Annotated in this window: 41 protein-coding genes and 2 tRNA genes; 31 read left to right on the forward strand and 12 right to left on the reverse strand. The window is 61.3% G+C overall.

Features of this window, described 5'->3' with window-relative positions:
* On the forward strand, nucleotides 1-1,425 hold a 1,425-nt coding region (locus tag DXC67_RS02340; RefSeq protein ID WP_233503134.1), incomplete at its 5' end, for a sugar nucleotide-binding protein.
* 37 nt (nucleotides 1,426-1,462) lie between these two features.
* On the opposite strand, the gene DXC67_RS02345 is transcribed toward DXC67_RS02340, so the two are convergent.
* From DXC67_RS02345 to DXC67_RS02355, 3 genes are read right to left on the reverse strand one after another with little or no spacing between them, the layout of a single operon-like run.
* Nucleotides 1,463-3,871 carry a YfhO family protein gene (locus DXC67_RS02345; protein ID WP_117637214.1) on the reverse strand — a complete coding sequence of 803 codons (2,409 nt, stop codon included), beginning with the start codon at nucleotides 3,869-3,871 and terminating at the stop codon, nucleotides 1,463-1,465.
* Entirely contained in the window at nucleotides 3,855-4,823 is a 969-nt protein-coding gene (locus DXC67_RS02350) for a glycosyltransferase family 2 protein (RefSeq protein WP_117637215.1), read from the reverse strand. Before DXC67_RS02350 ends, DXC67_RS02345 begins: the two co-directional genes overlap by 17 nt.
* A 6-nt stretch (nucleotides 4,824-4,829) precedes the next feature.
* The gene (locus DXC67_RS02355) at nucleotides 4,830-5,801 is read right to left on the reverse strand and encodes a glycosyltransferase family 2 protein (RefSeq protein ID WP_117637216.1); all 972 of its coding nucleotides are present in this window, start codon (nucleotides 5,799-5,801) and stop codon (nucleotides 4,830-4,832) included.
* 160 nt (nucleotides 5,802-5,961) lie between these two features.
* On the opposite strand from DXC67_RS02355, the gene DXC67_RS02360 reads away from it, so the two are divergent.
* The 3 genes from DXC67_RS02360 (at nucleotide 5,962) to DXC67_RS02370 (ending at nucleotide 7,717) form a co-directional block, all read left to right on the forward strand.
* Nucleotides 5,962-6,807: an ABC transporter permease gene (locus DXC67_RS02360; protein ID WP_233503135.1), complete on the forward strand. Its 846-nt coding sequence runs from the start codon at nucleotides 5,962-5,964 to the stop codon at nucleotides 6,805-6,807.
* An 11-nt stretch (nucleotides 6,808-6,818) separates the two neighbouring features.
* Nucleotides 6,819-7,586 carry an ABC transporter ATP-binding protein gene (locus DXC67_RS02365; protein WP_006236046.1) on the forward strand — a complete coding sequence of 256 codons (768 nt, stop codon included), beginning with the start codon at nucleotides 6,819-6,821 and terminating at the stop codon, nucleotides 7,584-7,586.
* A gap of 54 nt (nucleotides 7,587-7,640) precedes the next feature.
* Nucleotides 7,641-7,717, forward strand: a tRNA-Arg gene (locus DXC67_RS02370).
* A gap of 104 nt (nucleotides 7,718-7,821) precedes the next feature.
* On the opposite strand, the gene aroQ is transcribed toward DXC67_RS02370, so the two are convergent.
* The 8 genes from aroQ to aroF all read right to left on the reverse strand — a co-directional run bounded on the left by aroQ (nucleotide 7,822) and on the right by aroF (nucleotide 16,255).
* Nucleotides 7,822-8,259 carry a type II 3-dehydroquinate dehydratase gene (aroQ, locus tag DXC67_RS02375; RefSeq protein WP_117637217.1) on the reverse strand — a complete coding sequence of 146 codons (438 nt, stop codon included), beginning with the start codon at nucleotides 8,257-8,259 and terminating at the stop codon, nucleotides 7,822-7,824.
* Nucleotides 8,260-8,323: 64 nt separating this feature from the next.
* Nucleotides 8,324-9,574 (reverse strand): shikimate kinase, encoded by a 1,251-nt coding sequence (locus DXC67_RS02380; RefSeq protein ID WP_117637218.1) that lies wholly within the window; start codon nucleotides 9,572-9,574, stop codon nucleotides 8,324-8,326.
* Nucleotides 9,575-10,720 carry a prephenate dehydratase gene (gene pheA / locus DXC67_RS02385; protein ID WP_117637219.1) on the reverse strand — a complete coding sequence of 382 codons (1,146 nt, stop codon included), beginning with the start codon at nucleotides 10,718-10,720 and terminating at the stop codon, nucleotides 9,575-9,577. It lies immediately after the preceding gene.
* A 39-nt stretch (nucleotides 10,721-10,759) separates the two neighbouring features.
* Complete coding sequence (aroC, locus tag DXC67_RS02390) at nucleotides 10,760-11,857, reverse strand: chorismate synthase (protein WP_117637220.1); 1,098 nt, start codon at nucleotides 11,855-11,857, stop codon at nucleotides 10,760-10,762.
* A 1-nt stretch (nucleotide 11,858) separates the two neighbouring features.
* Entirely contained in the window at nucleotides 11,859-13,178 is a 1,320-nt protein-coding gene (gene aroA / locus DXC67_RS02395) for a 3-phosphoshikimate 1-carboxyvinyltransferase (RefSeq protein ID WP_117637221.1), read from the reverse strand.
* Entirely contained in the window at nucleotides 13,172-14,278 is a 1,107-nt protein-coding gene (gene aroB / locus DXC67_RS02400; protein ID WP_117637222.1) for a 3-dehydroquinate synthase, read from the reverse strand. The genes aroA and aroB overlap by 7 nt, the downstream gene beginning before the upstream one ends.
* A gap of 36 nt (nucleotides 14,279-14,314) precedes the next feature.
* Nucleotides 14,315-15,229 carry a prephenate dehydrogenase/arogenate dehydrogenase family protein gene (locus tag DXC67_RS02405; protein ID WP_117637223.1) on the reverse strand — a complete coding sequence of 305 codons (915 nt, stop codon included), beginning with the start codon at nucleotides 15,227-15,229 and terminating at the stop codon, nucleotides 14,315-14,317.
* Between the two features lie 3 nt (nucleotides 15,230-15,232).
* Complete coding sequence (gene aroF / locus DXC67_RS02410; RefSeq protein ID WP_117637224.1) at nucleotides 15,233-16,255, reverse strand: 3-deoxy-7-phosphoheptulonate synthase; 1,023 nt, start codon at nucleotides 16,253-16,255, stop codon at nucleotides 15,233-15,235.
* A gap of 204 nt (nucleotides 16,256-16,459) precedes the next feature.
* On the opposite strand from aroF, the gene DXC67_RS02415 reads away from it, so the two are divergent.
* The 19 genes from DXC67_RS02415 to rsfS all read left to right on the forward strand — a co-directional run bounded on the left by DXC67_RS02415 (nucleotide 16,460) and on the right by rsfS (nucleotide 36,332).
* Nucleotides 16,460-16,536 (forward strand) — tRNA-Arg (locus tag DXC67_RS02415).
* A 76-nt stretch (nucleotides 16,537-16,612) separates the two neighbouring features.
* The gene (locus DXC67_RS02420; protein ID WP_117637225.1) at nucleotides 16,613-19,330 is read left to right on the forward strand and encodes an HAD-IC family P-type ATPase; all 2,718 of its coding nucleotides are present in this window, start codon (nucleotides 16,613-16,615) and stop codon (nucleotides 19,328-19,330) included.
* 103 nt (nucleotides 19,331-19,433) lie between these two features.
* Nucleotides 19,434-20,576, forward strand: a complete 1,143-nt coding sequence (locus DXC67_RS02425) for a zinc ribbon domain-containing protein (protein WP_158551271.1) — start codon at nucleotides 19,434-19,436, stop codon at nucleotides 20,574-20,576.
* A gap of 107 nt (nucleotides 20,577-20,683) precedes the next feature.
* The gene (locus tag DXC67_RS02430; RefSeq protein WP_055249980.1) at nucleotides 20,684-21,226 is read left to right on the forward strand and encodes a peptidylprolyl isomerase; all 543 of its coding nucleotides are present in this window, start codon (nucleotides 20,684-20,686) and stop codon (nucleotides 21,224-21,226) included.
* Between the two features lie 11 nt (nucleotides 21,227-21,237).
* A complete protein-coding gene (locus DXC67_RS02435) occupies nucleotides 21,238-22,542 on the forward strand; it encodes a tetratricopeptide repeat protein (RefSeq protein ID WP_233503136.1) in 1,305 nt (434 codons plus the stop codon).
* A 127-nt stretch (nucleotides 22,543-22,669) separates the two neighbouring features.
* Nucleotides 22,670-23,701: a rod shape-determining protein gene (locus DXC67_RS02440; RefSeq protein ID WP_006236061.1), complete on the forward strand. Its 1,032-nt coding sequence runs from the start codon at nucleotides 22,670-22,672 to the stop codon at nucleotides 23,699-23,701.
* A 78-nt stretch (nucleotides 23,702-23,779) separates the two neighbouring features.
* On the forward strand, nucleotides 23,780-24,721 hold the full coding sequence (gene mreC, locus DXC67_RS02445) for a rod shape-determining protein MreC (RefSeq protein ID WP_117564242.1): 942 nt from the start codon (nucleotides 23,780-23,782) through the stop codon (nucleotides 24,719-24,721).
* An 11-nt stretch (nucleotides 24,722-24,732) separates the two neighbouring features.
* A complete protein-coding gene (locus DXC67_RS02450) occupies nucleotides 24,733-25,299 on the forward strand; it encodes a hypothetical protein (RefSeq protein WP_117583249.1) in 567 nt (188 codons plus the stop codon).
* Nucleotides 25,300-25,312: 13 nt separating this feature from the next.
* A complete protein-coding gene (gene mrdA, locus DXC67_RS02455; RefSeq protein ID WP_117637227.1) occupies nucleotides 25,313-27,382 on the forward strand; it encodes a penicillin-binding protein 2 in 2,070 nt (689 codons plus the stop codon).
* 9 nt (nucleotides 27,383-27,391) lie between these two features.
* Entirely contained in the window at nucleotides 27,392-28,618 is a 1,227-nt protein-coding gene (locus DXC67_RS02460; protein ID WP_055249988.1) for an FtsW/RodA/SpoVE family cell cycle protein, read from the forward strand.
* Nucleotides 28,619-28,636: 18 nt separating this feature from the next.
* On the forward strand, nucleotides 28,637-29,566 hold the full coding sequence (locus DXC67_RS02465) for a YcjF family protein (RefSeq protein ID WP_117637228.1): 930 nt from the start codon (nucleotides 28,637-28,639) through the stop codon (nucleotides 29,564-29,566).
* Nucleotides 29,567-29,576: 10 nt separating this feature from the next.
* On the forward strand, nucleotides 29,577-31,454 hold the full coding sequence (locus tag DXC67_RS02470; protein WP_117637229.1) for a TIGR03960 family B12-binding radical SAM protein: 1,878 nt from the start codon (nucleotides 29,577-29,579) through the stop codon (nucleotides 31,452-31,454).
* Nucleotides 31,451-32,263, forward strand: coding sequence for a TIGR03936 family radical SAM-associated protein (locus DXC67_RS02475; protein WP_099431827.1), 813 nt, complete (start codon nucleotides 31,451-31,453; stop codon nucleotides 32,261-32,263). The genes DXC67_RS02470 and DXC67_RS02475 overlap by 4 nt, the downstream gene beginning before the upstream one ends.
* A gap of 67 nt (nucleotides 32,264-32,330) precedes the next feature.
* Entirely contained in the window at nucleotides 32,331-32,705 is a 375-nt protein-coding gene (gene rplU, locus DXC67_RS02480; RefSeq protein ID WP_035138585.1) for a 50S ribosomal protein L21, read from the forward strand.
* A gap of 33 nt (nucleotides 32,706-32,738) precedes the next feature.
* Entirely contained in the window at nucleotides 32,739-32,996 is a 258-nt protein-coding gene (gene rpmA / locus DXC67_RS02485; RefSeq protein ID WP_006236075.1) for a 50S ribosomal protein L27, read from the forward strand.
* Between the two features lie 84 nt (nucleotides 32,997-33,080).
* On the forward strand, nucleotides 33,081-34,547 hold the full coding sequence (obgE, locus tag DXC67_RS02490) for a GTPase ObgE (protein WP_199410562.1): 1,467 nt from the start codon (nucleotides 33,081-33,083) through the stop codon (nucleotides 34,545-34,547).
* A gap of 3 nt (nucleotides 34,548-34,550) precedes the next feature.
* Nucleotides 34,551-35,228, forward strand: a complete 678-nt coding sequence (nadD, locus tag DXC67_RS02495; RefSeq protein ID WP_117637231.1) for a nicotinate-nucleotide adenylyltransferase — start codon at nucleotides 34,551-34,553, stop codon at nucleotides 35,226-35,228.
* An 86-nt stretch (nucleotides 35,229-35,314) separates the two neighbouring features.
* Complete coding sequence (gene yqeK, locus DXC67_RS02500; RefSeq protein WP_199410567.1) at nucleotides 35,315-35,848, forward strand: bis(5'-nucleosyl)-tetraphosphatase (symmetrical) YqeK; 534 nt, start codon at nucleotides 35,315-35,317, stop codon at nucleotides 35,846-35,848.
* 28 nt (nucleotides 35,849-35,876) lie between these two features.
* Nucleotides 35,877-36,332: a ribosome silencing factor gene (gene rsfS, locus DXC67_RS02505; RefSeq protein WP_117637233.1), complete on the forward strand. Its 456-nt coding sequence runs from the start codon at nucleotides 35,877-35,879 to the stop codon at nucleotides 36,330-36,332.
* A 98-nt stretch (nucleotides 36,333-36,430) separates the two neighbouring features.
* On the opposite strand, the gene dinB is transcribed toward rsfS, so the two are convergent.
* Complete coding sequence (dinB, locus tag DXC67_RS02510; protein ID WP_117637234.1) at nucleotides 36,431-37,684, reverse strand: DNA polymerase IV; 1,254 nt, start codon at nucleotides 37,682-37,684, stop codon at nucleotides 36,431-36,433.
* A 201-nt stretch (nucleotides 37,685-37,885) separates the two neighbouring features.
* Between dinB and rpsP the strand changes: the two genes are divergently transcribed.
* From rpsP to DXC67_RS02550, 8 genes are read left to right on the forward strand one after another with little or no spacing between them, the layout of a single operon-like run.
* Nucleotides 37,886-38,227: a 30S ribosomal protein S16 gene (gene rpsP / locus DXC67_RS02515; RefSeq protein ID WP_022094749.1), complete on the forward strand. Its 342-nt coding sequence runs from the start codon at nucleotides 37,886-37,888 to the stop codon at nucleotides 38,225-38,227.
* A 42-nt stretch (nucleotides 38,228-38,269) separates the two neighbouring features.
* On the forward strand, nucleotides 38,270-38,515 hold the full coding sequence (locus tag DXC67_RS02520; RefSeq protein WP_171021534.1) for a KH domain-containing protein: 246 nt from the start codon (nucleotides 38,270-38,272) through the stop codon (nucleotides 38,513-38,515).
* A 34-nt stretch (nucleotides 38,516-38,549) separates the two neighbouring features.
* Nucleotides 38,550-39,041: a ribosome maturation factor RimM gene (gene rimM / locus DXC67_RS02525; RefSeq protein ID WP_233503142.1), complete on the forward strand. Its 492-nt coding sequence runs from the start codon at nucleotides 38,550-38,552 to the stop codon at nucleotides 39,039-39,041.
* 10 nt (nucleotides 39,042-39,051) lie between these two features.
* Nucleotides 39,052-39,810 (forward strand): tRNA (guanosine(37)-N1)-methyltransferase TrmD, encoded by a 759-nt coding sequence (gene trmD, locus DXC67_RS02530; protein WP_089573450.1) that lies wholly within the window; start codon nucleotides 39,052-39,054, stop codon nucleotides 39,808-39,810.
* A 2-nt stretch (nucleotides 39,811-39,812) separates the two neighbouring features.
* Entirely contained in the window at nucleotides 39,813-40,376 is a 564-nt protein-coding gene (gene lepB / locus DXC67_RS02535) for a signal peptidase I (RefSeq protein WP_089573451.1), read from the forward strand.
* A gap of 59 nt (nucleotides 40,377-40,435) precedes the next feature.
* A complete protein-coding gene (locus DXC67_RS02540) occupies nucleotides 40,436-41,347 on the forward strand; it encodes a glycine--tRNA ligase subunit alpha (protein WP_006236091.1) in 912 nt (303 codons plus the stop codon).
* Between the two features lie 3 nt (nucleotides 41,348-41,350).
* Complete coding sequence (gene glyS / locus DXC67_RS02545) at nucleotides 41,351-43,447, forward strand: glycine--tRNA ligase subunit beta (protein ID WP_117637235.1); 2,097 nt, start codon at nucleotides 41,351-41,353, stop codon at nucleotides 43,445-43,447.
* Between the two features lie 34 nt (nucleotides 43,448-43,481).
* A complete protein-coding gene (locus DXC67_RS02550; RefSeq protein WP_117637236.1) occupies nucleotides 43,482-44,357 on the forward strand; it encodes a pyruvate, water dikinase regulatory protein in 876 nt (291 codons plus the stop codon).
* Nucleotides 44,358-44,423 lie beyond the last annotated feature (66 nt).

Below are 44,423 nucleotides of genomic sequence, written 5' to 3' on the forward strand. Positions count from 1 at the left end.
TCCGTGGTGGAGACCGGCATCGAGGGCCTGAAGGTCGTCGACCTCGCCGTCCACGGCGACTCGCGCGGCTGGTTCAAGGAGAACTGGCAGCGCGCCAAGATGTGCGCGCTCGGGATCCCCGACCTCCGCGTCGTCCAGAACAACATCTCCTACAACGACAGCCGCGGCGTCACCCGCGGCATCCACGCCGAGCCCTGGGACAAGTTCATCTCCGTCGCGCGCGGCTCGGTCTTCGGCGCCTGGGTGGACCTGCGCGAGGGAAGCGAGACCTTCGGCAAGGTGTTCACCTGCACGCTCGACCCGTCGAAGGCCATCTACGTCCCGCGCGGCGTGGGCAACTCCTTCCAGGCGCTCGAGGACGGCACCGCCTACACGTACCTGGTGGACGCCCACTGGTCGCTGGAGCTGAAGAGGACCTACACCTTCGTGAACCTCGCCGACCCGGAGCTCGCCATCGAGTGGCCGATCCCGCTGGACCAGGCCACCGTCTCCGAGGCCGACCTCAACCACCCGATGCTCAAGGACGTCGTCCCCATGGCGCCCAAGAGGACGCTCGTCACCGGCTGCAACGGCCAGCTGGGCCATGCGGTGCGCGCGCTCGCCGAGGAGCGCGGCGTGGCGAAGGACTTCGACTTCTGCGACATCGACACCTTCGACATGTCCGACCCGGACGCCTACTCCGAATACGACTGGTCGCTCTACGGCACCGTCATCAACTGCGGCGCCTACACGGCCGTGGATAAGGCGGAGGCCCCCGAGGGCCGCGTGACCGCCTGGAAGGCCAACGCGACGGGGCCGGCCCTGCTCGCCCGCACCTGCGCCGGGCACGGGATCACGCTCGTGCACGTGTCCTCCGACTACGTCTTCGACGGCACCGAGGAGGTGCATGACGAGGAGGAGCCATTCAGCCCGCTGTCCGTCTACGGCCAGACGAAGGCCGCCGGCGACATCGCCGTGGCCGGCTGCCCGCGCCACTACATCATGCGCTCCAGCTGGGTCATCGGCGAGGGCCACAACTTCGTCAAGACCATGAAGGGGCTGTCCGACCGCGTCGCCGACCCCGAGGACAATCTCGCGCAGATCACGGTCGTCGACGACCAGCTGGGCCGCCTGACCTTCACGCGCGACATGGCCGAGGCCATCTTCCACGTGCTGGGCTCGCACGCCCCCTACGGTACCTACGACTGCACCGGCTCCGGTGCCGTGAGGTCCTGGGCGGACATCGCCCGCGCCGTCTTCGAGGCCGCCAACGGCAATGGCGACAAGGTCGTGCCGGTGTCGACCGCCGACTACTACGCGAATGCCGCCGGCCCCGTCGCCCCGCGCCCGGTCCACTCCGCGCTCGACCTGTCCAAACTCGAGTCGGTCGGGTTCCACATGCCCGACTGGGAGGAAGAGCTGGGGGAGTACCTCAAGACGCTCTAGCCGCTATTAACTTTTCGAGAGTAAAAGCCGCCGTTCTTTAACGGCGGCTTTTCTTTTGCCTGGTGAATAGCCCCGCTGCAACAAGGGCGGCGGCGGTCGCCAGACTCACTGCAAGCCCCGCAAGGGCGCCCGGAGTCTTGTAGGTCATCACGATCCTATTCGCGCCTTTCTGCATGTTCAGGGATGACAAGCCCTTATCGGCGGCGGGCGTTAGTTCTGTGGCGGTTCCGTTTACCGTTACGTTCCAGCCCTCATCGCACGGAACGCTCAGCAGTAGGTTGCCGTCATCCTTGGCGGTGTACTCGCCTTCGATCCTTCCGTCCTCAAAAACCGTCGGAACAAATTCGCTCATCTTAAGCTCGTTAATAATCTGCTCGAAAACGTCCAGATTGAGGGCGTAAAAGACCGGATCATTGTCTTGGGGCATGTCTGTATAGCCCTCTGCGACTCCGATTGACACCGTATGCTGGCTCGGGGAGTCCGATGCATCCGCAATCTGGCGGATATTATTGTCGAATCTCCAGGCCTCGTTTCCGATCGTTCGCTGGTCGATGGTAAGGGTGACGGGCCAATAACTGCCGGCGGTCGCATCTTTGTTGATGTAGAGATACCCGATGGAACCCGACGGCACGGTGGCGTTCCACTGCCTTAAGTTCTCGTCATCCTCCGTGTTTTTGGCCTCGATTTTGGTATAGAGCATTACCTCGCGGCCCAGGATTTTGCTGTAGAGGTCGTTTTGCTTTTCGAAGGGGTTCTCGCCCTTCAACGTGCAGTTTTGAATGTCATTGGACGCCATGACACCAACGCTGAGCGCATAGGGGTTCTCGTACACCGCACTTGCTGTATCGGCTATTTCAGTCATTGCCGCGTATCCCGAAGGCGCGTGCTCGGCGATGGCGTACTTGACTCCCAACAGGGCATCAACGGTAAGAATGGGCTCGGCATAACGGGTCGAGAATTCGCCGACGCTGCTGTATCCAAGGGAGTTGAGCAGTGCGATGGCCTGCGGGTTGTTGGCAGACGAATACGAAGACAACTGGTTGTACCCAAGCGCCAAGCCTTCGTTGAGGGCGGCGCTGTCGACGCGTGTGGTTGTGCGGTCAATGCGATAGAACGACGCCGAAGTCTGGTCTTGAATGGTCGTGATAGTGTCGGTTGCGGTGGCGACATAGGCGCTGTTGGCTTTTTCGGAATAGCCTGTGTACAGCTGGTTCCACATAACATGGGCGTTGGCAAACAACTCAATGGCGGTTAGTGCCAGGAGGGGCATGATGACGACGGGGCGATAGGCTTGACGCAATTTGGGCTGGTTTTTGAGCGCCTGCTGCGCGTGTCCTGCGGCCCACAGCGCAAAGAAGCTCAGCAAAAAAGCCGTGCGCGAGTAGAAGCCGTTGGGAACGCGCATGCCGCACCAGATGTACTCGAGCGGGCTCAAAACGGAGCTTGCGACCAGGATTATCGTGACGACGAGTGTTGCGATGCGTGTCTTGATCGAAACCGTGCGGTTAACCAGCAGGCTCACCGCAAGCAGCATCATGACGATGCCGCAATAGAACTGCGGTGTGCTTTCGTTGCTTACCCACATGCAGGGAAGAAAGCCCCTGATGAGCGACTTGAGGCTGGTTTTAAGTAGGGGGCCGAGTGCTAGAACGGGACCGCCCTTGGACATGGCAAGGATGGTCGGCAAAAAGGTCCAGGCGGACAGAAGCAGTCCGAGCGCGATAGCCCCGGCGAATCGCAGGGCCCGATCGAGCATGAGCTTCCAGCTAAAACCTTCTTCTGCAACATAATCGACAAATTCGACCAATACGAAGATGCAGAGGAACAGGATGCTGATGTAGGCCGTATACCAGCAGAACATGACATTGAGCGCCGTTGCGATGACGAGGCGGATCATGCGCTGCTTGCGGATGAGCTCGTAGCATCCGTAGGCGCAGATGGGCAGCAGGATGAGGCAATCGATCCAGAGCGGGTTGCGTAGGTTGCTGATGGTCCAGCTGCAAAACGTGAACGAGAGGGAAAGCAGGAATGCTGCGGGCTTGGGTAGGTCAAAGCGCTTTTGCACATACCAAGCGCTGCTGATGTGGATGCAGCCCAGTTTGAGCGCGGAGATAACAAACGCGAAGAGCGTTAGCTTGTCTGCGGGAAACAGCGCGCAGAGCAGGTTGAAGGGGCTGGCGAGGTAGTAGCTATAGAGCCCCCATGTGTTCATGCCGAGTCCTTGCGAGAAGGAATAGCGAAGGCTTGCCTCGCCTAAAAGGACGCGCCGGAACCAAGCAAAGAAGTCGATGTATTGGTATTTGAGATCGTTGGTGAGAAACGAGTTGTCGCCAAAGGGGTAGACATGCCCTGCCACTGCAAGTGCGACAAAGAGTGCGCCGGAAAATGCGAAGCAGGCGGCGTAGAACGCCACATTCTTGAGCGTGCTGTTATTGGGCCGTGTCATCAGATTCCTCGTTGGATTCTCGAATGATATAGATGGGACGTCGCTTGGTTTCCAAGTAGGCTTTTGCCAAGTATTCACCTATGATTCCCAGGCACAGAAGCTGCATGCCGCCAAACAGCGTTATGAGGCAGGCGAGCGACGGCCATCCGCCGACGGGGTCGCCCCAGACAAGCGTCTTTACTAGGATGACGACGAATCCCAGAATAGCGATGAGGCAGAAGACGATACCCGTGAGGGCGGCGAGGGAGAGCGGTGCCGTGGAAAACGCGACGATACCGTCGATGGAATAAAGGAGCAGCGACCAAAAGCTCCATTTGGTCTCGCCGGCCACGCGGTTGACGTTTACGTAGGGGAGCCATTTGGTCTTGAAGCCGACCCAGCCGTAAATGCCCTTGGAGAATCGGTTGTATTCGCCCATGGAGATGATGGCGTTGACCATAGGCCGCTTCATGAGCCTAAAATCGCGTGCTCCGTCGACGATGTCGGCCTTGGAAATGCGGTTGATGATCTTGTAGAACATACGGGCACAGAACGACCTGATGGGGGGTTCGCCTTTGCGGGTGGTCCTGCGCGTTGCGACGTTGTCGTAGTCTTCGGTCTGCAAGATCTCGTACATCTGCGGCAGGAGCGAGGGCGGGTCCTGCATGTCGGCATCCATGGTGGCGACATAGTCGCCTTTTGCGTGTTGGAGTCCGGCGAGTAGTGCCGCCTCCTTGCCAAAGTTGCGCGAGAAAGAGTGCCAACGGATGGCGTATGGATGCGCCGCCGCGGCTTCTGCCTTCATGACGGCGAGCGTTTTGTCTGCCGAACCATCGTCGATGAGGACGGCTTCAAAGGAAATGCCGGGATCTTGCTGGGTCATGATGCGAACGACGCCATCGAGCTCTTTGAGAAAGATCGGAAGTGATTCCTGCTCGTTGTAGCACGGCACGACGATGGAGATGAGCGGCATGGTGGTTTACCTCTTGCTTGGCTTGGAAGTAGGGTGGTCGGGCTGGTCGTCGTAGGTGTATTTGCTGTATACGTTGACCTCCCACTGCTTTTTTTCGACCTTTGCCACGGAATCCAGGATGAATCCGGTTGCAAGGCTCAGACCGCACAGGAACATAAACGACGCGGCGAGCATGGCGGTGGGGAAGCGCGGAACGAGGCCGGTCTGGAAATACTCGACAACGATGGGCATGCCCAGGGCGAGGCCGATCACCGCAAACAGAAGCGCGACGAGGCTGAAGAACTTCAGCGGGCGGTAGTCCTTGAACAGCGTGCCGATCATCGCGACGACTTTAATGCCGTCGCTCACGGTATTGAGCTTGGACTCGGAGCCTTCCGGACGGTCGCGGTACTCGATGGGCACATCTTTGATGCGCCAGCGGTGGTCGACGGCGTGGATCGAGAGCTCGGTTTCGATCTGGAAGCCCTCGGAAAGCACAGGGAAGGTTTTAACGAACGGGCGGCTCATGGCGCGGTAGCCGGTCATGACATCATCGAAGCTGTAGCCATAGATCCACTTGATCATGGCGCGGACCAGATTGTTGCCAAAGCCGTGGAAAGCACGCTTGTTTTCCTCGGCGTAGGTGCCGTTGGAAAGGCGGTCGCCTACGGTCATATCGGCCGCGCCGTTGAGGATAGGCTCGCAGAGGGCCTTGGCCGCCTCGGCGGGGTAGGTGTCGTCGCCGTCGACCATCAGGTAGCAATCGGCGTCGATATCGCGAAACATCTGGCGGCACACGTTGCCCTTTCCCTGACGGGGCTCAAAGCGGACCGTGGCGCCGTGCTCGGTGGCGATGCGTGAGGTATCGTCCGACGAGTTGTTGTCATAGACATAGACCGTCGCTTGCGGAAGCTCGCGGTGAAAGTCGTCGATGACTTTGCCGATCGTGAGGGCTTCGTTGTAGCAGGGGATGATGACGGCGATGGATTCAGAATTCACTCAATGCTCCTTATACATTCAATCCTTGAAAGTATAGCCGTTTGGGCTTGGCATCCTAAGATGTGGGTTAGTTCTCCAGTTTTGTTGCGCGAATCGTTTACATGGCCGTCGGGTCTATACTGTTCGTTTGTCAACGATTACGAGTAAAGGAGTTGCATCCGTGTCGGATCAGACAAAGCAACAAGAAGCTCGCAGTCTGCCTGCGACGTTTGCTAAGAACGAATTTGAGAAGGACGCGTTTATCCTTCGTCAGCTGGTTACCAAGGATTTTAAGATCAAGTATCGCCGTAGCGTTCTGGGCGTCGCATGGTCGGTGCTCAACCCGCTTCTGATGATGATCGTCATGGCCATCGTGTTCTCGACGATTTTTGCCCAGGGCCGCAATGGCTCGATTACGCCCGAGATGTACCCGCTGTACTTGATCGTGGGTAACGTTACCTTTGCCGTCATGTCCGAGTCTACGAACCAGGCCCTGACGTCGATCGTGGGTGCTGCCCCGCTGCTCAAGAAGGTTAAGGTGCACCGTTGGGTCTTCCCAGTACAGAAGGTGCTCTTCTCGCTGGTTAACTTTGCCTTCTCGCTGGTCGCCGTTGCCATCGTTATGCTGTGGTTCCGCGTTATGCCTTCTTGGCACCTGATTCTGCTGCCGGTCTGCCTGCTGCTGCTTATGTGCTTCTGCATGGGCCTGGGTATGATGCTCTCGGCCCTCACGGTCTTTTTCCGCGACGTTATGCATCTGTGGAGTGTTGTCATCACGGCTTGGACCTATATCACGCCCATTTTCTGGACGACCGATTTCGTTGCGCAAATGCCGCATCTCGTGCGCATTCTGGTCTATGCGAACCCCATGTATAACTACCTGCAGTTTATGCGCGATATCTTTCTGTTCCAGACCACGCCCTCGCTTTTGACGTTTGGTATGTGCGTCGCTTGGGCGGTTCTTGCGCTTGCTATTGGCTACACCGTGTTCCATAAGTCCGAGCGCAAGTTCATCCTCTACATCTAAGGAGTGCTGTGATGACTGAATCTGTTGTTGATTACAGCGAGCAGCCTCTGGCTGTCGAGGTCGACGACGTCACCATGATCTTTAACATGGCGTCCGAGTCGCTGACCAACCTCAAGGAGTACTTCATTAAGCTTGCCAAGCACGAGCTGTTCTTTGAGGAGTTTAGGGCGCTTAAGCACATCTCGTTTGATATTCATCGCGGCGAGGTCGTGGGTCTGGTCGGCACCAATGGTTCCGGCAAGTCTACGATGCTCAAGATTATCGCTGGCGTGCTTGAGCCTAGCGAGGGCAGCGTTAAGGTGCACGGTAACATCGCGCCGCTGATTGAGCTTGGCGCCGGCTTTGACCCCGAGCTGACCGCCCGCGAGAACATCTATCTGAACGGCGCCCTGCTCGGCTATACCAAGGAGTTCATCGACGCCAACTTTGACGGCATTATCGAGTTCGCTGAGCTGCAGAACTTTGTCGATATGCCGCTTAAGAACTTCTCCTCGGGCATGGTGGCGCGTATCGCCTTTGCAATCGCGACGATTACCGAGCCCGATATTCTGATCGTTGACGAGACGCTGTCCGTCGGTGACGTGTTCTTCCAGCAGAAGTGCGAGGCCCGCATCCAGCACTTTATCCAGAGCGGCGACGTGACGGTTCTGTTCGTTTCGCACTCCATGGAGCAGGTTGAGCGCATCTGCCAGCGTGCCGTTTGGATTGAGAAGGGTGACCTTCGCATGGACGGCCCGGTCGATGAGGTCTGCAAGGCGTACCGCGAGCAGTTCAACTAGGTTATAATTACTTGCGCCTGACAGGCTTACGCTTGCTTGGGCGTGCGGTTATTTGCTCCATTAGCTCAGTTGGATAGAGCAGGGGACTTCTAATCCCAAGGTCGACGGTTCGAATCCGCCATGGAGCACCATCGTTTATTAAGCCCGGACCGCTTGGTGGTCTGGGCTTTTTTCATCTTGTGTGCTGCTGGAGCCGAGCGCGAGCAAGCCGCTGCTGTTTGTTGGGGTTGGCATTTTACTTTTCGATACGCTCCCTCAGCAGCTCCAACGCGTGGGCGTAGCCTTGGAGGCCTTCGCCGGTGATGGTGGCGAAGCAGGCTAGGCGCGCATAGCTCACCTGGCGGAAGTCCTCGCGGGTCTCGACAGCGCTGATGTGGACCTCCACAGCCGGGATGGCGACGGCCTTGAGGGCGTCGAGGATCGCGACGCTCGTGTGCGTGTAAGCCGCCGGGTTGATGACGATGCCGTCGACCTTGCCGTAGGCTTCCTGGATCTTGTCGACGATGCTGCCCTCGTGGTTAGACTGGAAGACTTCGACCTCGTCGAAGCCCTGTGAGGCGCCCGCTTCCTGGCAGATCTGCACTAAGCGGTCGTAGTTGTCGCTGCCATAGATGCCCGGCTCGCGAATGCCGAGCATGTTGAGGTTGGGGCCGTTGATGACGAGTGCTTTCATGGTTGCTTCCTTTGCGGTTGGAAAACCACCACAAAGGTGCCTGTCCCCTTTGTGGTGGTTTTGGTTAGAGAGCGGGTGGGAGGGTGTCGAGGAGGGCTTGGGCGGTGTTGGCGGCGCAGTCGCGCGAGTCGATGATGTAGTCGGCCCAGGTGCGGTAGCGCGGCATGCGTTGCTCGGCCAGTTTGTCGATGCCGTCGCGAGCGGTGATGGGACGACCCTTGTGGGCGAGCTCGTCGAGCTTGCGGTTGAGCATCACGATCTGGCTGTTCTGGTGGAGCAGCGGATAGTTCTCGTCGCGCGTGACTACGCCGCCTCCGGTGGAGAGTACCAGGCCGCTGCGCTTGGAGATATCGGCCAGCGCAGATGTCTCCTGCTCGCGGAAGGTGGGCTCACCGTGCTCGACGATAAAGTCGGCGCAGGGCATGCCCAGGCGCTCCTCAAGCGCGCGGTCCAGATCGATGTGCTCGCGTCCCGTGAGCAGGGCAATCTGTTCGCCCACGCGGGTCTTACCCGACCCCGGCATGCCGATCAGGGCGATATTCTGCTCGCGGCGGGACAGGCGCTCCGTTACGTCCAGGATGCGCTCGCGCGGGGTGACTTGGCCGGTGTAGCGCTCAACAGCCTGTGCCGCCTGTGCCACAAGCATGAGCAGGCCACCGATGCAGGGGATGCCGCGGCGCTCGGCCTCGAGCATCAGGCCCGTGCGGGCGGGGTTGTAGACGATATCGATGATGCCCTCGAGCGCGTCGAGGCCCTCGAGCGTGCAAGGCGCGTCGGGGCAGTGGGGGAACATGCCGGCAGGCGTGCAGTTGACGAGCAACGCGGCGTCGGACTGCTGTGTGATGTTGTCGTAGTTGACCTCGATCGCCCGTCCCACGGGTACCACAATCGCACCCAGGTCGCCCAGCACCATACTTGCCGTGGTGCCGGCGCCGCCGGTGGCTCCGAGCACGAGGGCCTTCTTGCCGGCAACCTCTACGCCCAGCTCCTCGACTAGGCACTGAAAACCAAAGTAGTCGGTGTTGTCGCCACGCAGACGGCCATCGGGCAGACGTGTGATCGTGTTGACGTTGCCCATGCGTTCGGCGAGCGGGCTCAGCTCATCCAGGTAGTCCATGACGGCGCGCTTATAGGGAATGGTTACGTTGGTGCCCTCCCACTCGTTGCCCGTCATAAAGGCCTCGAGGTCCTCGGGCTCGCGCTCAAAACGCACGTACTCAAGCCCCGCGAGCTCCTTGTAGATGGTCGGGGTGTAGCTGTGGCCCAGCACGCGGCCCAGCACGCCGTAGGGGCGGCTTGTGGCGATGTCAGTCATCTAGAGCACCTCCGTGTAGCTGCCAAAGTAGGTGAAGCTCTCGCACACGTCGTCAATCGAGTCGAGCAGGTCGTCGAGGGCTTTGCTACCAAAGGGACAGTCCAGATCGAAGTAGAACATAAACTCAAAGTCGTGCCCAGGGATGGGGCGGCTTTCGAGCTTGATGAGGTTGATGTTGAGCGCATAGAAGCGCTCGAGCACGCGATAGAGGGCGCCCGGTTCGTTGGCCGTGGTGATCATGAGCGAGGTACGGTTGGCGCCGGGGTAGACGCGCGGCTCGCGACTGATGACGACGAAGCGCGTGTAGTTGTTGTCCGAGTCCTGGATATTGGGCTCCAGCACCTCCAGACCATAGAGCGCCGCGCAGCTGCGCGAGGCGATGGCGGCGACGTCGGTGCGTTCGGAGTTGGCGACCATCTCGGCCGACATGGCGGTGTTGGGGTACTTGGTGGCGTGCAGGCCGTGGGCCTCGATAAAGTCGGCGCATTGCGCGATGGCCTGACCGTGGCTGTAGACCTCACGAACATCCTGCAGCTTGGTGCCGGGCTTGACGAGCAGGTTGTGGTCGATCTTGAGGCGCAGCGAGCGCACGATGTGGAAGTCGAACTGTGCGAGCAGGTCGTAGACCGCGTTGACCGAGCCCGCGGTGGAGTTTTCGATGGGCAGTACGCCAAACTCGCAGAATCCGTCGCGCACCGCGCGCATGACACCTTCGAAGGTGTCGAAGAACGCGATATCGGGCACGTCGAAGAGCTTGCACGCGGCGATCTGGCTGTAGGCGCCCTCAACGCCCTGGCAGGCGACGCTGGCAGTCTGGGGGAAGGGCGTGTCGAAGGCCTCGGCAGTGGCGTGGGCCTTTTGCGAGACCGTGATGCCCTTGAGTTCGTTGATATAGCGCTGCTGCTCGGCCTTGCTCATGCTCATGAGGAGGCGGAACAGCGCGATGGTCTGCGCCTCGTAGCGCTCGGGCGCGCGACCGGCAAGGTTGTTGAGCTTGGAGCGCTCGCGGGCGGGGTCGAAGACGGCCTTGCCCATCTCGATTTTTGACTTGGCGACCTCGGTGGCAATGTCCATGCGTTCGACAAAACTGTTGAGGAGCGTGGTGTCGATGCCATCGATGGCCTGGCGAATGTCGGCAAGGTCCATAGGGACCCCTTTCCTGTATGGTTGCCCGGGGTGGGTGGACTAAAGCTGGGCGGCGTCTTCTAGGAGGGCATCCCAGATGGCCAGCGCTGCGGCTGCTTCGGCTACGGGGACGGCGCGCGGGACGATGCAGGGGTCGTGGCGACCGTGGACCGAGAGCTCGGCATTTTCCATAGCGTCCATGTCCACCGTCTGCTGCTCGCGGCCAATGGAGGGCGTGGGCTTTACGGCCATGCGCCACATGACGGGTGCGCCGGTCGAAATGCCTCCCAGGATACCGCCGGCATTATTGGACTCGACCTCGATCTTGCCGGTCTCGGCGTCGATGCGATACGGATCGTTGTTCTCGCTGCCGCGCATGGCGGCGACGGCAAAGCCCATGCCAAACTCCACGCCCTTCACGGCGGGAATCCCAAACGCGATCTGCGCGATGCGGTTCTCGATGCCGTCGAACATGGGGTCACCGATGCCCGCGGGCAGGCCGTAGATACCGCACTCCACGATGCCGCCGATGCTGTCGAGCTCGTCGCGCGCGGCCAGAATCTCCTCGCGCATGCGACCGGCAGCTGCGGCGTCAATGCACGGCAGGTCGTTCGAAAGGATCGCCTTGCGGTCGGCCTCGCGATAGACCATGTCGTCCATGGGCAGATCGGAGATGCCGCCGATCTGCGCCACATGCGCCATGACCCTAATGCCGCGGGCCTCGAGCGCCTGCAGCGCGATGCCGCCCGCGATGCACAAAGGGGCCGTCAGGCGGCCGGAGAAATGCCCGCCGCCAGCGACATCGTGCATGTTGTGATACTTCACGCGCGCAGGGTAGTCCGCATGTCCCGGACGGGGCTTGCGGCGCAGCTCGGAGTAGTCCTTGGAGCGCGTGTTGGTGTTCTCGATGATCGCGGCGATAGGCGCACCCGTGGTGTGTCCACCAACTATGCCGGCGATAATGTGGGCGGCGTCGGCCTCGCGGCGCTTGGTCGCGGTCTCGTCACGGCCGGGGGCACGACGGTCCAAAAAGGACTGCAGCTGCTCCAGGTCAACGGCGATACCAGCGGGAATGCCGTCGAGCGAGCAGCCGATGGCGGGGGAGTGCGACTGGCCGAAAATGCTCAGATGCAAAACGTTGCCAAAGGTCGAGGACATGCTATTCCTCCTCGAGCGTGACCTTGCCGCCCAACAGGCGGTAGTGGTCGAAGAAATCGGGATAGGACTTGTTGACGGCCTCAGCGCCGTGGATCACGACCTCGCCGGTGGCGCGGCTCGCGGCGATGGCGGCCATCATGGCGATGCGGTGGTCGTTGTGCGAATCGACCTCGCCGCCGGTAAAGGCATCGACGCCCTTGATGATGAGGTCGTCACCGGCGACGCGCGCCTGCGCGCCCAGCGCGGTGAGCTCGCGGGTGGTGGTGGCCAGACGGTCAGATTCCTTGATGCGCAGGCGCGCGCAGTCACGGATGAACGTGCGGCCCTGAGCCAGTGATGCCACGGCCGAGATGACGGGCACCAGGTCCGGAATGTCGTGGGCGCTCATCTCAAAGCCGGCGAGCTTGTCGGACTGGACGGTGGCGGCGTTCGTGGAGCGCACGATGCGGGCGCCAAAGCGCGAAAGCGCGGCAAGCACGTTGCGGTCGCCCTGTGCGGAGCTCAGCGACACGCCCTCGACGGTGATGGGGTCGCATCCGATGGCGCCGGCGCACAGCCAAAAGGCGGCGTTGGACCAGTCGCCCTCGACAGCTACGTTGCCAGGCGTGCGGTACGAGCCGCTGCTCACGCGGAAGTTCGTGATCTCGGGCTGGCCGTCCTTGGCGGGGATGCGCTCGACGTTGACCTCGACGCCGAAGGCCTTCATGGCCTGGATGGTCAGGTTGATATAGGGGCGGCTCTCGATAAGGCCGGTCACCTGCACGCAGGAGGGCTGGGCCAGAAGCGGGGCTGCCAGCAGCAGGCCGGAGATGTACTGCGAGCTCACGTTGCCCGGCAGGATAAAGGTGCCCGGGCGCATGCGGCCGCTCGTCTTGAGCGGAAAGCCGCCCAGACCCTGCAGGTCGCAGCCGGCGGCAATGATCTCGTCGGAGAGCGGGGAGAGGGGGCGTGTGCCCAGACGGCCCTGGCCCACAAAGGTTGCCTCTGCCCCCAGCGCGCAGGCGACGGGCAGCATAAAGCGGAGCGTGGAGCCGCTCTCGCCGCAGTCGAGCGTGCCGCCGGCAAGTGCCTTGAGCAGGCCGAACTCAATGCTCTTCATGGTGGGGTGGACCTGGAAGCCGTCCTCGACGGTCTCGATGCGAGCGCCGAGCGCCGTAAGGCAGCGCACCGTTGCCTCGATATCGGCGCAGGTCGTGTTGCAGGTCACGTGCGTCTCGCCGTTGGCAAGTGCGGCGCAGATGATGAGGCGGTGCGCCATCGACTTGGACGCGATGGCGGGAACGGTGCCCTTGAGCGGGGAGGGGGTGATGCGGGCTAGCATGCGGATGCGTCTCCCTTCTGGCCGAGGCCCTCGGCAATTAAATCATGGAAGGTGGAAAGCGGCGTGCGGTCGATGCTGCAGCGGCCAATACCGTGCGGAATCACCAAGTCGATAGTGTCACCAGCGCGCTTTTTGTCATGGAGCGCCTCGGCAAAGACGGCATCGGCATCTAGGTCGCAACGGGTCTTGAGGCCGTGGCGGGCGCAGAGCTCCTCAATACGGCCGGGCAGTGCAGCATCGCAAACGCCGTTCAGGGCCGCGGCGCGCGTGATGATGCCCATGCCAATCGACACGCAGTTGCCGTGGCCGAGCTCAAAGTGCTCGCAGGCCTCGACGGCGTGTCCGGCGCTGTGTCCAAAGTTGAGGAGCTTGCGCTGATTGGTTTCGCGCTCGTCGGCGACGACCACGGCGCGCTTGATGTCGATATTGCGGGCGATGATGAGCGCCACACGGGCCACGTCGCGGTTCAGCAGCTCCAGCGTGAGCGGTGTCTTCTCCAGCTCGGCGAAGAGCTCGGGGTCGGCGATCACGGCGTGCTTGACGACCTCGCCGCAGCCGTCGGCGAACTGCTCGGGCGTGAGGGTGGCCAGGCACCCCACATCGGCGATGACCACGCTCGGCTGCCAAAAGGCGCCGGCCAGGTTCTTGCCGGCTGCCAGGTCAATGGCCGTCTTGCCGCCGACCGACGAATCCACCATGGCGAGCAGGCTTGTGGGAATTTGCACAAACTTGCAGCCGCGCATGTAGGTGGCGGCCACAAAGCCCGCCACGTCGCCCACGACGCCGCCGCCGAGCGCCACGATCACGTCGGAGCGCGAAAGCTCGTGCTCGGCCACAAACTCCAAGATGTTGATGTAGGTCTCAGCACGCTTGTGTGCCTCGCCGGCCTCGAAGGTGCAGATGCTCACCTCGTAGCCTGCGGATTCGAGGCTCTGCTTAACGGGCACCTGGTAGAGCGGGCCAACGTTGGTGTCCGTCACGATGACGGCCTTGGTGCCGCCGGCAGTGGCGCGGACGAGCGGGCCTGCCTGCTCCAGCAAAAACGTGCCCACATGCACCTGGTAGGGGCGTGCGGTGTCGATATCGATGGTAATCGCCATAAGCTTCGGTCCTTTCGACCTGGCGTGATGGGTGGTCTAGTGGGAGGCCTCGTCGTTGAGCGCGCGCTTAATGCGGTCGCCCTCGGCAAGGAGATTCTCCAGATAGCGCTGGTCGCGGTTCTTGAGCGCACGGCTGTAGGCGCCAAGCGACTCGATTAGATGGTCGATCTCGAAGGCGAGTGCGTCGGCGTCGTCGATCATGAGCTCGGACCACATTTGCGGGTTGAGATGCGCAACGCGGGTAAGGTCGCGGTAGCTGCCGGCCGAAAAGCCGTGGTGGACCTGGGCAGTGGGGCTTTTGACGTAGGCGTTGGATACCACGTGCGCAAGCTGGCTCGTGAAGGCGATGACACGGTCGTGCTCGGCGGCGCTGGTCACGCTGAACTTGCCAAAGCCCAAGGGGCGCACCATCTCGCGCACCTGGCCCAAAAGCTCCAGCTTGAGCGCATCGTCCACCGCGGGCGGTACGAGCACCAGCGGGGCGCCCTGGAACAGGTCGGCGCGGGAGTGTGCATAGCCCGAGTACTGCGTGCCCGCCATGGGGTGCGCGCCCACAAAGTAAAAGCCGTGCTCGCGGGCAAGCTCAAAGGCGCGCTCGCACACGATACCCTTGACGCCCACCGTGTCAATTACCACGGGGCCCATGATGGCCTCGGTATCGGTGGCGTCGGCGAGTGCCTGGGCGTGTGCCTCGAGCCATTCGATGCAGGCTTCGGGGTAGCAAGCCAGGACGATGATGTCGCATTCGCCGAGTGTCTTGTCGTTGAGCTCTCCGGCGACGGTGCCCATGCTGGCGGCGGTCATGACATCGTCATCGGGATCCCAGGCCAGCACGCGAACGCCCGCCTGCGCATAGCCGCGGGCAAAGCTGCCGCCGATGAGGCCAAGGCCGACGATGCCGGCGCACTTGGGGCCGCCCTGGTTAACGCGCGCGTTTCTCACTGTACCCATGGGCTACTCCATGGTCTCTTGGCAGACAACCTCGCGGATGGCTCGGATGCGACGCATGGTGTCGTCGAACTGATCGGGGGTGAGGGCCTGAGCGCCGTCGGACCATGCGCGGCTGGGCTCGTCGTGGACCTCGATCTCCAGGCCGTTGGCACCGCAGGCGGTCGCGGCGAGCGCCATGGGCTCAACGTAGCGGGTGTAGCCGGTGGCGTGGCTGGGGTCGGCGACGACGGGCAGGTGCGACAGGTGGTGCAGCACCGGCACGGCGTTGAGGTCGAATGTGTTGCGAGTACGGGTCTCGAAGGTGCGGATGCCGCGCTCGCACAGGATGACGTTGTCGTTGCCCTCGCTCATGATGTACTCGGCGGCCATGAGCAGCTCATCGATCGTGCCGGACATGCCGCGCTTAAGCAAGATCGGAGTCTTGGTCTTGCCGACCTCTTTGAGCAGGGGGAAGTTCTGGGCGTTGCGGGCGCCGATCTGCATGACGTCGATCTTCTTGTCCAGGAAGACCTGCACGTCGCGTGGGTCCATGATCTCGGTGACGATCGGCATGTCGAGCTCAGCAGACGCCTCGCACAGCAGGTCCAGACCGGCGGGGCCCATGCCCTGGTAGGCGTACGGGGAAGTGCGGGGCTTGTAGGCACCGCCGCGCAGCATCGTGGCACCGGCGGCCTTCACGCGGCGGGCGATGCGGATGAGGTTCTCGCCCTCGACGGAGCACGGGCCGGCAATGACTTGGAACTGGTCGCCGCCTACATGTACGCCGTAGCCGCAGTCGATGACGGAGTCCTCGGGGTGGAACTTGCGATTGGCGCGCTTGAACGGCTCGGAGACGCGCTGCACGCGCTCGACGACGTCCATGGACTCGAGCAGGAACGGGTCGATCTTGGTCGTATCGCCCACCAGGCCGATGATCGTCTCATTCTCGCCGCGCGAGACGTCGGTCTTCAGGCCCTTTTTCTCAATCCAGCTGACGATATGGCTGACGGCCTCGTCGCTGGCGCTCTGCTTTAAAATTGCAATCATGGTGTGCCTCTCACCTCGATGGATAGTCCTTGCAAAAACGGCCCGCATTGCGAGCCGTGTATATATGGTGCATGAGAGTTTATACTATCTGACTTGCTTTTGCCTTCTAAAGTGGGCCGTTGCACCGCGTCTTCCTCGGAATTGCAAAGCTTTTTCTTTTATTTTGATAGCCCGTGGTGCACTTGGGTATAATGCCAAACGTTGGCCCTATTAGCTCAGGGGATTAGAGCGTCTGCCTCCGGAGCAGAAGGCCGTTGGTTCGAATCCAACATGGGGCACCATCGAACGTAAGACCGTCCGAACCTCGCATGGTCCGGGCGGTTTTTCTTATACCGACGCGACGTGATGGGACGTGGTATGGCAGCAACGGATATCGAGCGCGGACTCTCGACCGCCGAGGTCGAGGAGCGCATCGCCGCCGGTAAGATCAACCGCAACATGGAGCTCAAGACCAAGTCGGTCAAAGAGCTCATCATCGAGAACCTCTGCACGCTGTTCAATTTGATCAACGTGATCTTGGCGTTCCTGGTCATTTTGACCGGTTCGTTTAAGAATCTGACGTTCCTGTTCGTGGTGTTCCTCAATACCGCTATTGGCGTCATTCAGTCCATGCGTTCCAAGAAGATGGTCGATAAGCTCACGCTGCTGACCTCCAAGAAGGCCATCGCGGTGCGCGACGGCTCCGAGGTTGAGCTCGACCTGGATCAGATCGTGCTCGACGACATCATCCGCCTGGGGCGTGGCGACCAGATTCCCGCTGACGCCGTGGTGGTTTCGGGCGAGGCGCTCGTGAACGAGAGCCTGCTGACGGGCGAGAGCGACCTTATTAAGAAACAGCCCGGTTCCGAGCTCATGAGCGGCAGCTTTATCGACTCGGGCCTGCTGCGCGCCCGCGTGATCCATGTCGGCGCCGACAACTACGTGGCCAAAATTAATAACGAGGCCAAGTACGTCAAAAAGGTCAATTCCGAGATCATGAACGCGCTTAACGCCATCGTGCGCTTTGCGAGCATCATCATGATCCCGCTCGGTTTGGCGTTGTTTGCCTCGAGTGTGAGCGAGCTGTGGGATGCCGCGGGAACCCCGGGCGATAGCGCGCTTTCGTGGTGCTTCTCCGAGCTGTTGGCTGGTCATGTGCCTTCGTCGGCGCTGCTGTCCACGGTGGGCGCCCTGCTGGGCATGATCCCGCAAGGCCTGGTGCTTCTGACCTCGTCGGTGCTCGCCATCGCCACGGTGCGCCTGGCCCGCCGCAAGGTGCTGGCGCAGCAGCTTTACTGCATCGAGACGCTCGCTCGCGTCGACGTGCTGTGCCTGGACAAGACGGGCACCATCACGTCGGGTCGCATGGAGGTCGAGGGTACGTATCCGCTGCCGGTCGAGGGTATGGGTGCGGGGGAGGGCGACGCCGCCGTTCCCGTCGATACCACGGTGCTCGATTTTGCTCTGGCTAACGTGGCGCGTGCGACTTCGGCCGATGCCAACGAGACCTGTCAGGCGCTGCTCAACTATTACGCCGACCGTCCGGTCGAGGTGTCCGAGCCGCTGTCGGTCATTCCGTTCTCGTCTTCCAAAAAGTGGAGCGGCGCGTCGTTTGCACAGGGCTCCTATGTGATGGGTGCGGCGCAGTTTGTGCTCTCTGATCGTGCGTTTGCCCAGGTCGAGAACCGTGTCGCCGAGCTTGCCGATACCTGCCGCGTGCTCGTGGTGGCGCGCGTGGACGGCTTTACGCCCGATGGCGATATGGTGGGCGAGGCCGAGCCCGTGGGCTTTGTGACCATCCGCGACGAGATTCGTACCTCGGCGGCCGAGACCATCGGCTACTTTAACGAGCAGGGCGTGACGCTCAACGTGATCAGTGGCGACGACCCGCGTACGGTGTCGTCGATCGCGCGCGTGGTGGGCGTGCCGGGGGCGGACGCTTATGTGGACGCCACGACGCTCGATACGCCGGCCAAGCTCGATGCCGCAGTGGACCGCTACCATGTCTTTGGTCGTGTGACCCCGCAGCAGAAGCGCGAGCTCGTGCAGGCGCTCAAGCGCCGCGAGCACACCGTGGCCATGACAGGCGACGGCGTCAACGACGTGCTAGCGCTCAAGGAGGCCGACTGCTCCGTGGCCATGGCGGCCGGCTCCGATGCCGCGCGTAACGTGGCCGAGATCGTGCTCGTCGACAACGACTTTGCCTCGATGCCCGCCGTGGTGGCCGAGGGCCGTCGCTCCATCAACAACCTGCAGCGTTCGGCTTCGCTGTTCCTGACTAAGACGCTGTTCTCGATGGGCCTGGCGGCGCTGTGCATCGCGCTGCCGCCGTACCCTTTCGAGCCGATTCAGATGACGCTCATCAACTTCTTCTGCATCGGCGCGCCGGGCTTTGTGTTGGGCCTGGAGCCCAACAATGCTCGCGTGAAGGGGTCGTTCCTGACGAACGTGCTCAAGCGGGCACTGCCGGCGTCGATTGCGGTCATTTTGGCCGCGGCGCTCGATATCTTTGTGGCGCGCGTGTTTGGCTTTAACCAGCTCACGCTGTCTACGATGTGCCTGCTTACTTCGTGCGCGGCGAGCGTCAGCCTGATCTGGCGTATCTCGCAGCCCCTCACGCCCTTACGTGTGGCGCTCTTTGTGTTTGTAGTTGCCGGCATCCTGACGGGCGTTATCGGATTCCCGAAGCTGCTGTCTATTGCCAACCTGTCGATGGGCCAGATGGTTATCTTGGCTGTCATCGTGGTCATCACCTGCTCGGTGTTCTTTAAGCTCGCCACGATGATGGATTCGCTCAAGCCGCGTCGTCGTCATGCCGCAACTGGTTTTGGCCGCGGTGTGCGCGTCCGCTTGGGTCGCGGTGGCGGCAAGGTGAGCTCGACGGGTTCGACGGCGGAGCGTTTTGCCAAGCGCGTCGCCGCCGACATGGCGCAGCGCCGCGAAGCTCGCACCGTTCGTGAGGCCGAGGCCCGCGCACTCGAGGGCGTGGCCCAGGCCCAGCCCAAGAAAAAGAAGAGTACCGGAGTCAAGCGCTCCCGCGTGACCAAGTCCGCCCAAGGCATCAAAGTCTCGATGCCAAGCAAAAAGAAGAAGTAACTACGCGCCCTGGCGATGTTGAATTGGTGCCTTGCTCCTGTGGGGCCGTGGCGATGTTATGCTCTAACCTCGATTGTTTGAATTGCTTCGAAAAGAGGATGCCGTGATCTGCCCGCATTGCCTTAAGACTATCGAGGACGGCGCCTCGTTCTGCCCCTACTGCAACGCCTATGTGGGTCCGGGCGATGGTCCCGAGCACACCGAATTCGTGTTCTGTGAGGGCTGCGGTGCCCGTCTTTCTCCGCATGATCGTACGTGCCCCAAATGCGGACGCCCCGCTCCGGGTATCCTCTCCGAGGATGCGGCAGCATCCGACCTGGCAGCGGGCCGCACGGCGGGCTTTCCGCGCCTAACGCAAGAGCAGATCGATACCGAGGTGCCGCATGCGCCGGCCTCTGCCGCTGCGGTGCTTTCGGACGCCGCCGACCCCAATGAGACCTGCGTGCTGCCAGCTTTCGATAAGGATTTCGGTATCCCCAAGGTCGATATTCCCACGCCCGTTTCCCTGCATGACGATGCTCAAAAACCCAAGCGCAAGGTGCACCCCGACGAGGACGCCTATCACAAGCATAAGCGTCATATTCCCAAGCCGCTCATTATCATCGCGGTCCTTGCCGTCGTGTGCGGTGGTGCCTATTGGTTCGTGACGACCGATCCCATGGGTGTTATGCCTGGCTTCTACGACCAGTTTGGCCAAGCTGCACAAACCACCTTCCCCACGCGTCAAAAGGGCGAGGCGACTGAGGACGATACCAAGCAGGGCGATTCTGCCGAGGTGGTTCAGGAAGAAACCGTGCTCACCGATGATCAGCTCTATACCAGGCTCGATGGTCTGTATCAGACCATCGTGTCCTACGCTGACGAGGACCAGATCGGCGAGGTCATCGATTCCTTTAACAACGGTTATCTCCGAACGCCGCTGTCCACCCGTCAGGAGCTGTCGCAGAGTGCCTACGCCCTACGCGACCAGATCAAAAAGACGCAAGATGAGCTCAACAACCTGAAAGTACAGGACGATACGGTCTATGCGGATGACATCGCCCACTTAAAGCAGCTTGCCGAGTGGATGTATGAGCGCGTCGACGTGATCTGCCAGAGCTGGGATATCTCGCTGGCCATTCCCGATGGCGAGTCGATGAGTTCCCACCAAAGCGAGATCCTGGCGCCCATCGCGCAGGGCGGCAACAGCGCGCTGAACCAGTACGATGCCAATGTGGGTTCCTGGAAGCCGCAGCAGCGTTCCTAAAATTAGTTCGCCATAGTCGGCATAACCTACGTGCGCAATTGATGTAAACCCGTGCTTATTGCTACAATTCGTACAAATATGCTTTAAACGCACGAGGAAGGAACCACATGTTTGGTTTTAAGAAAGAGCTCTACACGCCCGAGTATCAGCTTGTCGGCGACGAGTGCGCCGTAATCGAGACGTCGAAGGGTACCATCAAGGTCAAGTTTGACGGCGAGGGCGCTCCCATTCATGTCGCGAACTTCTGCGAGCTTTCCACGATGGGCTTCTATGATGGCCTTAAGTTCCATCGCTATGTGCCCGGTTTTGTTATCCAGGGCGGCGACCCCAATACCCGCGACATGTCCGGCGCCGACGTCGCTGCCGGTCTTGAGGGCCCCGACGGTATGCCCGGTACCGGTGGCCCCGGCTACTGCATCAAGGGCGAGTTTGCCACCAATCCGCGCAACAGCCATGTCGATGGCGCCCTTGCCATGGCACGCTCCATGGACCCCGATTCCGCGGGTTCGCAGTTCTACTTCTGCCTGGGTGCCCAGCATAACCTCGATTCCGGTTACACCGTCTTTGGTACCACGGTCGAGGGTCTCGATGTGATTTCGCAGCTGCGTGCCGGCGACGAGATCGTCCATGTCGAGATCGTTCACGAGTAAAGGGGACTTCCTTGAATAGCCAGCTGATCCAACAGGGCCGCGCCGCTTACCGCGCGGGTGATTTTTCTGCTGCAGCCCAGATGCTTGGGGCGGCAAAGACTCCCGATGAGATTATGGGCGAGGCCGATCACCTTCGTGGCAACGCCTTGATGCACCTGGGCATGTATGCCGAGGCCGCCGAGGCCTATGCCGCCGCCCTCAACGACGGCACCTACGGCAAGCGCGGCGCGCTGCTCACCAACCGCGGCAAGGCGCTCGCCGCCGTGGGCGACTACACGACGGCCGCTCAGGCTTTCTCTGCCGCTACGCAGGATGCTTCCTATGCCACGCCGTTCAAGGCCTATCTGGGCCTGGGCAATGCGCTGTTCCAGTCGGGCGACTATGCCAACGCGGGAACCGCCTTCCGTCAGGCTGCCATCGACGGCGCCAATCCGGCTCCTGCCGCCGCACTCGGCGAGCTCGGTCGTTGCTTCATTAAGCTCGGCCGTCCGGCGGATGCCGTGGAGACTTACCGCACGGCTATCGACTTTGCCGGCCCCCGCGACGACACGCGTGCGCTCAACGCCGGCATGGGTCAGGCGCTTTCTGCCGCCGGCCGTCCCTCCGACGCACTCGACGCCTTTAACGCCGCTACTGCCGATGGCATCTACCAGCTCACCTCCGAGCAGGCCGATGAGCTTGCCCGCGTGCAGGATTCGCTTGCTGCGCTGTCTGCCCAGACGGCTATGGCCACGGCTCCGGCGCCCGCGATGGACGCTCCTGCCGTCGATCCGCTCGATCCTACGGGCGCGACCGGTCAGTTTATGCCCGATCCCTCGGACACCGGCTTCTTTACGCTGTCCGAGTCCGAGATGGTCCAGCAGGACCGTCAGGATCGTAAGCAGGCCAAGGTCCGTCGCCGCCATCGCCACACGGGCCTCAAAGTCTTCATCGTGCTGCTTCTGCTCATTTTGATCGCCGCGGGCGGTCTGGGCTTTGCCTACACGCGCGGCTTTGGCTTCCCGTCTCAGGAGTCTGTCGTTACCGATCTGTTCCAGGCTGCCGGTGACGGTGACACCGCAAAGGCCGAGTCTTGCCTGGCCTCGAGCCTGTCCGAGGACGCTAAGTCGATGATCATCTCCTCGATTCCGCAGGGTGCTACCGTGTCCGTCGAGGGCATGGATCAGTCCATGACCGAGACGACCGCTAAGGTGAAGGCATCGCTGTCCAAGGGCGGCGAGCAGGAGTACACCGTCAAATTCGTGCGCTCCGACAACCATATCGGCTGGGCCGTTTCTTCGCTTGATATGGATTTCTCGGCTGCTGACAACCAGTAGTGACCTTATGGGATTTAGCTTTGCCCGGCGCTTCACCGCAAGTGAGGTGCCGGGCTTGCGCTAGTATGATGAGCTAGTAGTTTTCCAGCAATCATCCAACACATCAGGAGTTGCGTTGTTTTCTTTGATGGATATGTTCTTCGGTAGCTATGCGGGCGATCTTGCCATCGACCTCGGCACCGCCAATACGCTTGTCTCCGTGCGCGGCAAGGGCATCGTCATTCGCGAGCCCTCTGTTGTCGCCATCGACAAGAACGACGAGCGCATCCTGGCGGTCGGTATCGAGGCAAAGCGCATGCTCGGCCGTACGCCCGGCAACATCGTGGCCGTTCGTCCTCTGAAGGACGGCGTCATCGCCGACTTCGATGTTACCGAGGCCATGCTTCGCTACTTTATCGACAAGGCGTCCGAGAAGCGCTATCCGTGGACTCCGCGTCCGCGTGTTGTCGTCTGCGTTCCCTCCGGTGTCACGTCGGTCGAGAAGCGCGCTGTCTTTGAGGCCACGATCCAGGCCGGTGCCCGCCAGGCCTATCTGATCGAAGAGCCCATGGCGGCTGCCATCGGCGCCGACCTGCCCGTCGAGGAACCCACCGGCTCCATGGTCATCGACATCGGTGGCGGTACCACCGAGGTTGCCGTTATCGCTATGGGCGGCATCGTCGTCTCGCAGTCCATCCGTATTGCCGGCGATGAGTTCGATCAGGCCATTCTCACGCACGTTCGCGATGCCTACAACCTGGCCATCGGCGAGCGTACGGCAGAGGACATTAAGATCAAGGTCGGCTCCGCCGTGCCGCTCAAGGATGAGCTCGACGTCGAGGTCAACGGCCGCGACGTGATCACCGGTCTGCCCAAGACCGTGCGCATCGAGAGCGAGGAGATTCGTCGCGCGCTCAACAAGCCGCTCGACGAGATGGCCAAGGCCGTCAAGGACGCACTCGACGCTACGCCTCCCGATCTTGCCTCGGACCTTATGTACTACGGCATTTTGCTGACCGGTGGCGGCGCGCTGCTGCGCGGTCTCGACGTGCGCCTGCGCGATGAGACCGGCGTTTCGGTCAACGTCAGCCCCACGGCGCTCGATAACGTTGTTAACGGCTGTGCCCGCGTGCTCGAGGCCAATGCGTTTGATGGCGGCTTCGTCCAGACCAATGCTTAATTTCCAAAAGGTGGATTCCATTTGGCACGATCTTCGGGTTTCTCCACAAATCTGAATACCAAGCGACAATCAACGGGTATGCGCCCGTTGATTGTTTTCAGCCTGATTTCGGTGTTGCTGCTCACGTTTTACATCCGGGAGGGCGAGGCAGGACCGATTCATGCCGTGCGCTCGGGCGTGACGACGATTACCTCGCCGGTGCGCTTTGTGGGCTCGGCTGTGGCGGCTCCCTTCAATGCGATCGGAAACGTGTTCTCTAACCTTACGGCGTCGCAGGACACGCTTGACGAGCTTAAGAAGCAAAACGAGGAACTGACCTCTAAGGTTGCCGAGCTCTCCGAGGCTCAAAAGACCGCCGAGCGACTGGAGGGGCTGGTCGGCCTGCAGTCGACCTACAACCTCAAATCAACCGCAGCTCGTATCGTCGGCGCTTCGGGCGATGCCTGGACCTCGACCGTCACCATCGATAAGGGTTCTGCCGACGGTCTTACCATCAACATGCCTGTGACGAGTTCTGCCGGTGTCATAGGCCAGATTATCGAGGTCTCGGCCAAGACGTCCACCGTGCGCCTGATTGGCGATGAGAACTCGGGCGTGTCCGCTATGGTGCAGGACACGCGCGCCCAGGGCATGCTGCAGGGTCAGGCTGACGGCACGCTGCGTCTTGAGTACGTGAGCGTCGATTCCGACGTTAAGGTTGGCGACATCATCGTGACCTCGGGCATTGGCGGTGTGTTCCCCAAGGGTCTACCGCTCGGCACCGTCTCGTCTGTTGAGAAATCGGCTAACGACGTGTACTACACCATTGTGGTGCGCGCCCAGACGACGGCCGAGAACAACGAGGAAGTGCTGGTCATTACCTCGCTGACCGACGAACAGTCGGCCTCGGATGAGGACGTGAACACGGCCAACAGCACGCCGCAGGGAACGTCGCGCGATGCTGCGACCAAGACGAAGGACGAGAGCCCGGATGACAGTTCCGACACGTCCGAGACGACCGATTCCGGCTCGAGCGAATAGGGGGCATGTCCATGGACCTACACGAGCAGGGGATGAGCTCCCGCACGTTTGTAATCGCCGCCATTGTGTGCGTGCTGCTGCAGGCAGGCCTGGCACCGCAGATCTCCATTGCGGGCGGTCGCGTCAACTTTATGATTATCCTGGTGTGCCTAAGCGTGTTCTCGGGCGACCCGACCCGTGCCGTCGTGTGCGGTTTTTGCAGCGGCTTGTTCTATGACCTTTCCGCTGCCGTGCCGGTGGGCGTTATGTCGCTCCTGCTGACCGTGGGTTCTTTTGCCCTGGTGCATAGCGCTGCCGGTCAGACGGGCGGTGCCCCGAGTGCGCGCGGCATCACGGTGGGCGCCTTCGCGTTCGTCATTAATGTGATCTACAGCATCATCTTGCTGTTTATGGGTTTGGAGACGAGCTTTGTCGTGGCGATCTTCGGTCATGCGCTGCCGTCTTCGATCCTGACGGGTCTGGTTGCCATTCCATTTTTGATGTCCGGCGTCGTGCCGCAGTCCGGCTATGGATTCTCCGCACGTGGCGGACGCCAGACGGGTATGCGCTTTAAGCCCAAGACCCGCAAGCTCAAATAGGGGAGGCCCGTAGATGTCTTCCCAGATGACGGTTATTATCGCCGGTATCGTGCTGGTCGTGGCCATCGTGGTCGCGCTGGTCATCATGCGTCGGGGCGATTCCCGTTTTACCTACGATACGCAGCATGGAACGGCCCCGCGCGCCACCGAGGGCGAGGGCAATACCGCGGCGACCGCCTTTAAGGGCCGTTTTTCCATCCTCACCGCGGGTGTGGGCGCGATGTTTGCGGCGCTTGCCGTCAAGCTGTGGGGCATGCAGATGGTCTCGTCGGACTATTACGAGAAGCAGGCTAATAGCAATCAGACTCGCACCGTTACCACACCCGCTGTGCGCGGCCGCATCCTCGATCGCAATGGCGTGGCGCTTGTCCAGAACCGTCCCTCACTTGCTGTCGTGGCCTACCGCGATCTTGCCGAGGATGAGGTTCTGGTTCGCCATCTTGCCAACGTGCTCGGTATGCCCTACGTGGCGGTTCTGCGCAATATCCAGGACAATTCCGAGGGCGCCCAGAGCCTGCATACCATCGCGACGGACGTCCGTCGCTCCACGGTCGCCTATATTCAGGAGCACGCCGGCGAGTTCCCGGGTGTCAAGATTGCCGAGCGTACCGAGCGCCAGTATCCATATGGCGAGACGGCATGCCATATCTTGGGCTATACCGGCACCATTACCTCCGAGCAGCTCGAGGATCAGAATAAGAAAACCTCTGGCGATGATGATGCTTCTGCTGGCAAGATTACGTACCAGTCGGGCGATATCGTGGGCCAAGCGGGCGTTGAGAGCTACTACGAAAACCTGCTGCAGGGTATTCGTGGCGAGCAGACCGTCAAGGTCGATGCCTCGGGCAATGTGACCGGTCAGGCTGGCGCCGTGCCCGCGAAGGCCGGCTCCGACATTAAACTCACGCTCGACCTTAAAATCCAACAGGCCTGTGAGACGGCGCTGTCGAGTGCTATCGAGCTTGCCAAGACCACGGGCCACAGTAACGCCGGCAACGGCGCCGTGGTGTGCCTCGATCCCAACAATGGTGAGATTCTGGGCATGGCGAGCGAGCCCAAGTTCGATCCGTCGGTGTTTATCGGCGGCATCTCCAACGATGTGTGGACTGAGCTCAACGATGACGAGGGTTCGCACCCGCTGCTCAACCGCGCCATTAGCGGACAGTACATGTCGGCCTCGACCATCAAGCCGCTCTCGGCACTGGCCGGTCTTGAGTTTGGAACCTACACTTCAACGCAGACAACCAACTGCACGGGCTATTGGACGGGCTTGGGCAAGGCTTGGGGCAAGCGCTGCTGGCTGACGTCTGGACACGGCACCATGACGCTGCAGTCGGGTATTGCCAACTCGTGCGACCCCGTCTTCTACGATATGGGCAAGGCGTTCTTTTATGACGAGCAACATTCCGAGGGCCTGCAGGAGGTCTTTCGTCGCTGGGGCCTAGGCAAGACCTGCGGTATCGATTTGCCGAGTGAGGGCGCGGGCCGTATTCCCGATGCCGAGTGGAAAGAGTCGTACTTTACCGACGCCTCTGCCGAGGACCGCAAGTGGAATGCCGGCGATATGACCAACATTGCCATCGGCCAGGGCGACATTTTGGTGACGCCTCTGCAGATGGCATGCGCCTACATGGGCCTTGCCAACGGCGGTAAGCAGTACGTGCCTCACGTGTTTTTGTCTGCCGTGTCGCGCGATGGCGACGGCGATGCCTATAAGTACAACGGCAAAGGCAAGAAGAAGCGCCTGGAGGCCAAGATCAACAGCGATTCGGATTTGGCTCTTGTTCGCAACGGCATGCACGACGTGATTTACACGGCATCGACGTCCCTGGCGGCTCACTTTGGCACCCTGACGCCGCAGGTATACGGCAAGTCGGGCACGGGCGAGAAAAGCGGCGAGGACGAATACGCGTGGTTCTGCGCCTATGCGCCGGCCGATGATCCCAAGTATGTCATCGCTACTGTCCTGGAGCAGGGCGGCGGTGGCTCGGATACCGCGATGCATGTCGTGCGCGACGTGCTCGGCGTGATTTATGACGAGCCCGATACCTCTTCGGCCTCGGGCGATTCTTCGGTTCGATAGGAGGTTGCGATGGATTTTTCTCCGGCGGATCTGTTCCGTTCAACCAAGACCGGCTCTCGCAGCAGCCTGGACCGCGTCAACAAGCAACTTTCGGCCTCGCGCGGTACGTTTCGCCAAAAGGTGCATATCGGTGTGCTGCTGGCTACCGTCGCGCTCGTTGCCTATGGCGCCATCATTATTTGGTCGGCGTCACAGTTTAAGGCCGACGCCTCATTCTCGCGCCACCTGCTGGGCATTGGCATTGGCGCGGTGCTTGCGGTGCTCGTCTGGCGTACCGATCTGCGCGGCATCTCTAACTTCTCGACGGCGCTGCTCGTCATTGACCTTATTGTGATCTTCTCGCCCAAGATTCCGGGCCTGTCCTATACGGGCGGTCTGGGCATGACGGGCTGGATCAAGATTCCCGGTATCGGCTTGACATTCCAGCCGGTTGAGCTTGCCAAGCTCATCACCATCTTCTTTATCGCCACGCTTGGCTCGCAGTATAACGGCCGCATCGATACCGTTCGCGACTACGTCAAGCTCTGCGGCATGCTGTCCATTCCGTTTTTGGCCGTCGTCGCCATGGGCGACCTGGGCTCGGGCCTGGTCGTGCTGGTCTCGGGCGCCATCGTCATCTGCATGAGCGGTGCACGCCGCGAATGGGTGCTGTCGACCCTGGCCCTGCTCGTGGGCCTGGTGGCCCTCGTCCTGGCGCTCGATTCGGTCTTTGATTCGTTGCTCGGCCACGATGTGCTCATCAAGCAGTATCAGATGAACCGTCTGACGGTCTTTATCGACCCCGATAATGCCGATTCGGACGATGCCTACAACCTGCAGCAGTCGCTTATCGCCGTTGGCTCGGGCGGCTTCTTTGGTAAGGGTTTGGGCCATGCGACGCAGTCGGCCGGCGGCTTTCTGCCCGAGTTCCACACCGACTTCGTCTTCGCCTTCCTGTCCGAGACCTTTGGCTTTTGCGGTTCCTTTTTGCTCCTGTGCCTCTACGTGCTGCTGATCTTTTCGACGATTCGCGTCGCCTTTAAGTGTGAGTCGCTGTTCTTGCGCCTATCGTGTGTGGGCATCGTTGGCATGTGGGCGTTCCAGACCTTCGAAAACATCGGCATGTGCATCGGCATGATGCCGATTACCGGTATTCCGCTACCGTTTATTAGCTTCGGTTCGTCTTCGATGATGATTCAGCTGCTGACGGTGGGTATCGTACAATCCATATGGCGGCATCGTTCGGGCGCCGCGTAACCGCTGGAGGGGTTTGCTATGAAAATTCCCGTAGATAAGCTGACCCGCGCTTTTAAGATGGGCGCGTCCGTTAAGAAGGATTCCGATACGCCGGTGCGCGTCTCGGTCTATTTGGATTCGTCCGCCTCGCGCTTTCTGGCCGAGACGGTGCGTGACGCCTTTGTGCCGCAGACGACCTCGGGCATTGTGCGCGTCGAGCGTCTGGGGGAGGAGCGAATTGCTCCAAAGACCGATACCGATGTGGTACTGGTGCTCTCGTGCGGTTCCGACCGCTTGGAGAGTGCCGTGCAGGAGCTCGTGATCGCCGGCGCGCCCGTGTGCGTGCTTGCCGAGTCAGCTGTGGAGGTGCCGTTTATCGAGGAGTCCACGCCCATGCTCGGCGTGGTAGCGGCAACCGATAAGACGTATCTGCTCGAGACGCTTGCCCGCTGGATTCTCGATCGCACCGAAAAGGAAACGGCTTTTGCGGCGAACTTTGCCTTCATGCGCATCGCGGCGGCCAATCGTATCATCACCTCGTGCGCGCTCACTAATATGGCGACCGGTGCGCTGGTGTTTTTGCCGGGCGCCGATTATCCCGTTATGGCGCTGGCGCAGGTGGGCATGCTCTTTGAGCTCGCTGCCGTCTTTGGACGCGGCATTAAGCCTGAGCGCGGCTACGAGGTCGCGGGCGTGCTTGTCGGCGGTCTTGTGATCCGCGCGGTCACCCGCGCGCTCGTCAAGCAGACGCCGCATATTGGGTTTGCCGTCAAGGCGCTCACTGCTGCCGCGGGCACCTATGGCATGGGCCGTGCGCTCGTTTCGCTCTACGAGCGCGATGTCGACTACAGCCGTGCCAACGAGGTGGTCACTGCCACGTTCTCCCGCGTTCGCGATCTGGTGACCACGGTCGCGGGCGCTACCCGTCCTATGGCGTCCTACCAAGACGCGTCCGATCTCGCTGCTTAGGGGTTTTCCGTTGCGCGTTCCGTATCAAGACTGTTTTCATTTAATTGAGCCGCTGCTCGCCAAGGTCGAAAAGCCGAGTCGCTATATCGATCACGAGTGGGGCACGCTTTCCAAGGCCGATGCCGACTACCGTTGCTGCCTGATCTACCCGGATGTGTACGAGGTTGGTCTGCCCAACCAGGGTATCGCCATCCTCTACAACATCCTTAACCAGGCCGAGGGCATCTCCTGCGAGCGTGGCTATGTGCCGTGGCCCGATATGGGTGACGCTATGCGCGAGGCAGGCATTCCGCTGCTCTCGCTCGAGGGTGCAGCGCCGGTCGCTTCGTTTGATATCGTCGGCCTGCATGTGCCGCACGAGATGGCGGTGACGAACTTCCTTGAGGCACTCGATCTCGCTGGCATTCCGCTGTTAGCGGCCGACCGAGGTGAAGACGACCCCATCATCATCGCCGGCGGCCCCTCGGTGTACAACCCCGAGCCGTACGCGGCCTTCTTCGATGCCATCCTCATCGGCGAGGGCGAGGAATCGCTGCTCGAGACCTGCCAGCTGCATCGCCGCCTGCGCGACGAAGGAGTCCCGCGCGCGCAGATTGTTGAGCAGCTTGCATCCATTGCCGGCAACTACGTGCCGTCGCTCTATGAGGTTCGTCACGACGAGCCCTGCTCGCCGCACGGCTACACCGTGCCGCGCGAGGGCAAGGATGCGCCGACCGTGGTCTACAAACGCGTCGTCGAGGATTTCGGCGCCACGAATCCGCTGTCGCAGTCGTGCGTGCCCTATGCGCAGCTGGTTCACGACCGCCTGTCTATCGAGATTCTGCGCGGCTGCGCTCGCGGCTGTCGTTTTTGCCAGGCCGGCATGACGTATCGCCCGGTGCGTGAGCGTTCGGCCGACCAGATCGTCTCGTCGGTGATTCAGGGTCTGGAAAAGACCGGCTATGACGAGGTGTCGCTGACCTCGCTCTCCACGACCGACCACTCCTGCATTCGTGACGTGCTTGACAGGCTCAACCGTCGCCTGGAAGATACGGGTATTCGCGTGTCTATTCCGTCGCAGCGCTTGGATTCGTTTGGCGTGGATATGGCCGAGTCGGTCGCCGGCGAAAAGAAGGGCGGCCTGACGTTCGCGCCCGAGGCCGGCAGCCAGCGCATGCGCGACATCATTAACAAGAACGTGACCGAGGAGGACCTGGACCGTGCGGCCAAGGCGGCCTTCGAGGCCGGCTGGAACCGCATGAAGCTCTACTTTATGATGGGCCTTCCCGGCGAGCGCGACGAGGACATCGTGGCCATCGCCAATCTGGCCGATCACGTGCTGGAGCTCGGTCGTTCCGTGGTGCCCAAGGCTCGTCGCGGCTCGATCTCGGTGTCGATCTCGGTTTCGGTCTTTATCCCCAAGGCTGCCACGCCGTTCCAGTGGTGCCCGCAGCTCGACTACGACGACGTCAAGCGTCGCCAGAAGCTGCTCATCACGAGCGTTCGCAACCGTGCCGTCCGCGTTCATTACCACGATGCCGAGACCTCGCTCATCGAGGCCGCGCTGTCCCGCGCCGGTCGTGACATGACGCCCGTCATCATCGACGCTTGGCGCTCGGGCTCTCGCTTTGACGCCTGGGTAGAGCATTTCTCGCTCGATAACTGGAAGGAGGCTGCTGCCAAAAACGGCATCGACCTCAATGAGCTCGTGCACCTGCCCTACGAGTTGGACTGGCGCCTGCCGTGGGAGCATGTGAGCCCCGGCTGCACGCGTGGCTTCCTCGAGCGCGAGTACCGTCGCTCGCTCGAGGGTGTCACGACTCCCGACTGCACCCGCACGTCGTGCACCGGCTGCGGAATCTGCCCCACGCTCCACGTCAAGAATGTATTGATGGGTGATCGCGCATGAGTGAGCGCCTGACCGACAACCCCACGCTCTTTAGGCTTCGTGTTCGCTATGGCAAGCGCGATCGCCTTAAGTACCTGGGCCATCTCGAAGTAATCCATACCATTGAGCGCATCGTGCGCCGTGCGGGACTTCCCTATGCCGTCACGCAGGGCTTCTCTCCGCACATGCGCGTGGGCTTCTCTTCGGCGCTACCGGTGGGTACGTCGTCGACCTGCGAGTGGTATGACCTGTTTATGACCGAGTTCGTGGCGCTCGACGAGGCGTTTGGGCGCCTGGCTGCGGCGTCACCGGCCGATCTGGCGCCCATCGAGGCGGCGTATATCGACGTGCGCACGCCGGCGTTGACGGCGCAGCTCACGCGTCTGTCGTATCGCATCGACCTGCACTTGGATCCCGAGGCGCCCGTAAGCGCCGACGAGGTGCGTCGTGCGATCGACACGCTGCGCGCCGACCATGGCATCGACTACGCGCGCGGCAAAAAGAGCAAGCGCTTGGATTTGGATCACACGCTCGTGGGCTATGAGCTCACGGCTGGGGAGCGTCCGGACCATCTGGTGCTCATGCTCGACACCCATGCCGACAACGAGGGCTCCATGCGTCCGGAAATTTTGCTTTCCGCTGCTGATGTTTTGTTGCAGGGCTTGACCCCGGGCGTGGATGCACCTATTGTTTCCACCGGTATGCAAGACCTCGTGACCATCTGCTCCTACGATGTCGAGCGTCAGAATCAAGCATGCGAGGACGACGAGGGCCGACTCGTCAGCCCCATACCTGTGCGAACTTGTGGATTTGCTCCACATACTCGTTGACGGGGGTATTTTCGCCTGCTACTATATTCGGCTGTTGCACTAACTGATGCATGAAGGGCAAGTAAACATGTACGCAATCGTTAACACGGGCGGCAAGCAGTACAAGGTCGCCACCGACGATGTCATCACCGTCGAGAAGATCGAGGGCAATGAGGGCGACAAGGTCACCCTGCCGGTCATCTTCCTCAACGATGGTAAGAAGATCGTCACCGATCCCGACAAGCTGGCCAAGGCCAAGGTTACCGCTCAGATCGTTGAGCAGTTCAAGGGCGAGAAGCAGCTGGTCTTCAAGTTCCACAAGCGTAAGCGCTATCGTCGTCTGAAGGGTCACCGTCAGCAGCTCACCAAGCTGAAGATCGTGAAGGTCCAGGCTACGTCCCGCGCCAAGAAGGCTGTCAAGGCAGAGGCCGAGGCTGTTGCCGAGGCTCCCGTCGCCGAGTAGATTACACTCGTAACGAAAGAGTAGGTATACACAATGGCACACAAAAAAGGACTCGGTTCCTCCCGTAATGGCCGTGACTCCCGCGGTCAGCGCCTTGGCACGAAGCGCTATGCCGGCCAGACGGTAACCACGGGCACGATTCTCGTCCGTCAGCACGGCACTCACATCCACCCGGGTGAGAACGTTGGCCGTGGCAAGGACGATACGCTGTTCGCGCTGGTCGACGGTACCGTTGAGTTCCACAAGGGTATCAAGCACAGGGTCAGCGTACGCCCGCTCGCGAACGCGTAATTCACCCTTCATAGAGCACATATGTGGGAGGCACTTGAGTTTTAGGATTCAAGGGTCTCCCTCTTTTTGTAGGAGGCGATTCTGTTGTCACAGTTCACCGATATCAGCCGCATTAACGTGTGCGGCGGCGACGGCGGAGCCGGATGCATGTCGTTTAGGCGCGAGGCATTTGTCCCCAAGGGCGGCCCCGATGGCGGCGACGGCGGTCGTGGCGGCAATGTCGTCATCCAGGCTGATGCTCAGCTGTCTTCGCTGATCGATTACCGCTTTAAGCATCACTTCCGCGCCGAACGCGGCACGCACGGGCAGGGTGCCCGTCGTAACGGCAAGAGCGGCGAGGACCTGATCCTGAAGGTTCCCATGGGCACCGTGGTGCGCGAGCTCGACCCCGAGACGCAGACCCCGATGTTCGAGATTGCTGACCTGGTGCACGATGGCGAGCGCGTTGTCGTGGCGCCCGGCGGTGCCGGTGGCCTGGGCAACACGCACTTTGTGACGTCGGTGCGCCGCGCGCCCGCGTTCGCTCAGCTGGGCGAACCGGCCGAGGAGCACTGGATTGAGCTTGAGATGAAGCTTATGGCCGATGCCGCACTCGTGGGCTTCCCCTCGGTGGGCAAGTCCTCGCTTATCGCGCGCATGAGTGCCGCCCGTCCCAAGATCGCCGACTATCCGTTTACAACGCTCGTGCCGAACCTCGGCATGGTGCGTGCCGGTGAGTATTCTTACGTCGTTGCCGACGTTCCTGGTTTGATCGAGGGCGCGAGCGAGGGCAAGGGCCTAGGCCACCAGTTCCTGCGCCACATTGAGCGTACGGCCCTGATCATGCATGTCGTCGACATGACGGGCGGTTTTGAGGATCGCGACCCGGTTGAGGATTACCGCATCATCAACCGTGAGCTCGAGCAGTATGGCGCAGAGCTCTCGGAGCGCCCGCAAATCGTTGTCGCCAACAAGTGCGATGCGCCGGGCACGGCCGACAAGATTGCCGACCTCAAGCGCGCCGCGCTCGACGATGGACATATGTTCTTTGCCGTGTCCGCCGTGACGGGCGCCGGGCTCAATACGCTGATGCTTGCCGTGGGCGAGCAGGTGGCTAAGCTTCGCGCCGAGCTGGCGGTTTCCGATGAGCCGGTCGATCTTCGCGACGAGGAGTGGGAGCGCCGCCGTCTGCAGCGCGAGAAGCGGTTCCGCATTGTCCAGGAGGAGCCCGGTGCCTTCCGTGTGGTTGGTCGTGCCATCGAGCGCATGGTCATCCAGACCGACTGGGAAAACGAGGAAGCCGTCATTTACCTGCAGCATAAGTTTGCACGTATGGGTGTTGACGACGCGCTCGAGAAGGCCGGTTGCCGTGCGGGCGACGAGGTCCGCATTTGCCAGCGTGCCTTTGACTTTGAGGGCGCTGAGGACTTCTCGGAGTACGAGGAGCTCGAGGACGCTGGCGAGGACGTTGCCGTTGAGGCCATTGACGTGGCCGATGCTGCGGATGAGGGCGTCGAGGTTGTCGATGCGGCGGATGCCGCGGACGATGCCGAGACCTCGGAGGGCGAGTAAGCCATGTCGCTGCGCGGTGGAATCGGTTTGCCCGAGCTGCCCATAAAAGAGGGCAAGGAGTTTCGGCTTGGCATTATGGGCGGCACCTTTGATCCCATCCATTACGGGCACCTGGTGACCGCTGAGCAGGCGCGCGAGTCGCTCGACTTGGACGCTGTGCTCTTTATGCCGGCGGGCTCTCCCGCCTTTAAGCTTGACAAGCCGGTTACGCCTGCCGAGGACCGTTATGCCATGACGGTCCTCGCCACCGCCGCGAACCCGGCCTTTTTGGCGAGCCGGTTCGAGATTGACCGTCCGGGTGTAACCTATACGGCCGATACGCTTCATGCCCTTCGCGATTTTTACCCGCCGCAGGTAAAGCTCTACTTTATTACGGGCGCCGATGCGATTATCGATATTGTGACCTGGCATGATGCCGAACGAATCGCTGAGCTTGCTACCTTTATTGCGGCGACGCGACCGGGCTTTGATATCGATACGGCGCGTGCCCGAATCAAAGAGTCGGGGCTGCCGTTCGACGTGCGCTATATTCAGATTCCGGCGCTGGCGATCAGCTCGACGAACATTCGTAAGCGAGTTGCCCGCGGCATGAGCGTGCGCTATCTTACGAGCGAGTCCGTGCTCGGCTACATTCGCAAGCGCAGGCTATATGCCGATTTGGGCCAAGAAGATTTTGAGTGATGGGGGCTACGTTGTCGGTAGAGGATCAGTTTGAGGGCGATGAGCGCGCGCTGCTCAAGCGCATTCAAGAGCTGCTCGATGTTCGCATGAAAGATAAGCGCAAGCGCTATGTGCATTCGCTGGGTGTTGCCGAGACCGCACTTCATCTGGCCGAGGTCTACGGCGTTGACCGCTTTGATGCGGCTGCCGCCGGCTTAATTCACGACTGGGACAAGGTTCTTTCCGATGACGAGCTCGTGGCCCGCGCGCTTCACTATGGCATCAAGGTTGCCGGCTCTCCTTCCGCCGCGACGCCGCTTTTGCATGGCCCTGTTGCCGCCTATGAGCTTCCGCAGCTTTTTCCCGAGCTGTCACCGGCCGTTTTCCAGGCTGTCGACCGTCACACCGTGGGTGCCTGCGACATGACGCCGCTCGATATGGTGGTCTTTGTGGCAGATGCCATCGAGCCCAACCGTCACGGCGACTATGCCCATGCGCTGCGCAAGATGGTGGGGAAGTCCTCGCTCGATGAGTTGTTCTTCTCCTGTTTTGCGCAGGGTCTGGTCTTTGTGATCCAGTCCGGGCGCTATCTTTATCCCACGGCTATTACGATTTACAACCATTACGCCCAGCTGCGCTAGCTCGGGTGTGTCTAGAAAGAGGTATTCCATGGCCGACGAGACCATGACTGACGAGCAGATTCTTGAAGGTGTGGAGCACAAGAGTTTCGTTGCCACGTCCGACCGCACCGCCGCCTCGCTGTCCGCGAGCGGTGTCGCCGCCGAGGATGTCGCCCGCGCCGCCGCGCAGGCCGCCTACGACAAGAAGGGCGAGGACGTGCAGGTGCTCAACCTGACCGAGCTTTCCGACGTGTGCGACTACTTTGTGCTTGCCACCGGTACCAACAACCGCCAGGTCGATTCTATCGTCGACGAGATCGAGGAGAAGGTCGCCGCGGCTTGCGGCGAGCATCCGTTCTCCATCGAGGGCCGCGAGCAGAAGACCTGGATGCTCATGGACTACGGCTCGGTCGTCGTTCACGTCTTCACTCCCGAAGCCCGCGACTTCTACCGTCTAGAAAAGCTCTGGGGTGACGCCCCCCAGCTCCCCCTCGACCTCCTCTAGTGGCTCATTTGATACAGGGCTTTTAGTTGGCCTCGCGCATTTTGCCGGGCAGTTGCGGTTTTCCGTACCTGCCCGGCTTTCTTTTTGCCCAAAGGCGGTTAATCGTTGAAGCGGGATTGGCGGCCGAAGGATAGGGCGGTGTCGCCGAACTTGTCTCGGACGGCGTCGATAGCAACCGAGAGGTCGCGTCGGTCGCTGGATTGGGCTCCGCGGTCGTCGACTTCGCAGAACAGGTCGGTCTGGATGCCGCCCTGATGGTCAAAGTCGCTCATCCCGATACCCGCCAGACGCACATGCATGCCTTCCTGCCAGATGTTGTCGAGCAGTTCGAGCGCAACCGCCACAAAGATGTTCTCATCGTCGGTCGGATGAGGCAGCCGGCGCTGTGCCGTACGCCCGCTGCCATACGAATACTTGAGCTTGAGCGTTACCGTGCCGCCCGTCAGTCCCTGACGGCGCAGGCGGCGTCCAACTGACTCGCCCAACAGTGCAATCGCCGCTTCGATGTCTCCGCGCTCAGTTAAATCTTTCGCAAAGGTGCGTTCATTGCTGACCGACTTGATCTTGCGCTCTTCATCGAGACTCGTGACTTCGGAGATTTCAAGTCCCAGCGCACGCTGACGCATACGTTCGCCGTTGACGCCAAAAATAGAGGCCAAGGTGGATTCCGGCGCGCGTGACAGCTCGCCGAGCGTGTAGATGCGCATACGGCGCAGTCGCTCCTCGGCCGAGCGCCCGATGCCGCTCATGGCAGATACCGGCAGCGCGGCCAAAAAGCGCTGCTCGGTTCCGGGGCGCACGATGGTCAGCCCAAACGGCTTATCCCGCTCGCTTGCGATCTTTGCGACCGTCTTGTTGCAGCCCACGCCAATGGAGCACGTCACTCCCAGCGCTGCCACACGGTCGCTTATACGCCGTGCAACCAGCAGTGGGTCCTCGGGCGCAAAGCGACCCGGTGTGATATCGATAAAGGCTTCGTCGATGGATACGCGCTCAACGCGCGGCGTCTCCTCGGCAAGAATCGCCATGACCTGCGCGCTCACCTCGCGGTAGCGATCAAAGTGCCCGTGCGTCCAAATGGCTTGCGGGCACAAGCGCCGCGCCTCAGCCGAGGCCATGGCAGAGCGCACGCCAAAGCGACGTGCCTCATACGAACACGTGGACACGACGCCACGCGAATCGGCGTCTCCGCCCACGATGAGCGGCTTTCCGCGCCATTCGGGATGATCGAGCATCTCCACGCTCGCAAAAAACGCATCGAGGTCCATGAGGCCCACCGCCGAACCCGTCCAGGGAGGCGGTGTGACGCCCATGGCATCCTCATAACCGTATGTATGTTCGCGTCTTTCCATGTCATGAGTATACCGCGCAGCTCATGTGGGGTGCGTGTATGTGCTTGCAAATCCCGAATTCTTGTCTAAGATATGGATTTGCCCTCGACTACACCGAAGAAGTTGGTCTCACGGACTTCACCTGCCCGCGTCGATGGCGTATTATATTCAACTGTTTGTTTGTAGTTGCAGCCTAAAGCTGCTTGGTTGGAGGAGTTTCCTTTGGCAGTCAAGATTCGCCTTGCTCGTCACGGCGCTAAGAAGCGTCCGTACTACCGTGTCGTCGTCGCCGATTCCCGCGCCCCGCGTGACGGTCGTATCATCGAGGAGGTTGGCCGCTACAACCCGATGACCGCCCCCAAGACCATCAACCTCGACCTCGAGAAGATCGCCGACTGGCAGTCCAAGGGCGCTCAGCTCACCGACGCCGTCGCCGCTCTGGTCAAGGCCGCCAACGAGGGCGAGAAGACCGAGACCGTCGTCAAGAAGTCCAAGAAGCAGCTCGCCAAAGAGGCCGAGGCCGCTAAGGCTGCCGCTGAGGCCGCTGAGGGCGCCGAGGAGTAAATCGTGCCTGAGGTTGACGCTGCACAGCTCGAGGGTGAGGCAATGCTCTCAGATCGCATCGCCGATCTCGTCGAATATCTCGTTGTTCAGATCGTCGACGACCCGGATTCCGTGAGCCTTGAGGTCATCGATGGTGACGACGCCTCTACGATCGAGGTTTCTGTCGCCGAGGATGACGTCGCTAAGGTCATCGGCCGTCGTGGCCGTACCATCAAGGCCATTCGCACGCTCGCCCGTGCACTGGCCGCTCGCCTCGACACTGCTGTCGAGGTAGAGGTTCTGGGCTAGGACCTTGAGGTCCCAGTACAAAAACATCGCCCGTGTGGTCAAGCCGCACGGAAGGAAGGGGGAGGTCCTCGCGCAGCCGCTGCGGGGGCTTCCTTCTGTATTAGAGCCGGGTATGCGCGTCGCCCTGACGCCGCCGGCGCTCAAGCGCGACCGTTTTTGCACGGTCGTGTCCGTCACCGATACGGGCGATGGCGATCTGGTCTCGTTTGAGGGCATTGACGACTTAACGGCCGCCGAGGGCATCACGGGATGCTATGTGCTGGCAAATCGTGACGACTTTGAGCTCGATTCGCTCGACGCCGCCTATTCCGACCTGATGGGTCGCGAGGTGGTCGACGAGCGCTTCGGTTCACTCGGTACGATCGTCGAGATCATGTCGACGCCCGCTAACGATGTTTGGGTTGTCGAGGGCGATCGGTACGGCGAGGTACTGATTCCCGTGATCGAGCAGGTTGTGCTCGATCTTCCCGACACAGGAACAATTTCCGTCCACGTTATGGACGGCCTGATCGATATGGACAAGTAGGGAGGACAACATGCTGATTGAGACCCTTTCGGTCTTTCCCGAGATGTTTGAGCCCGTCATGTCCACATCGATTTTGGGCCGCGCCCGCAAGGCCGGCCTTTTTGATTTTAAGGCGTATAACCTGCGCGACTGGACGCACGACCGCCATCGTACCGTCGATGACGAGCCGTACGGCGGCGGGCAGGGCATGCTGATGAAGGTCGAGCCTATCGCCGAGGCCATCGAGGCCATTAGCGCGGAGGGCCCCAAGCCGACGGTGGTGTTCTTCACCCCGTGCGGCGAGCCTTTTACGCAGCATGTGGCCGAGCGCCTGCTCAAAAGCGAGCGCCTGCTGTTTGTGTGCAGCCGTTACGAAGGTGTCGACGAGCGTGCCTATGCGTATGCCGACGAGCGCCTGTCGATCGGCGATTACGTGCTCACGGGCGGCGAGCTTCCCGCTATGGTCGTTGCCGATGCCGTCGTACGCCTGATCCCCGGCGCCCTTGGTGATGAGATGAGCAACGTCGACGAGTCGTTCTCGACCGCCGAGGACGGAGGCCTGCTCGAGTACGCGCAGTACACCCGTCCCGCCGAGTTCAACGGCGAGGGCGTGCCTCCGGTGCTTGTGAGCGGCGATCACGCCAAGGTCGATGCCTGGCGTCGCAAGAACGCCATCGAGCGCACCTGCCGCTGGCGTCCGGACTTGATCGAGACGGCGCGGCTCACGCCCGAGGAGCGCGCTTACGCGCAGGTGATCCTTGACGCTTCGTATTCGCAGAGCGAGGAGTGAGTATGGTTCCTACGCAACATTCCGCGTTGAGGGGCGCTTTTGAGTGGATCGCGGTCATCGCGATCGCACTGGTCGCCACCTTCTTGATTCGCTCGTTTGTGGTCGAGCCCTTTGTAGTGCCCACCGGTTCCATGGAGGACACGATCGAGATCGGCGATCAGATTCTGGCGCAGAAGGTGACGCTCGAACTCGGACAGCCCGTCAAACAGGGCGATATCGTGGTGTTTCACAACCCCGATGCCACATCCGAGCATGACGTGCTGGTAAAGCGCGTCATCGCCACGGCCGGCCAGACGGTCGACCTTCAGGACGGCAAGGTCGTCGTTGACGGCCAGGCGCTCGACGAGGACTATACGACGGGCATGAGCTGGCCGCTTTCGGTCCAAGCGCCTGGCGCCCAGGTGAGTTATCCCTACACCGTTCCCGACGGGTGCGTGTGGGTGATGGGCGACAACCGCGAAAACTCTGCCGACTCACGCTACTTTGGTCCCGTCGATCGCTCTGATTTGATCGCTGTGGCGCTTGTGCGCTACTGGCCGCTCAACCGCATCGGCGCTATCGACTAAAAACCGCTATAGTACAGTACCTAACCGTGTAATCGTTTCGACGAGGGGATATTAGAGGCATGAACGCTTCATCGCTTTCCTTCCAAGACATCATCCTGCGCCTCCAGCAGTACTGGGGCGAGCAGGGCTGCGTCATTATGCAGCCCTATGACTCCGAGGTCGGTGCCGGTACCTTCCATACCGCGACCACGCTGCGCTCGCTCGGTCCCGCCGAGTGGCGCACCTGCTATGCGCAGCCTTGCCGCCGTCCCGCCGACGGCCGCTACGGCGAGAACCCTAACCGCATGCAGCACTACTATCAGTTCCAGGTGCTCATCAAGCCGTCGCCGGTCAACGCCCAGGAGCTCTACCTGGGTTCGCTGGCCGCCATTGGCCTGGACCCCAACGACCATGACGTCCGCTTTGTCGAGGACGACTGGGAGAGCCCGACCCTGGGCGCCTGGGGCCTTGGCTGGGAGGTCTGGCTCAACGGCATGGAGGTCACGCAGTTTACGTACTTCCAGCAGGTGGGCGGTATCGAGGTCGACCCCGTGCCCGTCGAGATTACCTATGGCCTGGAGCGTATCGCCATGTACGCCCAGGGCGTCAACTCGGTCTACGATCTGGTGTGGAGCTACCTGCCCGATGGCACGCCCATGACCTACGGCGACGTGTTCCTCGAGAACGAGCGCGAGTTCAGCGCTTACAACTTTGAGGTCGCCAACGTCGAGATGATGCGTCAGAAGTTTGACGACTACGAGGCCGAGTGCCACTCCTGCCTGGAGCGCAAACTGCCGCTGCCGGCGTACGACTGCGTCATGAAGTGCAGCCATGCCTTCAACCTGCTCGATGCCCGCGGCGCCCTGTCCGCGGTCGAGCGTGCCAACTACATCCTGCGCGTTCGCGCCGTCGCCAAGGCGTGCTGCGAGGCCTACATGGCCGAGGTCGCCGGAGTCAACGAGAATGCCGACCAGGAAGGCGAGGTGGCGTAAGCCATGGCAGACGCTAAGGATTTCCTGTTTGAGATCGGTACGGAGGAAATGCCCTCTGCACCGCTGAATAATGCCGTCAAGCAGCTTGGCACCATGATCGCCAAGGGCCTCGATGAGGCCGGTCTGGCCCACGGCGAGGTCCGCGTGATCTCGAGCCCGCGTCGCCTGGCTGCGCTCGTGTCCAACGTCGCCACCGCGACCGATGAGGTTCACGAGGTCAAGCGCGGCCCCGCGGCCAACATCGCCTTCGACGCTGACGGTAACGCCACCAAGGCCGCCCAGGGCTTCGCCCGCAAGTGCGGTGTGGCTGCCGAGGATCTGGTCCGTCGCGAGGACACCGACGGCCGTGAGTACGTCTTTGCCGAGAAGAACATTCCTTCCGCCCCGGCCACCCCGATCCTGACGGCCCTGTGCGAGAAGACCATTGCCGGCCTGCAGTGGCCCAACTACCGCTCCCAGCGCTGGGGCCACGAGCACGCGACGTTCGTGCGTCCGGTCCGCTGGATTTGCTGCCTTCTGGGCGAGGATGTTGTGCCCGTGTCGTTTGCCGACGTGACGAGCGGCAACACCACGCGCGGCCATCGCGTGCTCGGCCCCGGTGACCACGTTGTCGCCAGCCCCGCCGCCTACGAGCAGGTACTCGAGGACGCCGGCGTGCTTTCTGCCGAGCGCCGTCGCGAGGCCATCCTTGCCGGTATCTCCGAGGTCGAGGCCGCTCGCCCCGGCTGCCATGTCGATACGCCCAAGAAGGTCTTTGAGGAGGTCATTAACCTCTGCGAGTGGCCGACAGTGCTCGTCGGTACTTTCGACGAGGAGTTCCTCAAGGTCCCGCACGAGATTATCTGCGAGTCCATGCTCACCAACCAGCGCTACTTCCCGATCTATGACGGGGAGGGCAAGCTGACGCGTGAGTTCGTGGTCGTCTCCAACAGCAAGCCCGAGAACGCCGAGCGCGTGATCGACGGTAACGAGCGCGTCGTGCGCGCCCGTCTGGACGACGCCAAGTTCTTCTACGAGGAGGACCTGAAGATCTCCCTCGACGAGTTCCGTGAGCTTCTGTCCAAGGTTGCCTTCCAGGAGAAGCTCGGTAGCGTGCTCGCCAAGTCCGAGCGCATCGAGCAGCTCGCGCTCGCTATCGCCCGCGAGGCTCACCTGGGCGCCCATCTTGCCGCCGACGCTGCTCGCGCCGCACACCTGTGCAAGGCAGACCTGGTGTCCAACGCCGTCGTCGAGTTCACGAGCCAGCAGGGCGTGATGGGCGGTTATTACGCGACCGCGATGGGGGAGAACGACGAGGTCGCCCATGCTATTCGCGATCACTATCGTCCCCGTTTTGCCGGTGACGAGCTGCCCGAGGGCACCGCTGGCTGCATCGTGGCCTGCGCCGACAAGCTCGATACCATCGCCGGTATCTTTGCCATCGGCGAGCCCCCGACCGGCTCCTCCGACCCCTACGCGCTGCGTCGTGCCGCTATCGGCATTATCAACATCCTGCGCGACCGTCTGCCGATCGACCCCACGTCGCTCATCGACTTTGCCCTCGAACTCTACAGTGAGCAGGGCATTGAGTTCGACGCCGCCGAGGTCGCCCAGCAGGTTCGTGACTTCTTCCATGGCCGCCTGGTGAGCATGGCCCGCGACGAAAAGATTCCGGCCGATACCGTCGCCGCCGTCTCCGCGGTGCACATCATCGCCCCGTCCGTCTTCTTTGCCCGCTGCGCCGCCCTCGACGAGGCCCGCAAGAACGACGCTGAGACGTTCGACAACCTGGCGACCGCCTATGCCCGCGCCGCGCATATCTCGAAGCCCGAGCTGGGTGCGGAGTATGACCGCAGCCTGATGGGCGAGGTCGAGCTTGCGCTCGCCGACGCCTCCGAGGCTGCTCAGACCGCCGTCGATGTCGCCCTTGCTGCCGAGGACTACCCGGCCGCATTTGCCGCCCTCGCCGCCCTGCGCGCGCCCATCGACCGTTTCTTCGATGAGGTCATGGTCATGGACAAGGACGAGCAGCTTCGCGATAATCGCCTTAAGCTGCTCAACCGCTTCGAGGCCGTTTTCTCCGGCATTGCCAACATCGGTGAGCTTGCCCGCAAAAAGTAAGCCAGCCTGCGCATAAGCGCAAAAGGAGCCCCGCATGGATTGCCCGGTCACCGCTCGTCCCACCGTTATCGTTATCTCCGACTCGCTCGGCGATACCGCTTGTGAGGTGGTGCTCGCGGCGTCCGGGCAATTTGATGAAGGGGCTTTTCGTCTCTTGCGCCTGCCCAAGGTGACCTCCGTGGAGCAGGTCAAGTCATTTGTGGGGCCGCGCGTCGATGCCGACCATCGCGATGTCGCCGTGTTCCATACCATTGTCGATCCGGCGCTTCGCGCCCGCGTGCTCGATTACCTGGGTATGCTGCATATCCGTTCGGTCGACCTGATCGGCCCGACGCTTGCCGTGCTGTCGTCGCTCATCGGTGTGCCGCCCAAGTGCGTTGCGGGCGTGATTCACAAGACCGATGACCGCTATTTCCATCGTATCGAGGCCATGGAGTATTTCGTTGAGCACGATGACGGTCGTGGTTGCGACGATCTGTCGGGTGCCGATATCGTGCTGCTGGGTGTGTCGCGTACATCCAAGACGCCGCTGTCGATGTATTTAGCCTATCAGGGCTACAAGGTCGCCAATGTCCCACTGGCGCATGGCATGGAGCCGCCCAAGTCGATTTACGAGGTTGACCCGATGCGCCTGTTCGGCTTGATTTCGACCGTCGATGTGATTTCCGAGATTCGCGATAGCCGCTTGGGCGACGACTACGCCCGCGCCGTCGCAGGCTCCTATGCCGAGCCCGAGAGCGTGCGTAGTGAGCTTGCGGAAGCCCGCGCGCTCATGAAACGCCTGGGCTGCTTTGTAGTGCGTACCGACGGCAAAGCCATCGAGGAAAGCGCTGCCGAGATCATTGCTCATCTCGAAGAGATTCAAGAGGCAAGAGCCCGCCGTGCCGCCCGCCGCGCTCAACAGCAGTAGTCCTTTCTGTGACGATTTTTCTGGGACGGGGATTAAAAAATCATTAGGTACTCAATGATTTTTTAA

It is taken from the genome of Collinsella sp. TF07-1, assembly GCF_003437235.1.
Taxonomy (GTDB): Bacteria; Actinomycetota; Coriobacteriia; order Coriobacteriales; family Coriobacteriaceae; genus Collinsella.

What these genes read in the sequence shown, in the direction of transcription:
- nadD (WP_117637231.1), top strand. Translation starts at nt 34,551, where the DNA reads ATGTCGCTGCGCGGTGGAATCGGTTTGCCCGAGCTGCCCATAAAAGAG.
- yqeK (WP_199410567.1), top strand. Translation starts at nt 35,315, where the DNA reads ATGAAAGATAAGCGCAAGCGCTATGTGCATTCGCTGGGTGTTGCCGAG.
- DXC67_RS02345 (WP_117637214.1), bottom strand. Translation starts at nt 3,871, where the DNA reads ATGACACGGCCCAATAACAGCACGCTCAAGAATGTGGCGTTCTACGCC.
- DXC67_RS02420 (WP_117637225.1), top strand. Translation starts at nt 16,613, where the DNA reads ATGGCAGCAACGGATATCGAGCGCGGACTCTCGACCGCCGAGGTCGAG.
- pheA (WP_117637219.1), bottom strand. Translation starts at nt 10,720, where the DNA reads ATGGACCTTGCCGACATTCGCCAGGCCATCGATGGCATCGACACCACG.
- DXC67_RS02350 (WP_117637215.1), bottom strand. Translation starts at nt 4,823, where the DNA reads ATGCCGCTCATCTCCATCGTCGTGCCGTGCTACAACGAGCAGGAATCA.
- DXC67_RS02460 (WP_055249988.1), top strand. Translation starts at nt 27,392, where the DNA reads ATGGATTTTTCTCCGGCGGATCTGTTCCGTTCAACCAAGACCGGCTCT.
- mreC (WP_117564242.1), top strand. Translation starts at nt 23,780, where the DNA reads ATGCGCCCGTTGATTGTTTTCAGCCTGATTTCGGTGTTGCTGCTCACG.
- glyS (WP_117637235.1), top strand. Translation starts at nt 41,351, where the DNA reads ATGGCAGACGCTAAGGATTTCCTGTTTGAGATCGGTACGGAGGAAATG.
- dinB (WP_117637234.1), bottom strand. Translation starts at nt 37,684, where the DNA reads ATGGAAAGACGCGAACATACATACGGTTATGAGGATGCCATGGGCGTC.
- DXC67_RS02430 (WP_055249980.1), top strand. Translation starts at nt 20,684, where the DNA reads ATGTTTGGTTTTAAGAAAGAGCTCTACACGCCCGAGTATCAGCTTGTC.
- DXC67_RS02405 (WP_117637223.1), bottom strand. Translation starts at nt 15,229, where the DNA reads ATGGGTACAGTGAGAAACGCGCGCGTTAACCAGGGCGGCCCCAAGTGC.
- DXC67_RS02550 (WP_117637236.1), top strand. Translation starts at nt 43,482, where the DNA reads ATGGATTGCCCGGTCACCGCTCGTCCCACCGTTATCGTTATCTCCGAC.
- aroC (WP_117637220.1), bottom strand. Translation starts at nt 11,857, where the DNA reads ATGTCCTCGACCTTTGGCAACGTTTTGCATCTGAGCATTTTCGGCCAG.
- DXC67_RS02440 (WP_006236061.1), top strand. Translation starts at nt 22,670, where the DNA reads ATGGATATGTTCTTCGGTAGCTATGCGGGCGATCTTGCCATCGACCTC.
- DXC67_RS02540 (WP_006236091.1), top strand. Translation starts at nt 40,436, where the DNA reads ATGAACGCTTCATCGCTTTCCTTCCAAGACATCATCCTGCGCCTCCAG.
- mrdA (WP_117637227.1), top strand. Translation starts at nt 25,313, where the DNA reads ATGTCTTCCCAGATGACGGTTATTATCGCCGGTATCGTGCTGGTCGTG.
- DXC67_RS02475 (WP_099431827.1), top strand. Translation starts at nt 31,451, where the DNA reads ATGAGTGAGCGCCTGACCGACAACCCCACGCTCTTTAGGCTTCGTGTT.
- aroB (WP_117637222.1), bottom strand. Translation starts at nt 14,278, where the DNA reads ATGGCGATTACCATCGATATCGACACCGCACGCCCCTACCAGGTGCAT.
- aroA (WP_117637221.1), bottom strand. Translation starts at nt 13,178, where the DNA reads ATGCTAGCCCGCATCACCCCCTCCCCGCTCAAGGGCACCGTTCCCGCC.
- aroF (WP_117637224.1), bottom strand. Translation starts at nt 16,255, where the DNA reads ATGATTGCAATTTTAAAGCAGAGCGCCAGCGACGAGGCCGTCAGCCAT.
- aroQ (WP_117637217.1), bottom strand. Translation starts at nt 8,259, where the DNA reads ATGAAAGCACTCGTCATCAACGGCCCCAACCTCAACATGCTCGGCATT.
- DXC67_RS02450 (WP_117583249.1), top strand. Translation starts at nt 24,733, where the DNA reads ATGGACCTACACGAGCAGGGGATGAGCTCCCGCACGTTTGTAATCGCC.
- DXC67_RS02365 (WP_006236046.1), top strand. Translation starts at nt 6,819, where the DNA reads ATGACTGAATCTGTTGTTGATTACAGCGAGCAGCCTCTGGCTGTCGAG.
- DXC67_RS02380 (WP_117637218.1), bottom strand. Translation starts at nt 9,574, where the DNA reads ATGACTGACATCGCCACAAGCCGCCCCTACGGCGTGCTGGGCCGCGTG.
- rpmA (WP_006236075.1), top strand. Translation starts at nt 32,739, where the DNA reads ATGGCACACAAAAAAGGACTCGGTTCCTCCCGTAATGGCCGTGACTCC.
- rplU (WP_035138585.1), top strand. Translation starts at nt 32,331, where the DNA reads ATGTACGCAATCGTTAACACGGGCGGCAAGCAGTACAAGGTCGCCACC.
- rsfS (WP_117637233.1), top strand. Translation starts at nt 35,877, where the DNA reads ATGGCCGACGAGACCATGACTGACGAGCAGATTCTTGAAGGTGTGGAG.
- trmD (WP_089573450.1), top strand. Translation starts at nt 39,052, where the DNA reads ATGCTGATTGAGACCCTTTCGGTCTTTCCCGAGATGTTTGAGCCCGTC.
- DXC67_RS02520 (WP_171021534.1), top strand. Translation starts at nt 38,270, where the DNA reads ATGCTCTCAGATCGCATCGCCGATCTCGTCGAATATCTCGTTGTTCAG.
- DXC67_RS02465 (WP_117637228.1), top strand. Translation starts at nt 28,637, where the DNA reads ATGAAAATTCCCGTAGATAAGCTGACCCGCGCTTTTAAGATGGGCGCG.
- lepB (WP_089573451.1), top strand. Translation starts at nt 39,813, where the DNA reads ATGGTTCCTACGCAACATTCCGCGTTGAGGGGCGCTTTTGAGTGGATC.